We start from the raw sequence: 55,905 nt of genomic DNA, 5'->3' as shown, positions 1-55,905 counted from the left end.
TCAACCTCAAAAAGTGCCTCATGCACCTCAGTCACAATGGTGTCTACTTCTACTTCATCCAGCCCGAAATGCGTGAGCACAGCATCTTCAACCTGCTCCCATTCTGCTTTGCCCGCCAGACTCCTGGTGCGTAGATCGACCGCATATTTCGCTAACTTAGCGACCGACAGTAAATCAATAGCCAGAGGATGAAGCTCAGAATCAGGACCCATTACCGAACTATCGTCATAGAGATAATAAATAGCTTCGACTAATAAATTGGGTAGCTTCCATTGTTGTGCTAACAGCGCGCCAATGGTGGTATGTGTAGTCTCGAACTGTTGTTGCTCTTCGGCTTGCAAGTCGTACCATGAATTAGTATCGGCGCGACGTACAAAATCGCTGTAGGCAGAAAATTGCTCCAGCATTACCGGTATACCGCTATTTTGGAACAACCCCAGCATGTAAGCGTGGTCTTTCAATTGCGGTCTGCCCAACGCATCAGACACGAGCGCGCAGGCACCTGCAACCCACTCGTTGTAACGCCAGAATTCCGATAAATCAAAGTCGCTGTTTAGCGCGCGCTTTAGTGCAACAGCCCTGACAATGGGAAAAACTCGCCTGAACCCCAGAGTCATTACCGCTTGTTGTATCGAGTCTATCGCATGTCGGCGACGATAAGCGGCGGAATTAACCACTTGCAGTACCGCTGCTGCAATACTGACATCGGCAGCTATCGCTTCGGCAATGACACTAACATCCGGATGTTCTTTTTTTGCTTCCGCACTAACCGACAATAATGTCTGTGGTCGCGGTGGGATATTGACGTTCTGTAATAGCTTTTTTTCGTTAGTGGTGATAACAATCGCCATGAAAAATTCCCTGTGACAACAATTTTACTTTTTACCCCGCCTCATGCGACTATGAGCTTAAGCTTTGGAGACGTAAACGCTATGATAGCACTGGCCAGACGATTAACACTTGGGTTAATCCCCGCTTTGTTGTTAATAACCCTCTCACTGTCAGTATCTGCTAGTGCATCAACCCGTGTTGATGTCCGTATCAGTGGTGTCGAAGGCGAACTGCTTAATAATGTCAAAGCGTACTTACAGATCGCTAATTTAGACAGTAACAGAGACTATGTAAACTACCAAATTCGTTACTTGCACCGTCAGGCAGCAAAAGAAATAAAACAAGCTTTGCAGCCGTTTGGGTATTACAGTGTCGGCGTAAATAGTGAATTGCAGTCAATCGAAGCTGGTGCATGGCGCGCCGACTACCAAATCACCTTAAACAATCCCGTACGTGTTACTCAGAACCAGTGGCTTATTGTTGGCCAAGGCGCAGACAACTCGGCGCTGACACAGTTGATAGCTAAGTCCCCGCTACAGCGAGGTGATCGCTTCGTCCATAGCCGCTACGAGTCACTGAAGTCAGCACTCCTGAGCCAGGCTATTCAGTTGGGCTATCAGGATGCCAGCTTCAAGCATTCAACAGTCACCGTCGACACTGAAACTTTAGAAGCCGAGGTTGATGTCAGGTTTGATACAGGCCCGCGCTATTACGTTGGTGAGTTAACGGTAACAGACAGCCATTTAAACGCAGATTTACTAAAACGCTATGCTCGCTTTAAACCGGGCGATCCTTTTTTGAATTCAAGTTTAAGCCGGTTGCAAGTTGATTTATCCAACAGTGATTATTTCTCGCAGGTTACTGTTAGTGGCGACTGGCAACAAGCCAATGATGATCAACAAGTGCCGGTTAGCGTTGCCACAGAGCCTAACGAACGCACACAGTATCGCTTTGGTGTTGGTTATGGCACGGATACCGGCGCTCGTGTTACCGCCGGTATCGAACGCCGCTGGGTTAACGACTATGGACATCAGTTTCGTTCGCTGGTACAGCTTGCACAATACGAAAGCCAGGCGACCGCCGTTTATCAAATTCCGGGCTTAAAGCCACAATCTGATTACCGGCAATACCGCGCGGAAGTTGGCGACCGCGAAAACGACAGCCTCGATAGCAGGCTCTACAAAGTTGCGGCTGTTGACGTGTTCAGTTATGACAGGTGGCAACGAGAATATCGGCTGAGTTTGTTGCGCGAAGATTTTACCCTTGGCGAGCAACGTACTCAGTCAAACTTTTTGGTTCCGGCACTCGAGTGGCGCTATCTACAAGCCGATGATCGTATTAACGTAAACAATGGCTGGCGGTTAGCGCTGGGGTTGCGCGGTGCCAGCGAATCGATGTTGTCAGAAACCGATGTTATTCAGGGCTATGCCGAACTTAAATCAGTGTGGTCACTAGGGTCTCGGTGGCGGCTACTGAACCGTATCGAAATCGGTGCCTCTTACACCGATACTTTCGAGCTGTTACCGCCGACACTCCGATTCTTCGCCGGTGGCGACAATAGTGTGCGCGGTTATGCCTATGAACAACTCGGTCCAAAAGACGAAACCGGAGCCGTTATTGGGGGCAAATATCTAGCCGTGGCCAGTGCCGAATTGGACTATCAATTTGCCAGCAATTGGCGGGTTGCGATATTTACCGATGTAGGTAACACCATGATTGAGCCTAATAAAGCTTTAAAACAGTCGGTTGGCTTAGGCTTTCGGTGGATATCTCCGGTTGGTGCTATCCGTCTTGATTTTGCCCAGGCGATCGATGAACCGGGCAACCCATGGCGCATTCACTTTACCTTAGGCCCTGATCTATGAGTTTCTATCGCCTGTTCGCATACGTTATCCTAAGCTTGGCAGTGCTGCTATTTATTGTTTTGCCGAGCGTATTGTTGGGGCTAATTTATAGCTCCTCCGGCAGTCAATGGCTGGTCAATACGGCAAAAACCTGGTTACCCGAAACAGTCAACTTTTCGCGTTTTGACGGGCGCTTGGCCGACCGCTTTGCGTTTGACCAATTACGGATCGACAGCGCCGTTTTTTCGGCCTCTTTTGACTCCGTTAGCTTAGCCTGGCAGCCATGGTCGTTATTAGACTCCAGCTTGGTTATTGAAAACCTGACGCTGGGTAGTGGTGAAATTAGAATCAGGCAGGGACAGACAGCTGCCGATGACAATTCTCCATCATCGCTTGATTCAATATCGACATCATTACCAATCGCTATTGATTTGAAGGCGTTTGAACTCCGTCAAAGCTGGTTTTTTATTAATCAATTGCCACAGCAGCAGTTTGCCGCAACAGCCAGTTTAAAGGTATTACAAAGCGGCCAACTGACGCTGCGTTCATTTCAGCTGCAACATCAATATGCGTCAATAAGTGCTGAGGCGCAGGCTGACTTAAGCTTTCCGTTTAAACACCAGTTAAACACGTCGCTGACGTTGCACTCGCCAGACTACCCCGGCACCCGACTTAAGTTGAATAGCTCGGGCGACATGAAAAACCTGCAAGGCCAGTTTGACGTGCGTGACAGTGCTAACATCAATGGCAGTTTTAGCCTTAAAGATGTATTGCAACAGGCTAGCTGGCAAGCTGACTTGTCGATTAACGACACCACACTTAATGACTGGCTCTCGGCCTTCGCTATTAACGGCCTTGAACCGTTACGCTTAGATGGTAACGTCAACTTAACGGGAGATGCTGCGCAACGCGTGCAAATAATACCGGATCTGGACGTTGTTTATGCGGCGCAAGACGCAACGATGACCGGTAACATCACACTTGAAGGCCAGCAGCTGACGTTGAAATCAGTCACTTTGGCTTCGCCCGAACGCGGCGAGCTATCCATTAACGGTCGCGTGGATGATCTTGCCAGCCCTTCTATTGACTTAACTGCATCGCTTAAGCAAGTGCTGTATGAGCAAACTCAAACTACCGGTAAGATTGCTTTAACGGGCCCGTTAGATCGGCTCGAAATCTCCACTTCTACAGAAACACAGATAGAAAAACCACAGTCAGCAACAATCAATGCCAAAACAAAAGCGCTGCTTGAATCTTCACAGCTAACGCTGGAAACAATTCGCATCACGGATACGCTGACAGAAGGTGAAATATCAGGCTCGGCGAAAATTAACTGGCAACAACAAATCCAGGTCAACGCGAACATAAATGGCGAGTTACTTGGCAAGCCATTTTCATTACTGACTGATGTGCAGTACAACACGCCCTATGTTGACGTTAGTGCGCTGGAGCTAAACTGGCAAACAGCGCACCTCTCTGCCAAGGGGCGCTTATCTCCGGGCAGCAAAGTCTCAGTTAAGCTCGATATTACCGACTTCGCCGGGTTACCCTTGCCGTTAGATGCTAGTGGAGAGCTAAAACTAAATGCCGACATTGAGGGGGATATCAGCTCGCTATGGCTGGACATGAAGTTAAACAGCAAGCAATTGGTGGTAGCGGATACAGAATTTAGCAATCTGGCCCTACAACTAACTGGTGCGCCTGATAATCATGACTTAACCGCATCGCTAACTGCGTTTGCGACGGATTGGCAATTACGCACTCGTAACAAACTAGCTGACACTTCAGTGTCTATTGAACTTAAAGAGTGGCAAGTTGATCATGAGAGTTTAGAGCCTTTTAGTCTTAAAAAGGCAACAGCAATCCGTTATAACTGGCAAAGTAGCGATCTGAATATAAGTGATTTATGTTTACAACAAACTGGCGAAAACGGCGCAGCCTGTGTCGCTGCTCAATCAGATAATGGCGCGACCGAACTGACATCGACTATTAGTGGCTTGAATTTAAGCTTATTAAATCCTTTTATCTCAAACGCCCCGGTGACTATTGAAGGAAAATTAACAGCTGACTCAACGGCGAGTTGGAATTGGCAACAGAATAAGCTCAACGACGTAGACGTGAACACCTCAGTAGAAAAATTGAAGCTCAGCGGGCTGGACGAGTCGATTACGTTTGATGAATTCTCGGTAAGTTTAGCGCCTAATGAAGACCGCTTCGAAGCCAGGTTACTGGCAACAGCTAACGAAATTGACCTCAGCACTAAAGGAGCCTTGCAGTTAGACAGCCTTTCCGCAGGCAGCTCGTTAACAGGTAGCCTTGAATCACGCCTCGGCGATCTTGGGCTGTTAGAGGTACTCAGCCCGGCGATTGCCTCTGCTAAAGGTGACATCAAGGCTAGCCTAGGCCTGTCCGGGACACTTAATTCGATCCAGGTAATGCCGAATATTAACGCTAATATCAATGAGCTCGTGTTGGCAGAAACTGCTACTGCTATCAGTGACACACAAATTTCGCTTGCCGCTACTGACGCGTCAAATAACACGTTCCGCCTGGATGCCGATGGCATGGTCGGTAGCGGGGAATTCAATTTGAGCGGTGAGTTCGATGTAAGCTCACAGCAACTCAAGGCGCAGTTAAATGGTCAGCAGCTACAACTTATTGATACACCCAAACTAGCGGTAACTGTTACTCCAGACATAAAGGTAACGTTAAAGGATAACAGACTATCGGTTACTGGTGATGTTATCGTTCCAGAGGCTGAAATAACCCCACCACAACTATCAAATGCACAACGATCTTCCTCGGATGTGGTGATAAAACAACAACAGCAGCCTAAAGGCAGGGCTCTGGAAACCTTCGCTGATATTTCTTTAACCCTCGGCGATAAGGTTAATGTCGATGCGTACGGCTTTCAGGGCCAGTTGCAGGGCAAGTTGAATATCAAACAAAATAATACCGGTGTTGCTCGAGGAGAGGGTGAAATTGGTGTTAAAGCCGGTACCTATGAAGTTTACGGGCAAGAGCTCATTATTGAGCGTGGCCAGTTGGTTTATAATGGCGGGCCTATCGGAAATCCAAGTTTAAATTTGCAGGTGATTCGCAACTTACCCAAGACAACAGGCAACCCCGAGCGGGTTGGAGCTCGAGTTCAGGGAACCCTGCAGGAACCAACGCTTGATTTATTTTCCAATCCGCCGATGCCGGATGCGTCGGTTTTATCGTACCTTATGTTTGGGCGTGCGCCCAACTCGCCATCTGAGTCCAGTAATCTTGAGTTGCAAGCTGCGCTGTTATTGACTGGCGATATGACCGATTCATTTACTCAGGGTCTAAAAGATACTTTCGGTTTTGACGAGGTCGCAATTGACTCAGCGACCAGTGATGTTAACGATACGTCGCTATACATCGGTAAATACCTTACTCCACGTCTTTATATTAAGTACGGTATTGGTCTTGTTGAGTCGACATCCTCGTTTTTCTTGCGATACCAATTGACCGACCATCTCTGGCTTGAATCGACGTCGTCGACAGAGAGTCAGGGCGGCGACCTCATCTACAGTATAGAAAAGTAATATTCGCGCAGGCTTAAAACGAGAAGCTATCAGGCAATAGTTCACCCACTGACCATGTTTTTTGACTAGTTTTGTTTGTCGAAATAAACACCGTGTCTTGGCTACAAAATTCGGCAATAACCTGGCGACAGGCACCACACGGACTGTGCATTTCGTCTGTTGGTGTGTAAATAGCGATGTGTTTGATAGAGCTCGGCGCAATGCCTTCTGCAATAGCGCGATAGATTGCGGTGCGTTCAGCACAATTAGAAAGTCCAAACGAAACATTTTCTACGTTGCAGCCGGTGATTATCTCGCCGTTGTCTGTTTCTATCGCAGCACCAACCTTAAATTTGCTATAAGGCGCATAGGCGTTTTCGGCCGCGCGCTTTGCCGCATCCAGTAATGTTGTCTTACTCATTCAAACATCTCTTAAAATTAATGGCAGACAATACTAACCGTACAACAGCAGAATTTAAAGCAGCCAATTCGATTAATGAAGGTTCAATCGAGTTCATATCATAAATAACCACCGGCTTAGCGGCGTAGCGGCGCGAAGGGTGAGGTAAAAAAAGCCAACGGCTGAGCGATAGGTATAAAAAAACCCCAGCCGATTGGCTGGGGTTGTTTTATTTGAAGTCTGGCGGTGTCCTACTCTCACATGGGGAAGCCCCACACTACCATCGGCGCTGGTATGTTTCACTGCTGGGTTCGGAATGGAGCCAGGTGGTGCCATACCGCTATGGCCGCCAGACAAAAACTGTTGTAACAACTGAAAGGCTGATTGTGATGCCACTCTTGTCGCGCTAAAAGCGCGACCTACTTGCTTGGTAAAGGTTATCAACTTGTGCTTAACGACACCAAACACCTTGGGTGTTGTATGGTTAAGTCTCACGGGCAATTAGTACGGGTTAGCTCAACGCATTACTACGCTTCCACATCCCGCCTATCAACGTTGTCGTCTTCAACAACCCTTCAGAGCACTTAAAGTGCTAGTGAGAGCTTATCTTGAGGCTCGCTTCCCGCTTAGATGCTTTCAGCGGTTATCGATTCCGAACGTAGCTACCGGGCAGTGCCATTGGCATGACAACCCGAACACCAGCGGTTCGTCCACTCCGGTCCTCTCGTACAAGGAGCAGCCCCTCTCAACTCTCAAACGCACACGGCAGATAGGGACCGAAATGTCTCACGACGTTCTAAACCCAGCTCGCGAACCAATTTAAATGGCGAACAGCCATACCCTTGGGACCGACTTCAGCCCCAGGATGTGATGAGCCGACATCGAGGTGCCAAACACCGCCGTCGATATGAACTCTTGGGCGGTATCAGCCTGTTATCCCCGGAGTACCTTTTATCCGTTGAGCGATGGCCCTTCCATACAGAACCACCGGATCACTATGACCTACTTTCGTACCTGCTCGACGTGTCTGTCTCGCAGTTAAGCTGGCTTATGCCATTGCACTCGTACGATGTCCGACCGTACTTAGCCAACCTTCGTGCTCCTCCGTTACTCTTTGGGAGGAGACCGCCCCAGTCAAACTACCCACCAGGCACTGTCCACAATCCCGATAAGGGACCTATGTTAGAACATCAAACATACAAGGGTGGTATTTCAAGGATGGCTCCACACCAACTAGCGCCAGTGCTTCAAAGCCTCCCACCTATCCTACACATGTAGGTTCAATGTTCAGTGCCAAGCTGTAGTAAAGGTGGTTCACGGGGTCTTTCCGTCTAGCCGCGGGGACACAGCATCTTCACTGCGATTTCAATTTCACTGAGTCTCGGGTGGAGACAGCGTGGCCATGGTTACACCATTCGTGCAGGTCGGAACTTACCCGACAAGGAATTTCGCTACCTTAGGACCGTTATAGTTACGGCCGCCGTTTACCGGGGCTTCGATCAAGAGCTTCGTCCGAAGACTAACCCCATCAATTAACCTTCCGGCACCGGGCAGGTGTCACACCGTATACGTCCACTTTCGTGTTAGCACAGTGCTGTGTTTTTAATAAACAGTCCCAGCCACCTGGTCACTGCGACCGCCAACAGCTTACGACGCGAAGTCTTCACCGTCAGCGGCGTACCTTCTCCCGAAGTTACGGTACTATTTTGCCTAGTTCCTTCACCCGAGTTCTCTCAAGCGCCTTAGTATTCTCTACCTGACCACCTGTGTCGGTTTCGGGTACGGTCGATGTCTATCTGAAGCTTAGAGGCTTTTCCCGGAAGCATGGCACCAACAGCTTCGCACCCTTAGGTGCTCGTCTCGTGTCTCGGCCTTAAGATGGTCCGGATTTACCTAAACCATCAGCCTACGCACTTTCACCAGGACTACCAACGCCTGGCCTGCCTAGCCTTCTCCGTCCCCCCATCGCAATATACATCGGTACAGGAATATTAACCTGTTTCCCATCGACTACGCGTTTCCGCCTCGCCTTAGGGGCCGACTTACCCTACCCTGATTAGCATGGGATAGGAAACCTTGGTCTTCCGGCGTGCGGGTTTTTCACCCGCATTATCGTTACTCATGTCAGCATTCGCACTTCTGATACGTCCAGCATGCTTCTCAACACACCTTCATCCGCTTACAGAACGCTCCCCTACCCAGTGTATGTATCCCGCAATCTACTCCGTTTCCTCAACTATTGTTGGGACGCTTTCGCACATTCTGTGCGTAAGCGGAATAGGCTCCGGTGATACATACACTGCCGCAGCTTCGGTGTATGGCTTAGCCCCGTTACATCTTCCGCGCAGGCCGACTCGACTAGTGAGCTATTACGCTTTCTTTAAAGGATGGCTGCTTCTAAGCCAACCTCCTAGCTGTCTGTGCCTTCCCACATCGTTTCCCACTGAGCCATAACTTTGGGACCTTAGCTGGCGGTCTGGGTTGTTTCCCTCTCCACGACGGACGTTAGCACCCGCCGTGTGTCTCCCGGATAGTACTCTGCGGTATTCGGAGTTTGCATGGGGTTGGTAAGTCGGGATGACCCCCTAGCCCAAACAGTGCTCTACCCCCGCAGGTATTCGTCCGAGGCTCTACCTAAATAGATTTCGGGGAGAACCAGCTATCTCCGGGCTTGATTAGCCTTTCACTCCTAGCCACAAGTCATCCCCTAATTTTTCAACATTAGTGGGTTCGGTCCTCCAGTTGATGTTACTCAACCTTCAACCTGCTCATGGTTAGATCGCCCGGTTTCGGGTCTATACCCTGCAACTAAACGCCCAGTTAAGACTCGGTTTCCCTACGGCTACCCTATACGGTTAACCTTGCTACAAAATATAAGTCGCTGACCCATTATACAAAAGGTACGCAGTCACGGAACAAGTCCGCTCCTACTGCTTGTACGTACACGGTTTCAGGTTCTATTTCACTCCCCTCGCCGGGGTTCTTTTCGCCTTTCCCTCACGGTACTGGTTCACTCTCGGTCAGTTGGGAGTATTTAGCCTTGGAGGATGGTCCCCCCATGTTCAGTCAGGATATCACGTGTCCCGACCTACTCGTTTTCACATTTCATGCACCTTCACATACCGGGCTATCACCGTCTATGGCTCTGCTTCCCAACAGATTCTGTTAGCACATGTAACGCTTAAGGGCTGCTTCCCGTTCGCTCGCCGCTACTAGGGAAATCTCGGTTGATTTCTTTTCCTCCGGGTACTTAGATGTTTCAGTTCTCCGGGTTCGCTTCCTGGCACCTATGTATTCAGTGCCGGATACTCTGTAAACAGAGTGGGTTTCCCCATTCGGAAATCCATGACTGATAATGGCTCTTACTGCCTCGTCATGGCTTATCGCAAGTTAGTACGTCCTTCATCGCCTCCAACTGCCTAGGCATCCACCGTGTACGCTTAGTCACTTAACCATACAACCCGAAGGTGTCTGGATTACATGACCAAGATTGTTTGTTCTCGCTGTACACAAGTTCGATACGCCTCTACCAAAAGGTTCAAGTAGAGTGGCATTTCAAATCTTTTTACAATCAGCTTTCCAAGTTGTTAAAGAGCATGTAACGCAAAGTTACCGGTAAACATTCAAGCCTGAACGCTTAACGCTAACATCGCCTTGCGCTAAAAGCGCAAGCTACAATCAAGAGAAGAAGTGGTGGAGCCAAGCGGGATCGAACCGCTGACCTCCTGCGTGCAAGGCAGGCGCTCTCCCAGCTGAGCTATGGCCCCACAGACCGCAGGTCTGTCGGCATGTCCGACACAACCCGAAAAGGGAATTTCAAGCTGTGGCAAGGCCGCAAGGAGGAAGCATACACCAGTATGCGACGACGCAGCAACGCAGTCCACAGCGCAGAAATGGTGGGTCTGAGTAGACTTGAACTACCGACCTCACCCTTATCAGGGGTGCGCTCTAACCAGCTGAGCTACAGACCCAGTTCTTCTCTGTATCTATCAAACCAAACAATCTGTGTGAGCACTCACGTCCGATAAGCTTAATGTAAGGAGGTGATCCAGCCGCAGGTTCCCCTACGGCTACCTTGTTACGACTTCACCCCAGTCATGAACCACACCGTGGTGATCGTTCTCCCGAAGGTTAAACTAACCACTTCTGGTGCAGCCCACTCCCATGGTGTGACGGGCGGTGTGTACAAGGCCCGGGAACGTATTCACCGTGGCATTCTGATCCACGATTACTAGCGATTCCGACTTCATGGAGTCGAGTTGCAGACTCCAATCCGGACTACGACGCACTTTATGAGATTCGCTTACCTTCGCAGGTTCGCTGCCCTTCCCTTTGTACCGACCATTGTAGCACGTGTGTAGCCCTACTCGTAAGGGCCATGATGACTTGACGTCGTCCCCACCTTCCTCCGGTTTATCACCGGCAGTCTCCCTAAAGTTCCCACCATTACGTGCTGGCAACTAAGGATAAGGGTTGCGCTCGTTGCGGGACTTAACCCAACATCTCACAACACGAGCTGACGACAGCCATGCAGCACCTGTCTCAGTGTTCCCGAAGGCACTAATCCATCTCTGGAAAATTCACTGGATGTCAAGGGATGGTAAGGTTCTTCGCGTTGCATCGAATTAAACCACATGCTCCACCGCTTGTGCGGGCCCCCGTCAATTCATTTGAGTTTTAACCTTGCGGCCGTACTCCCCAGGCGGTCAACTTAGTGCGTTAGCTGCGTTACTCACGTCTTAAAGACACGAACAACTAGTTGACATCGTTTACGGCGTGGACTACCAGGGTATCTAATCCTGTTTGCTCCCCACGCTTTCGTACCTCAGCGTCAGTCTCTGACCAGGTGGCCGCCTTCGCCACCGGTATTCCTTCCAATATCTACGCATTTCACCGCTACACTGGAAATTCTACCACCCTCTTCAGGACTCTAGCGTGCCAGTTCAAAATGCCATTCCCAGGTTGAGCCCGGGGCTTTCACATCTTGCTTAACACACCGCCTACGTACGCTTTACGCCCAGTAATTCCGATTAACGCTTGCACCCTCCGTATTACCGCGGCTGCTGGCACGGAGTTAGCCGGTGCTTCTTCTGTGGCTAACGTCAACTGTAACCGCTATTAACGATTACCCTTTCCTCACCACTGAAAGTGCTTTACAACCCGAAGGCCTTCTTCACACACGCGGCATGGCTGGATCAGGGTTGCCCCCATTGTCCAATATTCCCCACTGCTGCCTCCCGTAGGAGTCTGGGCCGTGTCTCAGTCCCAGTGTGGCTGATCATCCTCTCAGAACAGCTAGGGATCGTCGCCTTGGTGAGCCTTTACCTCACCAACTAGCTAATCCCGCTTGGGCCCATCTCTAGGTGTGAGGCCCGAAGGTCCCCCACTTTGGTCCGTAGACATTATGCGGTATTAGCCACCGTTTCCAGTGGTTGTCCCCCGCCTAGAGGCAAGTTCCCAAGTATTACTCACCCGTCCGCCGCTCGTCAGCAAAGAAGCAAGCTTCTCTCTGTTACCGCTCGACTTGCATGTGTTAGGCCTGCCGCCAGCGTTCAATCTGAGCCATGATCAAACTCTTCAATTAAAAGTAGTTCAATCAACTCAATGAATTACGCGTTTTTGCTTGGCTTCTTTCGAAACCTTGCTGAACACTCATTCAAAAGTTGCAATACATAGTTCGTTTTGCTTAACTTCTGCAAGTGCCCACACAGTTTGCTTGGCTTGATATATTGTTAAAGAGCGTTGCTTCTTTCCGAAGCAGGGAGGCGTATTTTACATCCCTTTTCGTTATCGTCAAGTGCTTTTTTCAGCTTTTTGATAACGCCGTTGTCAGCGTTTGGCGCTTGCCTTTTCTCCCTGACAACGGCGGCGAATTATAGCGATCTTATTTGCCCTTGCAAGATCTTTTTTAAAACTTTTTTAAATTGCTGTTTTTTTACCCATGTTTGTTAAGTTCGTGTAGAAAACAACGGAACTCATGTTAAGGTAACTTGACTAAAACTATAAGCGTGTCGCTATGCTCGTTATATTGAGCTACTAACACTAAGTTATATAATTGCAGGGGCTCTCTATGCTGTTTTCAAAAAATAAAGCGTGGTTTAAACAAACGCTACTTGCACTGAGTGCAGTTGCTGCTAGTTTTAGTGCGCACTCCGCACTAGACATGAGCGATGCGACAAGTCGCAGTGTTTCCGAATATATTGCAATACTCCCCAGCGCGGAACAAAAGAAAGTCGACGCCTATCATAAAATGATTCGCAATCATTTAAATCAGAACTTTTCTATTGTGCGCACCGTTAGGATCCTTACCTCTCATTATCCCCAGGACGTGCAAGAAATATTGTTAGCGGCTTACCAACATCACCCAAAGCAATTAAACGTAATTAGTCGAGCGGTAATAAGAAGTGAAGCTGCGCTTACCTCTGATGTTCTTGATACGGCATTGTCCGTGGCGCCTGATGATTATACCCAGATAATACGCATGGCGATTAAAGCTGAACCTGCTTACATTGATGACATTGTTGCAGTAGCTGCACAGCATCAGCCTAATCATCTTGAAGAAATCGTTCGCGTTGCAATTACAGTAGAACCCGATCTGAGTGGCTCAGTTATCTATAGTGCCGCAAACAATTCACCCAACGGATTTCTCGACGCAGTCGTTAATGTGTTTGCCTCTATACCGGAATCAACCAGCAATCTTTTTTATGCGGTGAAGGACTTTTTTATCGGTCAGGAGAAAGTTGAACAACCAAACCAACTGCGGGCAAATCCCGAACAATGGCAACGCTTCCTGACTATCGCCAAGGCTCAGGGGGTAACTAAACAAGAAATGCAATGGCTTCAAAAACAGGGCTACATAACCGAAGAGCAGCTAGCCCAAGCATACTCGAGCAGCAGCAATTAACGCCCGTTTAGGCAATAAAAAAGCCGGCATAAGCCGGCTTTTTTGTTTAGTTTAAACAAGTAGATTATTCAGCTGTAGCTTCTTCTACAACTTCTACTTCTTCAACTTCTGGTCTATCGACTAACTCGACGTAAGCCATAGGGGCGTTATCTCCCGCACGGAAGCCACACTTCATAATACGAGTGTAACCGCCTGGGCGTTGTTCATAACGCTGGCCAAGTTCATTAAACAACTTGCCTACGACTTCTTTGTCACGAGTGCGTGCAAACGCCAAACGACGATTTGCAACGCTGTCTTGTTTCGCCATTGTGATTAATGGCTCTACTACGCGACGCAACTCCTTCGCTTTTGGTAACGTTGTCTTGATAATTTCATGACGCACCAAAGACACAGCCATATTGCGGAACATCGCTTGACGATGGCTGCTATTGCGATTCAGTTGACGACCACTCTTACGATGGCGCATACCTATACCCTTCTCAGTAAATCAATTACTAAAGGAAACTTAGTCGTTATCAATGAGACTAGCTGGCGGCCAGTTTTCCAGGCGCATACCCAGAGACAAGCCACGTGATGCTAATACGTCTTTGATTTCGGTCAGCGATTTTTTACCCAAGTTAGGCGTTTTTAATAGCTCAACTTCGGTACGCTGTACTAAGTCACCAATGTACTGAATTGCTTCTGCCTTAAGGCAGTTCGCAGAACGAACAGTTAACTCAAGGTCATCTACCGGACGAAGCAGAATCGGATCAAATTCCGGTTTCTCTTCTTTCTCTTCAGGTTCGCTGATATCGCGCAACTCGACAAAGGCTTCTAGCTGTTCAGCTAAAATAGTTGCCGCTCGGCGAATTGCCTCTTCTGGATCTAACGTGCCGTTAGTTTCCATATCGATAACCAGCTTATCCAAATCCGTGCGTTGCTCTACACGAGCCGCATCAACACTATATGCGATACGTTCGACAGGGCTAAAAGACGCATCTACCAGTAAACGACCGATTGGACGTTCATCGTCGTCTTCAGACTGACGAGATGACGCAGGAACATAACCACGACCACGTTCCACTTTAACACGCATGTTAAATTCACTATCACCGGTGAGATGACAGATAACGTGTTCAGGATTTACGATTTCAACATCACCATCGTGCTGGAAATCGCCTGCGGTTACAGGACCTGCACCGGATTTGTTCAAGGTCAACGTCGCTTCGTCTTTGCCCTCGAGGCTGACAGCCAGCCCTTTCAGGTTTAACAAAATTTCGATGACGTCTTCCTGTACGCCTTCTTTACTGCTGTATTCGTGCAGCACGCCGTCGATTTCTACTTCAGTCACTGCACAGCCTGGCATTGACGACAATAGAATACGACGTAACGCATTACCTAAGGTGTAACCAAAGCCACGTTCTAGAGGCTCCAGTGTCACCTTGGCATGAGTCGGGCTTACTTGCTCGATGTCGACTAACCTCGGCTTTAGGAATTCGGTAACAGAACCCTGCATTGTGTCCTCTCTCTATGCTTAAGCTTTACTTAGAGTAAAGCTCTACGATCAACTGTTCGTTAATTTCAGCAGACAAGTCAGTGCGTTCTGGAAGACGTTTGAACTGACCTTCCATTTTGCTGTTGTCTACTTCTAACCAAACTGGCTTTTCACGCTGCTCAGCCAATTCCAATGCTGCTGCGATACGTGATTGCTTTTTAGCTTTTTCACGTACTGATACAACATCTTCAGGACGAACCTTGAATGATGGAATGTTAACAACTTGACCGTTTACAACTACAGCCTTGTGGCTGACCAGTTGGCGAGCTTCAGCGCGTGTAGACGCGAAACCCATGCGATAAACTACGTTATCCAAACGCTGTTCAAGCAACTGCAACAGGTTCTCACCGGTATTGCCTTTCAGACGAGCGGCTTCTTTATAGTAGTTACGGAATTGCTTTTCTAGGACGCCGTACATACGACGAACTTTTTGCTTCTCGCGCAACTGCACACCGTAATCTGACAAACGACCGCGACGCGCGCCGTGTTGTCCTGGTGCAGTTTCGATCTTACATTTAGAATCGATTGCGCGTACGCCGCTTTTCAGGAACAAATCTGTTCCTTCGCGACGGCTCAGCTTGAGCTTAGGACCCAAATATCTTGCCATGATCTTTCTCCAACTATCGATTCACGCCTTAAACGCGACGTTTCTTAGGCGGACGACAACCGTTGTGAGGAATCGGTGTCACATCGGTAATATTTGTGATTTTGTAACCAACGGCATTCAGGGCACGAATCGATGATTCACGACCTGGGCCTGGACCATTCACAAATACTTCCAGGTTTTTAAGTCCGTATTCCTTCGCCATTTCACCTGCGCGTTCTGCGGCAACCTGTGCTGCGAACGGCGTTGACTTCCGTGAACCACGGAAACCTGACCCACCTGCAGTAGCCCACGAAAGTGCGTTACCCTGGCGATCAGTAATGGTAATAATGGTGTTGTTGAAAGATGCATGAACGTGAGCCATGCCATCGGCAACTTGCTTTTTAACGCGCTTGCGAGAGCGAGTTGGTGTTTTAGCCATTACTCAATCCCCCATATTTCTTAATTGGTTTGCGCGGACCTTTACGAGTGCGCGCATTTGTTTTAGTGCGCTGTCCACGTAGAGGTAAGCTGCGACGATGACGAAGTCCACGGAAACATCCGAGATCCATCAACCGTTTAATGTTCATTGATACTTCACGACGTAAGTCACCTTCTACTACATATTTGGCAACTGCGTCACGAAGCGCGTCTAGTTTGTCTTCTGACAATGAACCAATCTTAGTGTCTTCAGCAATACCCGTTGCTGCACAGATAGCCTGTGAGCGAGTACGGCCAACACCGTAGATAGCAGTTAAAGCAATAACTGCATGTTTATTGTCAGGAACGTTAATGCCAGCGATACGGGCCACTAACACGTCTCCTATAATTTGTAGGCATCAGTTGAAAAGCCCGTTAGGATACTCAACCGAATGCCGAATTGCAAACACTTCAAAGGGGGCGACCCTTAGGCCACCCACCTTTCCTTCGAATCAACCTTGTCGTTGCTTATGTTTAGCATCAGTGCAAATCACACGCACAACACCGTTGCGCTTGATGATTTTGCAGTTACGACAGATTTTCTTCACGGAAGCACGAACTTTCATTGCTACTCTCCGTTCTACCTAACCTTAGCGGCCGTAGCCTTTTAGGTTAGCTTTTTTCAGCACAGAGTCATATTGATGAGACATCATATGAGTCTGTACCTGTGCCATGAAGTCCATGATGACAACAACGATAATCAATAACGATGTACCGCCGAAGTAGAACTGCACGTTCCATGCAATCATCATAAACTCAGGAACCAAACAGACAAAGGTAATGTACAGTGCACCAGCTAAGGTTAACCGAGTCATGACTTTGTCAATGTACCGCGACGTTTGTTCACCTGGGCGTATGCCCGGGATGAAAGCGCCGGATTTCTTCAAATTATCTGCCGTCTCGCGAGGATTAAATACCAACGCGGTATAGAAGAAACAGAAGAAAATAATTGCAGCCGCGTATAATAGCACATAAAGCGGCTGACCTGGAGATAAAGTCATCGATACTTGTTGTAAAATATCGGCAACCATACCTTCACCCGACCCAAACCAGGTCGCAATGGTACCAGGAAACAAAATAATACTCGATGCGAAAATCGGCGGAATAACACCGGCCATGTTAACTTTCAATGGCAAGTGTGTACTTTGCGCTGCAAACACCTTACGACCCTGCTGCCGTTTTGCATAGTTAACAACGATACGACGTTGTCCACGCTCTACGAAAACTACGAAGTAAGTGACTGCTAACACAACCACACCGATTAACAACAGCAGCAGTAAGTGCAAGTCGCCTTGGCGTGCTTGCTCAAACGTCTGCCCAATTGCTGATGGTAAACCTGCAACAATACCCACGAAAATCAGGATAGAGATACCGTTACCAATACCACGCTCAGTAATCTGTTCGCCTAGCCACATCAGGAACATTGTCCCGGTGACTAAGCTCACTACAGCGGTAAAGTAAAAACCAAAGCCTGGATCAATAACAAGACCCGGCATTAGATTCGGTAAACCGGTAGCGATACCAACAGATTGGAAAGTCGCCAGTATTAAGGTACCCCAGCGCGTATACTGGTTGATCTTACGTCGCCCAGATTCGCCCTCTTTCTTAAGCTCGGCAAGGCGCGGATGAACCACGGTTGCCAACTGCATAATAATCGAGGCCGAGATATACGGCATGATACCTAGTGCAAATACCGACGCACGTTCCAAAGCACCACCGCTGAACATGTTAAACATGGCAACGATGGTATCTTTCTGTTGTTCGAACAACTGAGCTAAAACTGCGGCATCAATACCAGGAATAGGCACAAAGGAGCCCGCTCGGAAAACGATAATCGCTCCTAATACAAACAACAGGCGACGCTTGAGTTCCGACGTGCCACCTTGCGCTCGATTTGATTCCAATCCTGGTTTAGCCATGAGCTCTATCCTTCGATTTTGCCGCCAGCAGCTTCAATAGCTTCGCGAGCGCCTTTGGTGACTTTTAGACCATTAACGGTCACTTTGCGGCTGATTTCGCCAGACTTGATGACTTTAGCAGCCAACACGTTCTTGCGGATTAAACCAGCAGCTTTCAATGTTGCTAAATCAACAACATCACCCTCGACTTTCGCAATCTCTGCCAGGTTCAATTCTGCAGTGGTCATAGCCTTGCGAGAAGTGAAACCGAATTTTGGCAGACGACGCTGGATTGGCATTTGACCGCCTTCGAAACCTGGCTTAACGGAACCACCAGAGCGAGATTTCTGCCCTTTGTGACCGCGACCACCGGTTTTACCCAGACCTGATCCAATACCGCGCCCAACGCGCTTTTTGCTGCTTTTTGCACCAGGTGCAGGAGAAAGATTATTTAATTCCATCATTTATCCCTCCACCTTAACCATGTAATTTACTTGGTTCACCATACCGCGGACTGCAGCAGTGTCTTCCAACTCTACTGTGTGACCAATGCGGCGGAGACCTAAGCCACGTAGTGTAGCTTTATGCTTCGGTAAACGACCGATGCTGCTACGCGTCTGTGTTACTTTGATTGTCTTGTTCGCCATTGTTCACTACCCCAGTATTTCGTCAACGCGCAATCCACGCTTCGCCGCAACTTGCTCCGGCGACTTCATGTCGTTCAGTGCTTTGATAGTTGCACGAACCACGTTGATTGGGTTGGTTGAACCGTATGCTTTTGACAGCACGTTATGAACGCCTGCAACTTCCAGTACTGCACGCATCGCACCACCGGCGATGATACCTGTACCTTCAGAAGCAGGTTGCATGTATACCTGTGAACCTGAGTGACGACCCTTAACAGGGTGTTGCAAAGTTTCGCCTTTCAGCTGCACCGATACCATGTTACGGCGTGCTTTTTCCATAGCTTTTTGAATAGCTGCTGGAACTTCACGTGCTTTACCGTAACCGAAACCGACTTTACCTTTGCCATCGCCAACTACAGTCAGTGCGGTGAAGCTAAAGATACGACCACCTTTAACAACTTTCGCCACACGGTTGACCGTAATCAACTTCTCGATCAGTTCACCGTTTTGAGCTTCTGCATTTGCCATGTTCGTCTCCTAGAACTGAAGTCCAGCTTCGCGTGCAGCGTCTGCTAATGCAGCAACGCGGCCGTGGTATTTAAAACCACTGCGATCGAAAGTGACGCTTGTAACGCCCTTTTCTACCGCACGCTCAGCGATGATTTTGCCCACGACTTTAGCGGCATCAACGTTACCCGTTGCTTTCACTTGGTCGCGAACTGCCTTTTCAACCGTCGATGCGGCTGCCAGCACTTCAGAACCGTTTGGGGCGATCAACTGTGCGTAAATATGACGCGGTGTACGGTGTACAACCAGTCGATTTGCACCCAACGCTTTAATTTGTTTACGTGCGCGAGTAGCACGACGTAAGCGAGCTGCTTTCTTGTCCATCGTATTACCCTACTTTTTCTTGGCTTCTTTACGGCGCACTTGCTCGTCTGCATAGCGAACACCTTTGCCTTTATAAGGCTCTGGCTTACGGTATGCACGAATGTTAGCGGCAACTTGACCAACTAACTGCTTATCTGCGCCTTTAACGACAACCTCGGTTTGAGAAGGAGTTTCAATGGTGATTCCTTCAGGAATCTCGAACTCCACAGGGTGTGAAAAGCCCAACGTCAGGTTAAGTTTTTTACCTTGCGCTTGCGCACGGTAACCAACACCAATCAGTTGTAACTTACGTTCGAACCCTTTGGTTACTCCAACCACCATGTTTTGCAACAATGCACGCGCAGTACCTGCTTGCGCAGTAGCGTTAGCAACGCCATCACGCGGAACAGTACGCAGTTCGTTGTCTTCTTTTACCAATTCAACGGCATTATTGACTACGCGACTCAGTGAGCCTTGAGCACCTTTAACTGTTACTTCCTGGCCATTTAGCGCAATTTCAACGCCAGCAGGAATTTCAATAGGTGCTTTAGCAACACGTGACATTTCCTACCTCCTAATTACGCTACGTAACCGATGATTTCGCCACCAAGACCAGCTTGGCGAGCGGCACGATCGGTCATTAGGCCTTTCGATGTTGAAACAACAGCGATACCAAGACCACCCATCACGTTAGGCAGCTCGTTGCGCTTCTTATAGATGCGCAAACCAGGGCGACTAACGCGCTCGATTGATTCTATTACTGGCTTGCCTTCGAAATATTTCAATTCGATTTCAAGCTCAGGTTTTGCATTACTCTCGGCGTTAAAGCCAACAATGAAACCTTCTTGTTTAAGCACTTCGGCAATTGCCACTTTCTGCTTAGATGAAGGCATTTTCACTGTAACTTTATTAGCACCTTGAGCGTTGCGAATGCGTGTGAACATATCCGCAATTGGATCTTGCATGCTCATATTTGCTTTCTCCCGTGATTCGTGGCTTACCAGCTAGCTTTTTTCAAGCCAGGAATTTCACCGCGCATCGCCATCTCACGGACCTTAATACGGCTCATGCCGAATTTACGAAGGAAACCATGAGGACGACCAGTAATACGACAACGGTTACGTTGACGCGTCGGACTGGCATCACGTGGGAGCTGTTGCAATTTAAGAACTGCTTCCCAACGCTCTTCGTCTGATGCATTTACGTCATTAATGACCGCTTTCAGTGCGTTGCGTTTTTCTGCGTACTTAGAAGCGAGTTTTGCTCGCTTAACGTCACGCGCTTTCATTGACTGTTTTGCCATAACTCTACACCTTACTTTCTGAACGGGAAGTTAAAGGCAGCTAGCAAAGCACGAGCTTCGTCATCTGTGCCAGCATTTGTGGTAATGGTGATATCCAGACCACGTACCTTGTCGACTTTGTCATAGTCGATTTCCGGAAAGATGATCTGCTCACGAACACCCATGCTGTAGTTACCACGACCGTCAAACGATTTAGGGTTGAGGCCACGGAAGTCACGGATACGTGGGATTGCAATCGAGATTAAACGTTGCAAGAAGTCCCACATGCGCTCGCCGCGCAGAGTTACTTTACAGCCAATCGGGAAGCCTTCACGGATTTTGAAACCGGCGACAGACTTGCGTGCAACAGTACGGATTACCTTTTGACCAGAAATGGCCTCGAGGTCCGCAACTGCGTTATCAAGTACTTTTTTGTCAGCCAGAGCTTCACCAACACCCATATTCAGGGTGATTTTCTCAATCCGAGGGACTTGCATGACGCTGTTGTAGCTGAACTCTTTAACTAGTTCAGGAACTACCGATTCTTTGTAAAAATCATGCAGTTTCGCCATCGTAAAACTCCAAAATTGAATTAAATGATTGCGTTGTTCGACTTGAAGAAACGGACTTTTTTGCCGTCTTCAGTACGAAATCCAACACGATCTGCTTTACCTGTCTCTGGGTTAAGGATCGCTACGTTCGATACGTGGATAGGCGCTTCTGTTTCAACGATGCCGCCAGATTCACCAAGTGCCGGATTTGGCTTTTGGTGCTTCTTGACAACGTTGACGCCTTCTACGATCACGCGATCTTTATCGGTAAGAACTTTAAGAACTTTGCCTTGCTTGCCCTTGTCCTTACCTGCCAGGACGACTACTTCGTCATCACGTCTAATTTTTGCCGCCATAATGGACTCCTTATAGAACTTCTGGTGCCAGCGAGATAATTTTCATAAACTGCTCTGAACGCAGCTCACGAGTTACCGGCCCGAAGATACGAGTACCAATGGGCTGTTGGTTGTTGTTTAACAACACAGCCGCGTTGCGGTCAAAACGGATGACCGACCCGTCTTGACGACGGACGCCTTTTCTGGTGCGAACGACCACCGCATTAACAACATCACCTTTCTTCACCTTACCGCGCGGAATTGCTTCCTTGACAGTAACTTTGATGATATCGCCGATGTTTGCGTAACGGCGGTGCGAACCACCTAGAACCTTAATACATTGTACGCTGCGCGCGCCGGAGTTATCGGCAACGTCCAGGGTAGTTTGCATTTGGATCATTTCAGTGCCCCGCTTAGTTAAAAAAACAGACCCTCTCGGGTCGTGCTGCCTTTGGTTTTTCCCTTATAAAAAGGGCGGCGAATTGTAACAGATAAAAATACGATGTGGTAGGGCTATCTTACTTTTTTTCTCAACTGTCGGTGAAACGACATGTTTTTGCTGTCGGATTCAGTTGGCAGTAAACCGCTGGGATGGTAAATTCGTACTCAAGACAGTTAAATTTAAACAGATAAAGCGCCTAATAATCAATCACTGAGCTTTACCACTGGGAATGGCAACAGGAATTATAAGAGCCTATGAATTTACTCTTTATTATCATGGCGCCGCTTTTCGGAGCGTTGCTACCGTTATTGTTTAAACGTACTCCACGCGCAGTACAAACATTGATTACGTTGGCGGTGCCACTCAGCTGCATTGCCGTATTACTCAATTACGCTCCTGCCACTTTTGCCGGTGATGTGCCCAAACAGTTTGTCGAGTGGCTTCCTGCGCTGGGGCTTAACTTTGCCTTGCGTCTGGATGGACTGTCATTGTTGTTTGTGAGCCTCATCCTGGGGATTGGCGTGCTCATTATCGGTTATGCCCACTATTACTTGTCCAGTGACGATGACGAGGGGCGTTTCTACGCCTGTTTGTTGCTGTTTATGGCCTCTATGCTGGGTATCGTAATGGCAGACAACATTCTGCTAATGTGGGCCTTCTGGGAGCTAACCAGTATTTCGTCGTTCCTGTTAATTGGCTATTGGTTCCATAGCAGTGATGCACGCCGTGGTGCACGGATGGCATTAGCCACTACCGGTGCAGGCGGTTTGGCGCTACTGGCCGGGCTATTGCTGATTGGTAATATTGCCGGTAGCTATCAGTTTGATGCGGTTCTGGCCGCAGCCGATACCATCAAAAACCACGATTACTATGCTACGGCTTTAGTACTGGTATTACTGGGGGCGTTTACCAAATCCGCACAGTTCCCGTTCCAGTTTTGGTTACCTCATGCCATGGCAGCCCCAACACCAGTAAGTGCTTACTTGCACTCAGCTACGATGGTCAAAGCCGGTATTTTTCTGCTTGCCCGGTTCCATCCGGTTTTAGGTGGTACCGAGATGTGGCTAACTATCGTTACTGTGGTTGGCTTAATAACCATGTTAGTGGGTGCCTACTTTGCGCTACTAAAGCACGACCTAAAAGGGTTACTAGCTTTCTCGACTGTTAGTCATCTGGGCTTAATTTGTATGTTGCTTGGCATCGGTACAGAGGGAGCCATTGTTGCCGCGCTGTTCCACATTATTAACCATGCCTGTTTTAAAGCCGCGTTGTTTATGACCGCAGGTATCATTGACCACGAGAGCGGCACACGTGACATGCGCAAGCTACAGGGACTAATGGGATTAATGCCCTTGACCGCGACACTGGCTATGGTTGTCGCCGCCTCAATGGCTGGGATACCGCCATTTAACGGCTTTATGTCTAAAGAGTTGTTCCTGGTTCAGGCTGTGCAGCAACACTTGTTTGGTGGTTTGTCATGGTTTGTGCCTATTTTGGCTACCGTTGGCGCGGCACTATCGGTGGCGTATTCGATTCGCTTTATTCATGACGTGTTTTTTAATGGTGACTATAAAGAATTACCGAAGAAGCCCCACGACCCGCCACGCATGATGTCGGCACCCGTCGCTATTCTGGCTATTATGTGTATAGCCATTGGTCTTGCGCCCATGACCATGGTGTCCGGCATATTAGACGTCGCAGCCAGCTCGGTAACCAATGCCAGTACAACGGTTAAGTTGTCCTTGTGGCACGGTTTTAATTTACCGCTACTGATGAGTTTTGTCGCGGTCGTTGCCGGCATCTTAATTTATGCCGCGCGGGATCAATTATTTACCTTTAACCGACAGTTTGATGGCCAGGATGCAAAACATAATTTCGAACGTATCGTACAACGCATCAGCGACCGCGCAGCACAGTTGTTTGATCGGCTTGATACTGGCTCCCTGCAACGTTACGTCGCTTTTGTGCTGATCAGCGTTATCGTCATCATGTTGCCGTCATTAATTGACCTTAGTGCCATTACCGGCGGAAAACCACAGCAACCTATTGATGTCGTATCGATGGTTGGCGCCATCGTACTAATTGCTGCCGCATTTGCGACCGCAACCCTACACCGTAACCGGTTTGTGATGTTGATGATGCTGTCTGTCGTTGGCCTGATGGTATCGCTAGCGTTTGCTCATTTCTCAGCTCCTGATTTGGCCATGACACAGTTAGTGGTCGAGGTCGTCAGTATTGTTTTGATGATTTTGGCACTCTTCTTTATGCCACAAAAAACTGCGCGGGCATCGAGCGGGCATCGGGTATTCCGGGATATTATTATTGCCAGCTTTATAGGTGGGATCGTGGCAACCCTCAACTTTGCCATTTTAACCTCACCCGCCGAGTCCATCTCTGACTTCTTTATTGCCAATGCCAAAACCGGCGGTGGTGGCACGAACGTGGTCAACATCATACTGGTCGACTTTCGTGGCTTTGACACGCTCGGCGAGATCACTGTGTTGGCGATTGCCGCTGCGGGTATTCATAAACTGCTGAATAAACTGAAGCCGTTTATGCCATCCAGCGATGTTGACGGGCGCCCATGGCACCGCATTAAACACCCGTTAATGCTAACTAACGTGGCTAATTTGGTATTACCGATGGCAATGATGGTTGCGGTTTATATTTTCTTACGCGGCCATAACTTACCAGGCGGGGGCTTTATCGCCGGGCTTATCGCCGCCTCCGCTATGATCTTGCAATACATCGCCAATGGCGTCGACTGGGTTAAAGGGCGCTTTAACGTTAACTACCAGTCGTTAATGTCCATTGGGGTGATGATTGCCGCGCTGACCGGCCTGGGTAGCTGGCTATTTAGCAAGCCATTTTTAACCAGTTGGTTCACTTACCTAAAATGGCCCGTGGTTGGGAAGTGGGAGTTCGCGACCGCGCTACTCTTTGATCTCGGTGTGTTCCTAACCGTTATCGGCGCGACCATGATGATTCTCAGTAACTTTGGCAAGATGACCACTCGCCACCGTCCAACGTACGAGGGCAATTAATGGAAACACTCTATTCAGTCACTGTCGGTATATTGACCGCGTGTAGCATCTTTTTAATTCTCCGTGGCCGTTCATTCCCGGTTGTGGTGGGTATTACTATGCTTTCTTATGCAGTTAATCTGTTTCTGTTTTCGACCGGACGCCTGACTATCGATGGCGCGCCCATACTCGGAACGCAAGACAGCTACGCCGACCCGCTGCCTCAGGCATTGGTGTTAACGGCTATAGTTATCGGTTTTGCGATGACGGCGTACTCGATTATTCTTGCCGTGCGCACCCGTGGCGAAGTCGGCACCGACGAAGTCAGTGATTCAGATAGTTCGTCGGAGGGTAAACGCTGATGTTGCAACAACACCTTGCTATATTACCCATTCTGATTCCGTTATTTGCTGCATTATTGCAGTTATTACCCTGGGGCAACCGACCGCAGCCTAAGCGCCGTGCCATCGGCCTATTGGCCAGTATTTTAACGCTAATTGCTGCGGTTGCACTGTTAGTCGAAGTACAGCAACAAGACATGCTGGTGTACTTATTGGGCAACTGGGATGCTCCCTTTGGCATCGTACTGATGGTAGACCGTCTCAGCGCGCTAATGATGCTGATAACCGCAGTGTTAGCTCTACCAGTATTGATTTATGGTTGTTACGCAGAAGATAACCTCGGGTCGCACTTTCAGGCGCTTTATCAATTCCAGATTATGGGCATCATGGGTGCCTTTGCCACTGGCGATATCTTCAACCTGTTCGTGTTCTTCGAGGTATTACTTATTTCGTCGTATGCCTTGATGATGCATGGTGGCGGTAAATTCCGCGTGCGCGCAACGCTGCATTATGTGCTACTTAATCTATTAGGTTCAGCACTATTTTTAATTAGCATCGGAGTACTCTACGGCGTAACCGGCACACTCAATATGGCAGATATGGCGGTGAAAATTCAGTCACTGACCGGCGACCAGGCAATGTTAGCTAAAGCGGGCTCGTTAATGCTGCTAATTGTCTTCGGCCTGAAAGCCGCAATACTGCCACTGCATTTTTGGTTACCACAGGCATACTCAACAACCACAGGCGTGGTCGCGGCATTATTCGCCATCATGACAAAGGTTGGCGTGTACTCAATTATCCGCGTTTACTCGCTAATATTTGGCCCTGACGCTAATGAATTAGCGTTGGTTGCTCATGACTGGCTATGGATTATGGGCTTGTTGACATTAGTTGCCGGTGCTATCGGTATACTTGCAGCGCGCGATCTACGACTGATGGTGGCTTATTTAGTCGTTATCTCGGTGGGCTCGCTGGTGGCGGCCTTCAGTCTGTCATCAGCAGCCTCTACCGGCGCCACGCTATTTTATCTAATTCATTCCACTTTTATTACGGCAGCACTGTTTTTACTCGCCGACCTGATGGCCTTTGAACGGGGTAAGACAGCCTCCCGTATCGTCTCGGGTAAGAAAATGGCAAACCATTCGACCTATGCGACATTCTTTTTGATCGGCGCGATTGCCATTATTGGGCTACCACCACTCTCAGGGTTCGTATCTAAATTGATGATACTTGAATCCGCTGCTGCCAATGGCCATAACTTCTGGCTTTGGGGCGCGATTATCGGCGCTACTTTCGTCATGCTGGTAGCAGTCACGCGTGCGGGTAGCAAAATGATTTGGCATACCCTATCCGGCAAAGCATCTGAGCAGTCGGCGCCGCTGGGTAAACGAATAGCACTGGCTTCGTTATTATCACTGACCTTATTAATCAGTATTTTTGCCAACCCTATCCGTCAATATACCGATGCGGTTGCTGATCAGTTAACTGACGTCGATAGTTATCCGGTTCATGTGTTAAAACGCGCGGGAGGTGAACATGAATAAGCTGATGCCCGCCCCACTACTCAGCGCATTCTTATTACTGATATGGTTGTTGTTATTTAACTCTCTCAGCGCCGGTGTAGTGCTATTGGGCGTAGTCTTCTCTTTGTTAATACCGATACTGTTACGTCCGGCCTGGCCTCATTTTGCAGAGGTTAAAAAACCGCATTTAGCCGTAATTTACTTCTTTATCCTGCTGTTTGATATCGTTGTCGCCAACTTTAAAGTCGCAGCCCTTATTTTAGGTAGTCGCAAAAGCATCAAGCCGGCCTTTTTTGTTTACCCGTTAGACATGAAAGAAGAACTGCCGGTTACCATCCTTGCCAGTACTATAACCCTCACACCAGGTACAGTATCTTGTGAAATAACACGAGGCAGGAAGGGCATTCTGATCCATGCGTTTTCGGAAGACGATCCAGAGCAAGTGATCAATACGATCCGTCACCGATACGAGCGCCGTCTAAAGGAGATATTTGAATGCTAGGTACTATTTTGCAAATTGCATTTTTGTTGTTCAGCCTATCGATATTAATGAACCTTTGGCGGCTGGTTAAGGGGCCCGATTTGCCCGACCGGATACTGGCATTGGATACTATTTATATCAATTCGCTGGCACTGCTTTTACTACTGGGCATGTTCCAAAATACACAAACTTACTTTGAGGCCGCATTGCTGATTGCAATGTTTGGTTTCGTTGGCACCATTGCTGCCGGTAAGTTCTTGTTACGTGGCGACCTCATCGAGTAAGGAAGTTAATTATGGAAACGCTTAATGCACTACCCGTGTGGAGCCAATGGCTTATTGGCTTTTTTATCCTGTTAGGATCTGTGTTTGCCTTTATCGGTTCGCTGGGCTTGGCGCTTTTACCTGATTTTTTTACCCGTTTACATGCGCCGACAAAAAACACCACGCTGGGTATCGGCGGTATCGTCATTGCTTCGATTATCGCAACATCGGTGCAAGGCTCCGTCACCCTGAGTGAACTTCTTATTGCCATATTTTTATTCCTTACTGCACCCATTAGTGCACACATCATGGCAAAGGCAGCGCTACATACCGAGTTAAAGATGTTCTCTCGCACCCGGGATTTTCGCCAGGAGGGTGATGCTTACGAACATGAAAAAGCCGACTGAATGTCGGCTTTTTTTAACGTAGTTGAGTTGCTTTAGAAGTAGTAACCGAAGTTAATATTAAAGCGGTCATTAACCTCACCACCATCAGTAGCAATGTTACCGCCAACAAACGGCTGGTTTTTCGCTCTCACGTAATCGACATAGGTATAAAACCCGCCACCTGCAGCTACGGCTACACCGAGAACATTCATCCAGGTGTCGTCCTGATAGCCGGCTTTGTCGGTAATGATACTGTGGTCATTGTAGAAGGTTAAACTGGTAATTGGACCGATATCGGTAGGTAGCGTGTAAGCAACGTTACCGGTGTATATTTTCGCCTCGGTCGGAATTGCGTCATAGTAGGCATAAGCCCCCATATACACACCGCGGTTTTCTACTTCCAGGTCATACTCGTAATCAGCATACTGTAATTGAACGTTCCACGGACCGTTGTTGTAGTTCGCGTGTGCGCCCCATGCAAAACGGTTGCCTACGTTCTGATCATTGTATTGCGAGTATGCTTCAAATCCCTCTGCGGCAGTACCGGAATAGAAATTATTGCCCTGCGCTGACAAACCAACTTCCAGGTTGTGGTCATCGGTGAAGTGGAATACCCGTGCACCCCGAACGGCATAGCTGTTGCTCTCACCGATAGCAAGACCCGGCGTGTCATAAGCACCCTGACCTGGTAGCCGTATACCAACGCTGTCGTAGTTATAACGCGCGGTGCGATCGCTGGTTGACCCGTCTACACCCCCCTGTTCGTCCGACTTATGGTAAGCAATGTCAAACTGCCAGTCGTCGTCGCGATAGAGTAAGCGAATACCGTTGTCGTGTTCATCTTCTAAACCAACATAAAAGGTCGAGTTAAAGAAGTAGCTGTGTGAGTTGTATGGCAAGTTACCAAAGGGTACTTTGACCACACCTACCTGGCCCTGCCAATTTTCAGTGAAGTTATAGCCGAACCAAGCATGTTTAACCGAATCCATATAATGGAACCAACGATACTCAGCTGACAGGATCACGTCGCCAATTTCGCCGTCAAAGTTAAGACGGAAGATATCGAAGTCCAGGTCACCCGTGCGATTTTCGTTACCTTGGTTGTAGTTATTGTACTCATACTGAAAACGTACCGCACCGTGCACCTTTATTGGCCAGTTCTCATTTTCTTCAGTTTTGTCTTCAAGTTTCGCCAAACGAGCCTGAACACCGGAGTCAGCGCTGTTTTCGCGTATTGACTGACGTTGTTTGCTATCCGTTTGTTTATATTCTTTGCGCGTCACCATTTGCTCATGACGCTCCTGCATTTTTTCCTTCTGCGCTTCTTGCTCTGCTAGGCGCTGCTCAAGTTCAGCAAGTTTCTGTTTTAGCATCTCGATCTGGGTTTGCACGCTTTGATCATCTTGCGGCGCCGCAGAGGCGAGAATTGGGGATGCAGCGAACACCGACGCTGCGAGTATCCATCCTTTTGCCATAAATAGCTCCTTAGTTTGGCGAGACGTAGCGACCATTATAACAATCGCTTACTTCGAAATTTTAGTATAACTCGCTGACTAATACCGATATTTATATTATTTAGATCAAAAAAAAGGCCTCCGCAAGGAGGCCTTTTTGTTATTTAGTCGTTATCTGCGTTTAGACAACAGTAGCTTGCTCAACAACTTCAACCAGTGTCCAAGACTTATTCTTAGACAATGGACGTGATTCGCGAACAATCACGATATCGCCCATTTTGCACTGATTGTCTTCGTCGTGTGCGTGTACTTTAGTTGTACGCGAGATGTATTTACCGTAGACCGGGTGCTTAACACGGCGCTCTACAGCTACAGTGATGGTCTTATCCATCTTATCGCTGACAACTTTGCCTTGCAGTGTACGAATACGTTTATCTTGAGACATTACGCACCTGCCTTATCGTTCAAGATGGTTTTAATACGCGCGATATCGCGACGTACTTGCTTCATCATGTGAGTCTGATTCAGCTGACCAGTTGCCGCTTGCATGCGCAGATTAAACTGCTCACGACGCAAGTTCAGCAATTCTTCTTGCAGCTGCTCAACGGTTTTTTCTTTCAGTTCACTTGCTTTCATCACATTACCGTCCGAGTCACAAAAGTGGTTTTGAATGGCAACTTACGAGCCGCAAGGCGGAACGCTTCACGTGCCAGTTCTTCAGAAACACCGTCCATTTCGTACAGTACGCGACCTGGCTGAATCTGAGCAACCCAGTATTCGACGTTACCTTTACCTTTACCCATACGAACTTCTAAAGGCTTTTTGGTAATTGGTTTGTCTGGGAATACACGGATCCAGATTTTACCTTGACGCTTAACGTGACGAGTCATTGCACGACGGCCGGCTTCGATTTGACGCGCGGTCATACGACCACGGTCAGTCGCTTTTAAACCAAAGGTTCCGAAGCTGACTTTGTTACCAGACTGCGCCAGACCACGGTTACGGCCTGTGTGAACCTTACGGAATTTAGTACGCTTAGGTTGTAACATTATCGTCTCTCCTTACTTACGGTTTTTGCCGCGCTTAGGAGCTGGTTTTTCTTCTGTTGGCAAGCCACCAAGAACTTCGCCACGGAAAATCCAGACCTTAACACCGATGATACCGTAAGTGGTGTTCGCTTCTGACGTCGAGTAATCGATGTCTGCACGCAGTGTGTGCAAAGGTACACGACCTTCACGATACCACTCTGTACGTGCGATTTCAGCACCGCCCAAACGGCCGCTAACTTCTACCTTGATACCCTTGGCACCAAGACGAATAGCGTTTTGAACAGCACGTTTCATCGCACGACGGAACATCACACGACGCTCCAACTGACCCGAGATGTTGTCAGCAACAAGCTGAGAATCCAGCTCAGGCTTACGTACTTCAGAAATATTGATTTGCGACGGCGCGCCAGTCAATTTCTGAACCTGCTTGCGCAGCTTTTCTACGTCTTCGCCTTTTTTACCGATAACAACACCTGGACGTGCAGTGTGAATAGTCACACGAACACTTTTCGCAGGACGCTCGATAACGATACGAGACACTGATGCATTGCGCAGTTCTTTAGTCAGGAACTTACGTACCTGATGATCACTGTGCAGGTTATCAGCGAATTCGTTTGTATTCGCATACCAGGTTGCATTCCATGGTCTGGAGATACCTAGGCGAATACCATTAGGATGTACTTTCTGACCCATAATTTATCTCCTAGCTATCCGACACGACCACAGTAATGTGGCTGGTGCGCTTAAAGATACGATCGGCACGGCCTTTCGCACGTGGCTTGATACGCTTCATTGTAGGACCTTCGTCTAAGAAGATCTTAGCAACTTTCAGCTCATCAATGTCCGCACCTTCGTTGTGTTCCGCGTTAGCGATAGCTGATTCAAGAACTTTCTTGATCAAGCCAGCTGCTGCTTTAGGGCTGTACGCAAGGATGTCCAGCGCTTTTTCTACTGGCAAACCGCGAATTTGGTCAGCAACCAAACGGCCCTTTTGAGCAGAAACGCGGGCAAATTGGTGTTTAGCAATTGCTTCCATCACTTTCTACCTCTTACCGTTTCTTCGCTTTCTTATCAGCAGCATGGCCGCGATAAGTACGGGTTGGTGCGAATTCACCCAGCTTATGACCGATCATTTCGTCTGAAACGAAAACTGGAACGTGCTGACGACCATTGTGTACAGCAATCGTCAAGCCGATCATATCTGGCGTAATCATTGAACGACGGGACCAAGTTTTAATTGGCTTTTTATCCCCGGCTTCCAACGCTTTCTCCACCTTATTTAGCAGGTGAAGGTCAATAAATGGACCTTTTTTAAGAGAACGTGGCATGTTATATCCTCAACTCTTATTTGTTGCGACGGCGTACGATGAATTTATCGGTACGCTTGTTCTTACGGGTTTTATAGCCCTTGGTCGGCGTGCCCCAAGGTGTCACTGGGTGACGACCACCAGAGGTACGGCCTTCACCACCACCGTGCGGGTGATCAACCGGGTTCATCGCCACACCGCGAACGGTAGGACGAACACCGCGCCAACGTTTGGCACCAGCTTTACCCAATTGTTGTAGCATATGCTCAGCATTGCCCACTTCGCCGATAGTTGCACGACCTTCAGACTGTACGCGACGCATCTCGCCAGAACGTAAGCGGATGGTGACATAAGCACCGTCACGCGCAACGATCTGTGCGTAAGCACCTGCAGAGCGTGCTAACTGAGCACCTTTGCCAGGTTGCATTTCGATGGCGTGTACAACACTACCTACCGGAATGTTACGCATTGGTAATGCGTTACCCGGTTTGATTGGCGCATCAGAACCTGATTGTACGCGGTCACCCACGTTCAAGTTCTTAGGAGCCAACATGTAGCGACGCTCACCGTCTGCGTACAATATCAGAGCGATGTTCGCTGAACGGTTTGGATCGTATTCGATACGCTCAACCTTTCCAGGAATACCGTCTTTATTGCGTTTAAAGTCGATAATACGGTAGTGGTGCTTGTGACCGCCGCCGATATGGCGAACCGTAATACGACCGTTGTTGTTACGACCACCTGACTTGCTGTTTTTTTCCAGCAATGGTGCGTAAGGCTTGCCTTTATACAGTTCCTGACCAACGACTTTAATCTTGTGGCGTTGACCCGGAGACGTAGGCTTACTTTTAACTACAGCCATGATTATTCCTCCTGTTACTCAGCGCCGCCAACGAAGTCGATGTCAGCACCCTCTTTCAGGGCTACATACGCTTTTTTCCAATCGTTACGTTTACCGAAACGGAAACCGGTACGCTTGGTTTTACCCTTCACGTTAACAGTGCGTACGTTCTTAACTTCAACTTCAAAAAGTTTTTCGACAGCCGCTTTAATTTCGGATTTAGTTGCATCTTTTGCGACCTTGAAAACAACCGTGTTGTTGCCTTCAGCCGTCATGGTGCTTTTTTCCGAAACGTGAGGTGCTAGGATCACATTAAGCAAACGTTCTTCGCGCATCATGATAACACCTCCTCAAGCTGCTTGACTGCGTCGGCAGTCATCAGGACGTTTTCGAAAGCGATTAAGCTAACAGGGTCGATACCTTGAACGTCGCGTACATCAACTTTATGCAAGTTGCGTGACGCCAGGAACAAGTTCTCGTCCACGTCTTTAGTCACAATCAAAACGTCATTCAGGTTCAAACCTTTCAGTTTTTCAACCAGTTGCTTAGTCTTCGGTGCTTCAACACTGAAGTTTTCAACAACGGTTAAACGATCCTGACGAATCAATTCAGACACGATGCTTTTAATTGCACCGCGATACATTTTCTTATTTACCTTTTGGGCGTGACTTTGCGGTTTAGCCGCGAAAGTTGCACCACCCGAGCGCCAGATCGGACTGCGGATAGTACCCGCACGAGCACGACCGGTGCCTTTTTGACGCCATGGCTTCTTGCCGCCGCCAGCTACTTCAGAACGAGTCTTCTGTGCTTTTGTACCCTGACGAGCACCGGCTGCGTACGCTACAACTACCTGGTGGACAAGTGCTTCGTTGTACTCACGTCCAAAGGTAGCTTCGGAAACCTCAAGAGCGCCTTTTGCGTCTTTCAATGTTAATTCCATCACCATTCTCCTCAGACGTTACGCCTTGACCGCAGGTTTAACGATAACATCACTGCCGGTAGCACCAGGGACCGCACCTTTGATCAACAACAAGTTGCGTTCTGCATCTACACGGACCAACTCAAGTGATTGAGTGGTGACGCGTTCGTTACCCATTTGACCAGCCATTTTTTTGCCTTTAAATACTTTACCAGGCGACTGGTTTTGACCGATTGAACCCGGTGCACGGTGTGATAATGAGTTACCGTGGGTAGCGTCCTGAGTACGGAAGTTCCAGCGCTTCACGGTACCGGCAAAGCCTTTACCTTTAGAAGTACCAGTAACGTCCACTTTTTTAGTTTCTGCAAAAACTTCTACAGTCAGTTCAGAACCCACTGCATAATCTTCGCCTTCGCCATTTTCAAGGCGGAATTCCCAAAGACCGCGACCAGCCTCTGTACCAGCTTTAGCAAAATGACCTGCTAAAGGCTTGGTGACACGACTCGCTTTCTTCTCGCCTGTGGTCACTTGAAGCGCGCGATAACCGTCTGTGTCTTCAGATTTAACCTGAGTCACACGGTTCGCCAACACTTCGATCACAGTAACAGGAACAGAAGCGCCGTCTTCCTGGAAGACACGCGTCATTCCTACTTTACGACCGACTAGACCTATAGCCATTGTTAAAACCTCTCGTGTGTAATCCTATTACTGCCCACTTAACCCAAGCTGATCTGTACATCAACGCCAGCTGCCAAATCTAAACGCATCAATGCGTCAACAGTTTTGTCAGTTGGGTCCATGATATCGATCAGACGCTTGTGGGTGCGGATTTCGTACTGGTCACGCGCATCTTTGTTTACGTGTGGAGAAATCAGCACGGTGAAGCGTTCTTTCCGTGTTGGCAGTGGAATTGGACCACGTACCTGAGCACCAGTGCGTTTTGCAGTTTCTACGATCTCTGCAGTTGACTGGTCGATCAGACGGTGATCGAACGCTTTCAAACGAATCCGAATTCTTTGATTAGCCATAAAAAATCAAAGCCTCAATTAAAGAGCATTTAAAAAAGAGCACAGACAAACGCAAACCTCCCTGGCACATACCGGGGGTGCGAATATCTCTACATCAACCATTCAATCCCCTATCGGGACTGCTGTGGAACACCAAACATATAAACCTTGCGGCTTAGGGAAAATTGATGTGGTCGCGAATTATACACCTTCGCGACCGTATGTCAACATTTAGCAATATGTAGGTTGCGCCTATGGCGCGACTTCTTGGTAGAACTTGCGCTAAAAGCGCAAGTTACTTGGCGTGATCCAGAACCTGCTGCCAAACGCGGGTAAAGTTACCACCCAGAATCATTTCAATTTCTTTTTCGGAGTAGTCACGGTCTAACAGACCCTGAACTAAATTAGGATAAGTAGAGACATCTTTTAGGCCAACCGGCAGTGAGTCACCAACGCCATCATAATCTGAGCCAATACCAATATGCTCAACACCAATTAATTCTTTGACGTGGTCGATGTGGTCCAATACCTGTTCCAGCGTCGCGTAGGGGTATGGATTATTTGCTTCGATTTCAGCAACACGGCGCTTCGCTTCATCGCTGTCCTCGCCAAACTGCTGGTAAACGGCTTGAATCCGTTTTTTCATCATATCGCGGTAACGATTGGCTTGTTGCGCAACAAACGACGAACCGAAATTAATTTGTACTACACCGCCATTTTCAGCCAGTTTTTTGAGCATATCGTCGCTCATATTGCGTTCAAAGCCCGGAGTAAAGCTACGTAACGACGAATGCGAGGCTATAACCGGCGCTTCAGTCGTTTCGATAACGTCGTAAAAGGCTTCGTCGGAGATATGTGATACATCGATCATCATGCCAATATCGTTACACGCTTTGACCAGTTCAAAGCCAAACTCGCTAAGCCCATCCCATTGCTTGCGGATGTCATAGGACGAGTCAGAGATATGATTGGTTTGTGAGTGAGCAAACGAAATATATCGTACGCCACGCTCATAGAACATTTCCAGGTTGTCGAGATCGCCCTCCATTGGGGTTCCGTTTTCCATACCCATAGCGATAGACATCAGTCCATTATTCATATTTTCGCGCGCTTCAGCGGGCGAATAGGCAAGTGCAAATTTATCCGGTGCACGGCCCACCAATGCTTCCATACTATCAATCAAGTCATGAGCTAACTCAATACTGCCACCGGTTTGCTCATATTCGGCCGGGATATAAATAGCCATAAAGGGTACGTTCAGACCGCCCTCTACTGCACGGGGGTAGTCAAAGTCGCCGCTTTCTGTGGCAACAGTTACATCTTCCCAGCTATTATGAATTCGATAGGGCACATCAATATGGGTATCGGCGATAAGATATTTTTTTGCCAGTTGTTTTGCTTTGTCGCTCGCCTGGTATTCCTGTGCGCCGGCCATAGTAGCCGCTACACTCATTACCGCCAGCACTGACGCTTTTATCGTTGTTTTTAACATGCTTAATCCTCGGTAATACAATAAACTGTTTTCTGGATTAGGCAGGTTAACAAATCTTCAACTGTGACGCACTATAGATGCGCTGAATGCGATAAAAGCGCCGATTACTAACGTCCCTATTACCAGGGTTCCAACGACCGGCGCGACTAACCAGGCAAGCCACCATTCATTAATAAACATGGTTAACCTCACGCACGTTTATTGAGTTTTTGGCTGGTTTTGCTTTTCTTCGGCCGGCTCGTTAGCCGCAACTGCCTGGTCGCTTTCTGAGGCAAGTAATTCATCACCCCATACGGTTAACGTTTCAATCACCGTGGCTTTGGTTGCGTTAAACAATTCAACCGATACGTTTGCAACTTGCTCGCTAATAAAAGAGGTAGCTTCTTGCTCCGCTTGCTGTGCAGACGCTGCACTGGATACCATAAGTGCTGTAGCTGCCACTGAAGTTAAGATGACTTTTTTCATGATGTTCTCCTTTGTATTCTTGTTTGTGTTCGACTCAATAGTTAAGTCGTAGTTACTAATACAAAGGTTGTGCCAACTTCTATTTGTTTACTAACACCATGATTTTATTGGTTTTTTTATTTATATCCTAAAACACAGGCGAATGCCGCCATTGACTACCAAATAATTAATTAGCTAATTTAACCAACTAACTGGTCAAATCCGCTAACGTCTCTTCAGGGTTAAGCCTAAACGCCAGTGCACCTTCTATTAATGCGCTCCCGTCTTTGGCTCGAGGACCTTTTATACTCAAATATTGCCGCCATTTTTTACCACCCGGCTGGCCCTGGAATAGCCCCAGCATATGGCGCACCACGTGCCACGCCCGGCCACCTTGGCTTATATGTGCATTCACGTAGGTAATCATTTGCCTGGCAACCTGTTCGCGGTCGAACCCCGGCCGCTCCTCGCTCTCAATACCAGCTAACTCAGTGAGTATCCAGGGATTTTGGTATGCTTCACGACCAATCATTACCGAATCCACGTGTTCAAGGTGCGCCAACACCTCAGCCTTGCTTTTTACACCGCCATTGATACTAATGGGTGTATCGATATAACGTTGCTTAGCCTGATAAACACGCTGATATTGAAGTGGCGGTATCTCGCGATTTTCTTTTGGGCTCAAACCACTCAGCCAGGCTTTTCGGGCATGCAGCGTCAACTGGTCAACACCGGCATCCACCACGGCATCTAAAAATTGATACAAAAATTCGTCTGAATCCTGTTCATCAATACCAAGCCGCGTTTTAACGGTGACCGGTATATCCACCACCCGCTTCATAGCCCTGACACAATCAGCTACGGATTCGGGCTGCGCCATCAAGCAAGCGCCAAAACTACCATTTTGAACCCGATCGGACGGACAACCGACATTAATGTTTACCTCATCGTAACCCCGTTGCTGAGCCTGCTCGGCGCAGCGTGCCATAGCCTCAGGTTCACTGCCGCCAAGCTGCAAGGCGACCGGATGCTCGGCGTCGTTATAAGCCAGGAAATCCTGTTGACCGAATAAAATTGCGCCAGTGGTTACCATTTCCGTATAAAGTAAGGTTTTAGGAGTCAATAGCCGATGAAAATATCGACAATGACGATCGGTCCAATCCAGCATCGGGGCCACTGAGATTTTGTAGGGATAGCTAGGCATACGTTAGGCAAATCACTTGATAACAGAATTAATCCGCATTATACCGTAACAACAGGCATATCTCACCACCTACCCGTGCAAAACGGTTGCCTCTGATTTAAAAGGCATTACAATGAGGTTTCAGCATTAATACTGTGTAAACTATGACCAAGTCAGAAACCGAGCGCCTTGTTCGCAAGGCTGAAAAACTTTGTCAGGCGCGTGGCGCCCGTATGACATCGACGCGTAAAGAAGTATTTGCCATTCTCGCCCAGCAGGATGGTTCAATTGGTGCTTATGATCTGCTCGATCAATTAAAAATTATCGTGCCAAATGCCAAACCACCTACTATTTACCGCGCATTGGATTTTTTACAAGAGCAAGGCTTTGTCCACAAAATCACTTCATCGAATAGTTTTGTACTTTGCTCGCATTTTGATCACCACCACCCGGTGCAAATGTTAATCTGTGAATCATGCGGAAACGTCCAGGAGATCCAATCTGACGGCGTTTACGAAGAGCTTCAGCATCAAGCTGAAGGACAAGGTTTTTTGGTACAAGAACAAACTATAGAGGCACACGGGCTTTGCGCTAAGTGCCACTAACAGTATCATTATTTAAGACTTTCCTTATAACAATACAAAATAGATAGGCCTTCCTATGAAGTTAAATTACCTGTTGGGTATTACGATTGCAGGGTTAGGATTTTCCACGCTTGCCAGTGGTCAGGCGTTTGATGATAAATTTCGTCAGTTAAACGACGATAAATTTCGTACCCCTAACGTTTACCGTACAGCATCCGGCGCTCCGGGCCACCAATACTGGCAGCAAGAGGTTGACTACGATATTCGCGTAACACTGAATGACGATAATCAAAGCGTCAGCGCGCGTAGCACCATTACCTATACCAATAACTCACCGGATACCCTGCGTTATTTGTGGGTGCAGTTAGACCAAAACCGGTTCAAAAAGGATTCAATTGGTCCCAAAACCCGCGCTACCTCAGCAGATAGCCTTGAACGGGTGAGCTTTTCTCGTATGGAAAGCATGTTAACCCAGGAAGAGTTTCCGGCTGGTTACACTATTACCGATGTCAGCGATACCCGCGGCGAGCCGATGGATTACACCATCAATGACACCATGATGCGTATTGATTTAGATGAAGCACTGGCATCGGGTGAAAGCGTTACTTTTAACATCGGCTGGCAGAACAACATTATCGAAGCTGATGTACTAGGTGGCCGTGGTGGTTACGAGTACTTCGAGGACGATGGTAACTATCTGTATGAAATGGCGCAGTGGTTCCCGCGTATGGCAGCCTACTATGATGTAGAAGGCTGGCAGAATAAGCAGTTTATCGGCAACGGTGAATTTGCCCTGGAGTTTGGCGATTACACTGTTGCGATTACGGTACCAGCCGATCATATCGTGGCCTCAACCGGCGAGCTACAAAATGCCGAAGAGGTGTTAACTGACGAACAATTAGATCGTCTAGAGCAAGCTAAATCATCTGACCAACCAGTTAAAATCGTGACTCAGGACGAAGCGCTGGAAAACGAAAAAGAAGGCACTGACGAAACCAAAACCTGGGTTTTTAAAGCCGATAAAGTTCGTGATTTTGCCTGGGCATCATCGCGTAAGTTTATCTGGGATGCGCAGCGCTATCAAAAGGGTGACACCGACGTTATGGCAATGTCGTTTTACCCGGAAGAAGGCAACCCGCTATGGGAGCGTTATTCAACGGCGTCAATTATTCACACCATTGACGTATATAACGACTACAGCTTTGACTACCCCTACCCTGTTGCGATTTCAGTAAATGGTCCGGTCGGTGGTATGGAATACCCTATGATCACCTTTAACGGTCCGCGTCCATATCTGGACGAAGAAAGTGGTGAGAAGTATTACTCTAAGCGCACTAAATACGGCCTGATTACCGTCATCATCCACGAAATCGGTCATATTTACTTCCCCATGATCGTCAACTCCGACGAACGCCAGTGGACCTGGATGGACGAGGGTATCAACACCTACCTACAGTTCTTAGCGGAACAAGAATGGGAGCCCGACTATCCATCCTGGCGTGGCGATGCACGTAATATCGTGACCTATATGGCTAGTGATAACCAAATGCCGATTATGACTAACTCAGAATCTATTCTGCAGTTTGGTAATAACGCTTATGGTAAACCAGCGACAGCATTGAATATTCTGCGCGAAACTATCGTGGGTCGTGAATTATTTGACTTTGCCTTCCGTGAATACGCTAATCGCTGGAAGTTTAAACGACCGACTCCAGAAGACCTTTTCCGCACCTTAGAAGACGCCAGTGGCGTTGATCTTGACTGGTTCTTCCGTGGTTGGTTCTACACCACAGACCATGTCGACATCAGCCTGGATCAGGTCAATTTGCTGACCGTCAGCACCCAGGACCCAGAGGTAGAGGCGGCATGGCGTAAGCAGGTTGATGAACAGGACCCGGAAACCATTACCGCGGTTCGTAATCAAGACGTAATGTATAAAATCCACCAACAAGAACAGTTGCAGGACTTTTATAACGAGCATGACGAATACACGGTTACTAATGCTGATCGCAACAAATACAAGACCTTGCTGGATGGTCTTAATGAAGAACAAAAAGCAATGCTTGATAACGGCAGTAACTTTTATGTCTTAGACTTCAGTAATCTTGGCGGTCTGGTCATGCCTATTCTGCTTGATCTCCACTACCAAGACGGTAGTAAAGAACACGTCCGTATTCCGGCAGAAATCTGGCGTCGCTCGCCGCAGCAGGTCAGTAAATTGCTGATTCGCGACAAAACCATCGCAGAAATCGTGCTCGACCCATACTGGGAAACCGCTGATGTTGATACTACCAACAACTATTGGCCAGCCCGTCCGGTGCCATCACGTATCGAACTATTTAAACGTGGTGATCGCGACAACAGCATGATGGAAGATTATGATGCAGAACTTAAAACAGACGACGATGAAGAATAAATTAGCCGTCTTTTTTACTGCATTATTGTCACTTGCGCTGCTACCTCAGGTAGCAGCGCACAAGTATTTTTTTGGGCTGACTGAAGTCAGTTATAACCCCCGCACCCAACATGTCGAGGTTGTTCATCAATACACTCTGCATGACGTGCAACGGGCGTTACAGAAGCAGTACGGTGATGACTTCACGCTCGACAACCCTAACGCAGAAGCGCAAATAATGCGCTGGCTTGAAAACCAATTCGCCCTGTTTGACAGTAATGACAATAAAGTAAAGCTTAACTGGATTGGCTTTGAAGCTGACTTCCAGAATATTTGGCTTTACCAGGAAGTTGATATTGCCCCGACCGATTTTTGTAATTGGCGGGTGAGTAACAATATATTGATGCGCGAATTTGCTCCACAGGTGAATACCGTTAACTTTGTAACCGATAACGGCACTGATGGCGTTACCTTGACTCGCGAAAACTATACAAAAGCGGTAAACTGCCAATAAATACTTGCAACGACATAGGGACAAGATTGCATGAATGCTGAGTTCGTAAACCCATTTCTGCAGGCATTACAAAATGTAATGTCGATGATGGCGCAAACGGAATTGAAACCCGGAAAGCCGCAGCTTAAAAAAGATGATGTCGCGCGAGGCGATGTGTCCGGCATTATCGGTATGGTTGGGCCACAAATAAAAGGCTCGTTTTCTATCTCTTTTGAAGAAAACCTGGCCTGCGAAATCATGAATAAGATGTTAGGCGAAATGCCAGACTCAGTTGATGACGAAGTCTGTGACATGGTGGGTGAAATTACCAATATGGTTACCGGTGGAGCCAAAAAAACCCTGGGTGAAAAAGGGTACGAGTTTGATATGGCTACTCCGATTGTTGTATCCGGTAAGGATCACACGATTTCACACCGTTCTGAAGGTCCCAGAATTATCATGCCTTTTAGCCATATTGCCGGCAAAGCCTACATCGAAATTTGTTTTGATAAGATTGGCTAAGGTTTATTTTAGCCGTCAACTCTAACTAGTAATGGTCATCGGCAGCTCGCGCAAAATTATCAAAGCGGGACAAGTGGCCATGAAACTTAAGCTCTATCTTGCCTATAGGCCCGTTACGCTGTTTACCTATGATAATTTCTGCCAGCCCTTTCTCACCGCTGTCCGGATGATAAACCTCATCCCGGTAGATAAACATAATGACGTCAGCATCCTGCTCTATTGAGCCGGATTCACGTAAATCAGAGTTTACCGGCCGTTTATCAGAGCGTTGCTCTAGTGAACGGTTTAACTGCGACAACGCAACTACCGGTACATTGAGCTCTTTGGCCAGCGATTTTAACGAGCGCGATATTTCTGCAATTTCCAGCGTGCGGTTCTCGGACATCCCCGGTACCGTCATCAATTGCAGATAATCCACCATGATCATTGATAAACCATCGTGATCCCGTGCAATACGACGAGCACGAGAACGCACTTCGGTAGGTGTCAGCCCCGACGCATCATCAATGTAAAGATTGTTTTTCTCGTTGAGAATATTCATCACTGAAGCAATGCGTGCCCAGTCATCATCCTCAAGTTTACCGGTCCGAACTTTGTTCTGATCAACCCGGCTTAATGATGCCAGCATACGCATCATAATTTGTTCTGCCGGCATCTCCAGACTGAATACCAGAACGGGCTTTTCTTCGTTCATTGCAATATTTTCAGCCAGGTTCATCGCGAAGGTTGTTTTACCCATCGACGGACGCGCGGCGACAATAATCAAATCCGATGGCTGCAGCCCGGCTGTCATCTGGTCCAGATCGTGGAAACCACTGGATACTCCGGTCACGCCGTTGTGGTTTTTAATTTTACTTAACGCGTCTATGCGCTCGATAGTCTTGGCCAGAATATCGCTGACACCCTTGGGGCCCTCTGTCGCGCTAGTACGTTTTTCGGCAATGCGGAATACTTTACTCTCCGCCTCATCCAGCAGTTCCTGGCTGGTTCTGCCCTGCGTATCGTAACCGGACTCGGCAATGTCATTGGCAGCTGCGATCATTTCGCGCAAAACAGCCCGTTCACGCACAATATTTGCGTAGGCTAAAATATTGGCCGCACTGGGGGTATTTTTTGATATTTCACCTAAATAAGCGAAACCACCCACTTTGTCCAATTCACCTGCGGCCTCGAGTACTTCAGAAACAGTAACCAAATCCATTGGTTGGCTGTTATCAGATAGTTTTTGTAGGGCCTGAAAAATCATCCGATGCCCGCGATGATAAAAGTCTTCGGCAATGATGCTGCCAGCCACTTTATCCCAGGCATCGTTATCAAGCATTAATCCGCCTAACACGGACTGTTCAGCCTCGATCGAGTGAGGCGCTGAACGCAGCGCCTCAATTGCTTTATCAGATTTTTTTGCAGCTTGGGCCATGCAAGACGCTTCTCTTGAGTGGTATTGAATAACCCGCCTACTATAGCGTTATTCGCTGCGAATTTCGATAGTTCCGGACACCGTACTCATTTTTACCCGCGCAGCGCCAGAGCCGGCAGTAAAGTCCAATGATGATGAGGCCCCCCAACGAGACTCATCAGCTTTAGCATCGGTAATTCCGTTGACAATGTCGCCGCCTGCATTAGCTTTCAGATCAAAGGTTGCGTTTACCTCACCCAATAAGCGGAAGTTTAAGTCACCGCTCACCGACGAGGCGTCCAGACTTGCGGTGTCGTTAAGCCCGAGCGTGATATCAACGTCGCCGCTGACGTTTTTTACATCGCCTGAATCGACGGCAGGCAAACGCATCTCTACATCACCGGAGACATTCTGCAACTGAAAGCGCTTTAAGGTATCAGACTGAACATCGACGTCGCCACTGACCGCCTGGTATTTTGCAACGGTCGCTGCATTTTCAATATCGGTAATATCACCACTTACCGTTTCTAAGGTAACATCGCCCGCTAACTGGCTGGCTTTGATATCACCCGACACCGTTTTTAACAGTACATCGCGGGCGGCATTGGTGAGCTTGATATCACCACTTACCAGGGTAATGTCTGTACCTGCCTGCAGGTCTGACGCACGCACGTCCATCGATACACCCTCTACTTTCAACGGGCTAGTTGATGGCATATACAGCGTTAGCTCCGAGCCTTCTTCGTCATTGTAACTCCAGCCGTTCTGCTCGGGCGTCCTAACCTCGATTCTCACGCCGTTGCCGCGTAGCTCAAAAATAAGCTCCTCGGCGTTTTCGTCGAGCGTTCCTACCAACCGAACCTGGCTTTTGTCATGTGTTATCACCTCTAACTCACCGCGCTCGTTATTGAGGTAAATCTGGGTGCCAGCACTAATATCGATGGTTTTATCAACCGGCTGTTGCGCCACACTGTTAAAACTGACCGAAGCCATTAGAACACCCGCCAATACCGGTAGGGCTTTTAATAACTTACTCATCGCACATCTCCTGTTTAGATCGCTTGTAATTTGGGTTGTTGCTGATAAGCCTGTTGCAACAAATGCAATTCTTGTTGGTTAATCCAGCGCAGCAGTTCGAGCATTTGCGCGTTACCGCCATTTTGTTGCATCGAGCGGATAAGTTGCTGCTGTTGAGCTTAATTCATTTGTTCAGGCAGTTTTATATCGGTGAGCTCGGACACCGTTGTCTCCCTGTCTATGCATTACTTTTTAAGTTATTTGCTAATGAGTCGCTATGGGTTTTAGCAGGGTTTACAGGCGGGGTAAATTTTTTCAAAAAAAAAGCTGCCGAATGGCAGCTTTTTCTCTGGTTGTTGGCACTTACTGATTAGTCAGCAGCAACAACTTTCAGGTTTACGTTAGCAAACACGTCTGCGTGCAAGTGCAATTCCAGCTCGTATTCGCCAGTTTCACGGATAGTACCGTGAGGCATTAATACTTCAGCTTTCTTCACTTCTACGCCGGCTGCAGTAATCGCGTCAGCGATATCACGCGTGCCGATTGAACCGAACAGTTTACCTTCGTCACCAGCTTTAGAAGCGATTTCGATAGTATCCAGTGCGTTGATTTTTTCTGCACGAGCTTCTGCTGCTGCTAATTCGTCAGCAAGCTTAGCTTCGTACTCAGCGCGACGCTGTTCAAACAGTTCAATGTTTGATTTGGTTGCAGGAACCGCTTTACCCTGAGGGAATAAGAAGTTACGTGCATAACCTGATTTAACGCTAACTTGGTCGCCTAAGCCACCCAGGTTAGCAATTTTGTCTAACAAGATGATATTCATTTTTCGCTACCCTTAATCTTGGAACCGTTGCTAACTTACTGATGTGAATCAGTGTAAGGCAGCAATGACAAATAACGAGCGCGCTTGATAGCACGAGCTAACTGGCGCTGATACTTCGCAGAGGTACCAGTGATACGGCTAGGAACAATTTTACCTGATTCGGTAATGTAGTTCTTCAGCGTAGCGATATCTTTGTAATCAATCTCTTTAACGCCTTCTGCCTTAAAACGGCAGAACTTACGGCGACGGAAAAAACGAGCCATGATGGTCTCCTAAATCTGTTCTAAGTGCTGAGCATGAAGTACTAAACGCGCCAGACCATTGTTGTCTTCGTGGCGATGCAGAAAACCTTCTGCGTGTACCTCACTACCCACCGTCAATTTTTGTAACCAGTGTTGTAACCCTTCACCGCTCATAACGAGCTGCAGTTTAACGTAACTTTGACGGTTCATTCCGGCTTCCGGTTGCATCGAACGGTGTTCGATGGTCACCAATAAGTGCTCGATGCCCGACGGACTGGTTTCCAGCTTGGCGGGTTTACAAACAGTACCGGTAATGTGTAGTCGATTCATACGTCTCTCTGAGGGTCTGCTTTACTCAAACGAGTTAGGCAGCTTCACTGTCACCTTTACGATCTTCCTTCGGCTTAGTCAGCGGCGAAGGTTCAACGATCGCTTCTTTTTTGCGCATAATCATGTTGCGCAATACTGCATCGTTAAAACGGAATGCAGTTTCCAGCTCTTCTACAACCTCTGCAGACGCTTCGATGTTCAACAGAACATAGTGCGCTTTGTGCAGTTTATTGATTGGATAAGCCAGTTGACGACGGCCCCAGTCTTCCAAACGATGGATCTGACCACCACCTTGCTTGATCGTTTCGCTATAGCGCTCGATCATGCCAGGTACTTTCTCGCTTTGGTCCGGGTGGACCATAAATACGATTTCGTAATGACGCATTACAGTTTCCTTTTGGTTCGTATAGCCTCGGTTCAGCTCAGCCGCACTGACATAGAAGCAAGGAACTCAACTAGTAGTTAATTCAATGGCTGATTTAAGCCGCGCGATACTAACGCATTTAAAGGTAAAAAGCAATTTTTGCTTATTCGCTGTCGGCGGCTTGGTGGGATGATTCAATACGGTCGGTCAGCAGGCCAACCAGGCGGCCAACCAATTCGTTTTTGACTTCGCTCTGACCGCGCACAACAATATGATCAAAACGTTTATCATTGCGATGCAAGGTGGCATCAATTTGTATCGCTCCGTCGCGTTCGACCAGCGCTATTACCACGTCATATTGCGCTTCGCGGTCACCCACTTTATGCCACTCGTGGCGCACCTCTAAGCGGTTATCAATATCTTCAGCAACCTCATTCAGGGTGCGGGTTTCTGTAGTATCAAATTGATACTCGAAGTTTACGTAGGGTTTGGTCGAGCGAATAAACTCACCCGACTCCCAGTTAGGAGTCCAGCTAATAAAAACCATTGCAATTAACACTAAGGCAATGGCAATGGGCAATAGTCGACGTTTAAGATCCATTGCGCTGTCTGACAACCTCAAATAAACACACGCCACTGGCGACCGATACATTTAAACTACTGACACTGCCTGCCAACGGAATCGATACCAGTTCATCGCAGGTTTCACGCGTTAAGCGGCGCATGCCTTTACCTTCAGCGCCCATTACCATCGCAGTCGGGCCCTGATAGTCTATTTCGTAAAGTGATTTTGTTGCTTCGCCCGCCGTACCGACAATCCAGACATTCAATTGCTGTAGTTCCCGGAGCGCACGAGCCAGGTTGGTCACTACGACCATTGGCACCACTTCCGCGGCACCAGAGGCGACCTTACGCACGGTCGGCGTAATCTGTACTGACTTGTCTTTAGGCACCACCACGGCGGTTACCCCAGCGGCATCGGCAGTGCGCAGGCAGGCCCCCAGATTATGCGGGTCGGTAATACCATCCAGCACTAAAAATAGTGGCGACTGCTCACTGTCATCAATCAATTTGGCAAAATCATGTTCGGTCAGCGTAGGCAAAGACGTTACCGTGGCTACCACGCCTTGGTGATTACCACCCTCAGCGCGTTTATCCAGCGCATGCTTTGGCACCCACTGCGGCCTGATGCCAATCGTATGCGTTTGTTGCACCAGTGCATTGACCGCATCATTTTGGCGCTCTTTAGAGACATAAAGCTCAACCAATCGGTCCGGATGGTTATCCAAAATAGAACGAACCGCGTGTAAACCAAATACCGTGACCTTTTGGCTCATGATGATTTTTTACCCTTGCCTTTGTTGCCCTTTTGCGGCTTCTTATTAGTTGGCTTTTTGCCACCCTGAGATTTTTTGCGCTGGGTTTTACCACTATTACGTTTGCGTTGTTTACCCGCAGGGCTCTCTGCCGCGATCAAGCTTAAATCGATCTTACGTTCATCCAGGTCAACGGTCTTAACTCGAACCTGAACTTTATCACCGAGGCGGTACACGGTGCGTGTATTTTCACCAATCAACAACCCTTTTTGATTGTCATACTGATAATAATCATCGCCGAGATTGCTAATATGAACCAGACCATCGATTTGGTATTCGTCCAGGCGAACAAACAAACCAAAGTTGGTTACCGATGAGACCACACCACTGAACTCCATACCGATGTGATCTAACATGAATTCACATTTCAGCCATTCATCCACTTGCCGCGTTGCATCATCAGCCCGACGTTCAGTCATCGAACAATGTACGCCAAGATCCTCCAGCTCACGCTCACTGTAAGCCCATGCACCCGTCAACGCTTGCTCTGTGCCTTCACGCTTACGCAGAATCGATTTAATCGCCCGATGCAGAATCAGATCAGGGTAGCGCCGAATCGGCGAAGTGAAGTGCGAGTAGGATTTAAGCGCCAGCCCAAAATGCCCTTCATTCTCAGACTGATAGACGGCCTGCTGCATTGAGCGCAGCAACATCGTCTCGATCAATTCATGATCAGGGCGATCTTTGACTTCCTCTAATAATTTACCATAGTCCGATGGCGTTGGCTTATCGCCGCCGCCCAAACTTAACCCCAGTTCGCCCAGGAAAGCCCTGAAACTGGTTAAACGCTCGTCTGCCGGTGCTTCATGCACGCGGAATAGCGCACCAATTTCTTCTTCGCTTTCAATCAGTCGCGCCGATGCAACGTTCGCGGCAATCATGCACTCTTCGATAATTTTGTGCGCCACATGACGTTTGACCGGTTCAATCCGCTCAATTTTGCGGTGCGCATTAAAAATAAAGCGCGTTTCCTGCGTGTCAAACTCTATGGCAGAGCGTTGTTTACGTACCGTAGCCAGTGCTTTATACACATTGTGCAGTTCTTCAATATTGCTGAGTACGTTTTTATACTGCTCGCGCAGTTCTGCGTCACCATCTAAGATTTGCTTAACTTTGGTGTAGGTGAGGCGGGCGTGTGAATTCATCACCGCCGGATAAAAACGCGAGTTTTTCAGCTTACCGCGCGGGCCAATTTCCATTTCCGCGACCATACACAAGCGGTCGACGTTAGGATTAAGCGAACACAGCCCATTAGAAAGTTTTTCCGGTAGCATCGGAATGACGTTATTCGGAAAGTAAACCGAATTACCGCGGTTAACGGCTTCGTTATCCAGCTGAGTCGACGGTTTTACGTAATAGGATACGTCAGCAATAGCTACCCATAAGCGCCAGCCTTTTTCTTCCGGCAAGGCACACACAGCGTCATCAAAATCACGTGAATCTTCGCCATCAATGGTTATTAATGGCAATTCCCGCAGATCGACACGGCCATCGTAAGCCTCTTTGGGTACTTCCTCGCTGTATTTTTCCAGCTCAGCGTCAATACCCTCTGGCCATTCGTTAGGAATATCATGCTCACGAATCGCGATTTCGATTTCCATACCCGGCGCCATATGGTCACCCAGTATTTCATAGACCTTACCAATAGGACTGGTGCGGCGATTAGGCCGGCGCGTAATGGTCACGACAACGAGTTGACCATGGCGCGCGCCAAGATTGTCGGCATGCGGTATTAAGATATCCTGACTAATACGCGAGTCATCCGGCACCACAATGCCCAAATCATTTTCGACAAAATAACGTCCGACGATATTACTATCCCGCGGCTCAACAACACGAACGACACGACCTTCGGCACGGCCGCGGTTATCGGTCCCGGCAGGCTTAATCAGTACTTTATCGCCATGCAGCACCGAATACATTTGGTGGTGCGGAATAAAAATATCTTTGCCGCCGTCATCAGGGCGACAAAATCCGAAGCCATCACGATGACCGATAATGGTGCCGCGGACCAACTGCATGCGCTCGGGCAGACCATAACAATTGGCTTTGGTATAGACTAATTGACCATCACGCTCCATTGCCCGCAAACGACGCTTTACACCAATATGCTGTCGCTCATCCTGCAGCTTAAAATGCGTAATAAAATCGTCAAAGGGCACTGGCTTTAAGCGCTCAGTTACCAGTTCAAGCAGTTCATCCCGTGACGGGATTTCGACATCGTATTGTGGTGTCGTTTGGTCGTTGCTGTTGCTTGCGTTGTTATCGGTCATAGAATCCTTAATTTTGCGCGTATCTTGCGTCTTTTACCTAACTAATAGTATACGCACCTGAATAGCTCTTGTCAGTTAATCTACCATGACAATAAAAAACCCCCGCTTACTTGCGGGGGCTGTTGCTGTGTTTTATCCGAAAAACTTATTCGTTTGGCTGCGATAAACTCAGCTCGCGAATGGTGTTTTCCTGGATATCACTGTTATCAAACCAAATCGGACGCAACTGTGGCTGTTGCGAGTACAGCAGCGTCTGGTCAATGTAGTGATCAGAGAACACGTTACGTGACTGCGAGTAACTCAGTAGTCCTTCAGCTACCGGACCGTTCTCGGTAAATTCCATGGTAAACATCCAGCTTGAACCGTAGCTAATATGATAGCCAAGGCCGGCTTCGGTCAGGTTGGAACCATCTGCTTCAGGATAAATTAAACGCGGATAGATGGTACCATCTGAACCGGTGTTAGCACGGAAGACGTTAAAGCCACCTTCAACGTTGTTAGCACCACCCCAGGGTAAGCGCTGACCCGAAGGTTGTCCGGTCGGTAATGCGCGTTCGACAAATTGCACTTCGCCCAACGGCGCGTCAATCGGTAATCCCAGTGACTGGATGCGCACCATGGCATTACCCAGATCCGTTAATACCGACACATTGTTTACCATGTCGCGCGGCGTATTAAGTGGATCAGCCGGATCAAACTCAACTTCCCATTTGGGGTTGCGATTAAATTCGGTAGCAAATTCACGGAACAACATCGCACCGACGCTATCTTTGTTCATCGTGCCATCCCACTGACCGAGCGTATCGCAAGCAGGTTTGATGCTGATATTGCCGGCCGCAGTAGATACCGGTTGTTCACCCTGACGGGTACACAACGCCAGCAGATCGTCCAACAGCACCTCAGCCAGATAGCTACGATTACTTAACAACTTCTCGGCGATATCTTCACGGGTAAACTTACCATCAGCAGAGCCACCTTCAGCCAGCATTTTTTGGCCTAAACGCGAACGCCACGATTGTTCGTTGTTGATTGGCCCCCACAACGGCGCAACATTCTCAATTGGCGCATCCGGGTTGGTTAGCCAATAACTGTTATTCGAGTTTTGTACAAAGTCAGTGCGCAACAGTGAAGGAGCACGGTCAAACGACATCTTGCCGTCTGCTTTGAACATTGCCGAATTACCCGGCATCACAGGGAAGCCGGCAGAAGCACTAATGCCCTGCAGCAAGGTGTTTTGCTCCCATGCAGCAATCGCTTCGTCGCTGATATTCGGCACCGATGAACCATCAGTAAAGAAGGCATCGCCATCGTCATCAACTGCCATCGCGTTGTTAAATACCGTACCGGTATAGTCAATAAAACTTTGGCGGTATTCTTCGATATTACGCGCCCGGTTCATTGCCAGCCAATGATCAAGCACTTCGTAGTTTGGCAAGTTGGCATCGTAAATCGCATAAGCGACATCTTTGCCAAAATCATCCACACCCCAGGTTAGTGGTGAGTTAGGAACTTTTATAATGGTACCGAACTCACTGTGGTAGCTGGTTTTTTCCAGGGTAATACTATTACCGCCGCCGACATTAACCCGAATCTGATGCGTCTTGGTTGTCATCTCAACCGGCTCACCATCGACCAAATAGATGGTACCCGATTCATCCGCTGGGTCCAGTTCTAATTGGTGCACAACAAAGCGGTTAGCGGTAGAGAAAGTATGCGTCCAGGCCACGTTCTCGTTAAAGCCGATATTAACCACACCCGGCATACCCGATAACGAGCCACCGGCAACTTTCAACTCGCCCGGAATTTCTATACCAAACTGCCAGAAGCGTTGGTTACCGGTATGCGGGAAGTGCGGGTTAGCCAACAGCATACCCTGCCCGGTTGCACTTAAATCACGCCCCACAGCCCAACCATTTGAGCCCATTTCGGTAGGATTCGGTTCCGGCATGTGAACGTCGACATTGGCCAGATTCAGACTCGCGGTTTCCTGACCCGGCATAACCGGTTGCGGCGCAAAGTCCTGCCCCGGAGGCGCTGCTACAAACACCGCACCCGTAAAGTTACTGGCTCCCGGCAACAACGCAACCCCTTGCGCATAGGTCAGCATATCGACCGGCGTAATTTCGCGCACAAATGGTTGGCCGGCACATTGAGGGTCAATATTCGCAACACCGGTATCGTTCAGGTACTTGTTATAACCCGCCGCATAACCTTCAAGTAAGGCTTTAGATTCGTCAGTCAGGCTGTCATAGCCCTGCTCCGCGTTGTCACGGATACCTAATGCTAAAAAGCCAAAATCATCGATTAAGTTTTGGCTGTTACCCGATCCAATCGGGTTATCAGGACCAAAGAACATGGACCGCTGAGAATTAAACTTAACGATTTGATCGGCAAGGATACAAATATTGTCTTGCGCAAAGGCATAACCCACTCCAAACGCCATACTTTCGACATTGTCGGCAGTTATGTAAGGTACGCCATAGTCTGTCCAGGTAATATCTGCGGTTAACTCGCCATCTGTATCAAAGGTAGTTAACGGCTCCTGTTCCGGTAACGGACTACTGTAGTCAGGTTCTTCCGCCACTGGCGGTGCTTGGTATTCCGGTACGTCGTTTTCAAATTCACAGCCAGCGAGCGTCACTACGCCAGCCAGGATCATCCCCTGATAAATCCGACTTTTTGTTGGCAAATTCATCGCTTTTTCCTTGTTATTGTCTTTAATTTTTAAAACGATACTGCCTTATTCGTTTAGTGCTTGAGTATGGAAGCTACTGGTCGAACCTGCAAGTCAATTTCTGCCGGTTTGTTACAGCTTTATCGTACCTTTCAGGTAATCTACCGCAGTGCCATGTATCTGCACCCGGTCACCGACCACGACACACTGCAATGTTCCGCCACGACGGGATGCCTGGCGGGCTAAAATGTGGTTTTTATTTAAACGTTGCGCCCAGTATGGCGCCAGTTGGCAGTGTGCCGAGCCGGTTACCGGATCTTCAGGTACATTAAGTTTGGGGAAGAAACAGCGGCTGACGCAGTCATAGTTGCTACCGGGGGCGGTAAATACGACCCCGCGCGAATCCAGCCGCTGTAAGACGGATAAGTCGGGGGAGAGATCCAGCACCTGTTGCTCATCAGCAAGAACAACAATGTGGTCAAACCCCAGCAACACGGCTTGCGGCTCAACATTCAGTACCTGGCTAATGGCCTCAGGCACAGCAACCGACTCCGGCAGCGTCGCCGGAAAGTCCATCATTAAACCTTGTTCTGTGCGATGCACAATAAGCTCACCGCTACGGCTCTCGAACGACACCTGCTTATGAGCGTAGCCCAAGTGCTCAAAAACCACATGCGCAGCGGCTAAGGTTGCGTGGCCACACAGATCCACTTCAGCTGCGGGCGTAAACCAACGCAGCTGATAGCGCTCACCCTGCGGCACAATAAACGCGGTTTCGGATAAATTGTTTTCTTCGGCAATTTTTAACAGCAGGTCATCAGCAAGCCATTGCTGCAATGGCACGACTGCTGCCGGATTCCCCTCAAAAACACGCTCAGCAAAAGCATCCACCTGAAATAAATCGAGTTCTTTTATACCGCTCATACCCACTGCTATCCATTGTTGTGTTAACGTCGGTCAAAGTATGACATATCGATCAGGGTATCGTGAACGCCCTTGATATTTAACGGTAACCACTGCTCATACATGGCCAGCTTTTGGTAACTATCCAGTCTGATATCCTGCTGCAGTTGCGTCAGCGATTTACCCGCCAGCATACCGTCACGAACCGCCGCATAAAGATCCTGTAGATAGTTGAGGTAATACTGTACGTCATGAGCAGTTCCCATCTGCGCATGAGCCCCAACAAACACATCAAAGGCAGGCCGCTGCAGTAAGGCTTTGGTCGAGCGGATCATGCCGTGGATATCGTAACCCGGCAAATCCTGATATGGCATGCGACCAACCACCACCCAATCGGCAACAAACATCACATTGGCCGGCATAAACCGCATACTGACGTTACCACGACCATTATTGGGACCATAATAATCCAGCTCTACCCAACTATCGCCCAGTTTCACCGTTAAATGGTCAGAAAACGTCTGCGTTGGCATCGCCGTTGGTGTTTGCGTCCACTCAAGATCCTCGGCGGCGTACTCATGCGCAATCACTTCCATCGAGTCATCAGCAATGCCCTCGCCACCTAACGTGTGATCAACATGGTTGTGGCTGTAGGCAAGGTAGCGTATCGGCTTATCAAAACGCTGCTTGATTTGTTGCTTAAGGTATTTAGCCGCCGCAGGATTAATTGGGTCAGTCACAAAAACGCCATTGTCGGCAACCATAAATACACTATGATAATGACCCGTGCTAAACCGGTAGACGTTGTCTTTGACCTGTTCGATGCGGTAATCGGTGGTGTTTGCTAACCCCAGTGGGTGCATTAATAACAACCCCAACATGATAAATAGACGCATAAATGCCTCAAGCGCGGAATAAACTAAAAGCTTAAACTAACAAGGAAGCGTTTTAGATCAATAGCGTGATTTGGTGCTGTGGTTTTAAAGGACTATTTCTAACTGATTATTTCTAACTGATTATTTCTAACTGATGGTGCCGAGGGGGGGACTTGAAAGTTTCCTCTTATACCTTACTGGTAAAGACTTGACTTAAACCAAATGAAATTAATAGCACCAAATATAGCACCATACAAGTAACATGTTTTTGTGCGAAGGCCTTACTAATCGAATTTGAGCGTTTTATTGTCCTCATCCGAATCATAGATAGCTTGCATACAGGTATTACTTTTTTTGGGAATGTCCGGATCCTGATGTTGCCCACTTCTTGTCATAAATCGTGCAGCTCGTTGCGTCTTAGTAAGGTTAGCTGTAGGTTCAACTTCTTTATTAGTGTCTTCCGACTTACCCGATAGCATATCGCCATCATTCCCATCCATGGTATCACTCTCAATCTGGCTACCGGTGCTGCTCTCGTCAAACTCTTCATCATAAACTTGATTATCGGATACACTCGAGTTATCCCCGTCATTACTGCGTTCAATATCGAACTGCCGTTCCTGGTATGCGTCTCGCTGCAGCTTGCCTAAGCTCTCAAGCTGGCTCTTGTAGTCTTCGTTCTCAGTTTCTAATTTCCTGACTTCGTTTTTCAGCTCTCGATTTTCAGCACGTAATTGTCGTTGTTCTTGCTTTATTGCCTTAATTTCATCCTTAAGCTTTACAACGTAATCCAACTCGTCCTTCAGCAGTGAATCAACGACTAAGTTTTGGGACGCTTTGCATATTTTACGCAACCCCTGTAAACACTCATAGCCTTCCTTCGTTAGTTCTATAGAGGTTGACTTGACGTCTTTTGATTTACGTCGCCTGTGACTAGCTACTCTCTGTCGTACTTTTTGAATGATCGCGTTTTTTGCAAGTTTTGAAGTCCCTGTAGATGATGGGAAGTGTCTATCCAGTACCCTGGCGAACTCTTTGTCAAGCGGAAGAGATAGTTCGTCAACGTCTACATACATTATACCGTCTTGGTGTATCGACACCTGTTGCTTAAAAACTTTTATTGCCAGTTCCCGCTCTTCCGCTGATGCATTTCTCAGCCAGGCAAATTTTTCTTCTAACGACTTCATAATGCAAACCCATCATAAATAGTCTCAACACATTAGCGAAGCCATAGTTTTTAGTCAAATTACATGTGTCAATTAACCGTTAAAAAAACCACCTAAGAAACATAACTCAAAACAGTTACATAAACGTCTATCAAAATGATAGCAACACCTTTTTTAAGGTTAGTATTAAAAACTGATGAAAAAACTGTTTAAAAACCGAACTAAAAAACGTATTATATTTATTATAATAATAGGGTATTAAAAGAGAGAGTATATTGTTTTGCATGAACACAACATATCAATCATTTCACTTTATTATAAACTACTATTCCTTAAAAGATTTCAATCTCTAGATCAAAAAACAAGAGCAGCTTTAGGAAAGTCATTAGGGATTGGCACAAATGCATTAAAAAAATACTTGGATCCCTTATTGGATAGTGAGTGGATCAGTAAGGATAAGACTGTAGTAAGCGGAGAACTCGAAACACGCTTTTTCCCGCTTAAAGAAGATCCGCTTCAGTTATTTGAGGGCTCCCACATCGAGCTCATCAAATCGCTACTGAAATGTATGTATTCAGAAAGAGATATTTTGGGTAAAGCTGATCGCCTTTCGCCCGAAAACATAACT

The 55,905-nt window shown here is 47.9% G+C and carries 61 protein-coding genes, 2 tRNA genes and 3 rRNA genes (2 of these 66 cut by a window edge); 14 read left to right on the top strand and 52 right to left on the bottom strand.

Features of this window, described 5'->3' with window-relative positions; translation table 11 throughout:
* A protein-coding gene (locus KZ771_RS01405; protein WP_290654137.1) for an HDOD domain-containing protein crosses the window boundary here: on the bottom strand, positions 1–851 show its 5' portion. The gene continues 10 nt to the left of window position 1, outside the view; 851 of the gene's 861 nt are visible here — the first part of the coding sequence; it begins with the start codon at positions 849–851; the stop codon falls past the left edge of the window.
* Positions 852–932: 81 nt separating this feature from the next.
* On the opposite strand from KZ771_RS01405, the gene KZ771_RS01400 reads away from it, so the two are divergent.
* Both KZ771_RS01400 and KZ771_RS01395 read left to right on the top strand, forming a co-directional pair.
* Positions 933–2,696: an autotransporter assembly complex family protein gene (locus tag KZ771_RS01400; protein WP_290654136.1), complete on the top strand. Its 1,764-nt coding sequence runs from the start codon at positions 933–935 to the stop codon at positions 2,694–2,696.
* Entirely contained in the window at positions 2,693–6,247 is a 3,555-nt protein-coding gene (locus KZ771_RS01395; protein ID WP_290654135.1) for a translocation/assembly module TamB domain-containing protein, read from the top strand. Before KZ771_RS01400 ends, KZ771_RS01395 begins: the two co-directional genes overlap by 4 nt.
* Before the next feature lie 13 nt (positions 6,248–6,260).
* Here the strand turns inward: KZ771_RS01395 and KZ771_RS01390 are convergent, their stop codons facing one another.
* The 6 genes from KZ771_RS01390 to KZ771_RS01365 all read right to left on the bottom strand — a co-directional run bounded on the left by KZ771_RS01390 (position 6,261) and on the right by KZ771_RS01365 (position 12,210).
* Positions 6,261–6,647, bottom strand: a complete 387-nt coding sequence (locus KZ771_RS01390; RefSeq protein ID WP_290654134.1) for a cytidine deaminase — start codon at positions 6,645–6,647, stop codon at positions 6,261–6,263.
* A 217-nt stretch (positions 6,648–6,864) separates the two neighbouring features.
* Positions 6,865–6,980 (bottom strand): 5S ribosomal RNA (rrf, locus tag KZ771_RS01385).
* A 126-nt stretch (positions 6,981–7,106) separates the two neighbouring features.
* Positions 7,107–10,080, bottom strand: a 23S ribosomal RNA gene (locus KZ771_RS01380).
* 237 nt (positions 10,081–10,317) lie between these two features.
* A tRNA-Ala gene (locus KZ771_RS01375) sits at positions 10,318–10,393 on the bottom strand.
* A gap of 127 nt (positions 10,394–10,520) precedes the next feature.
* A tRNA-Ile gene (locus tag KZ771_RS01370) sits at positions 10,521–10,597 on the bottom strand.
* Between the two features lie 65 nt (positions 10,598–10,662).
* Positions 10,663–12,210: ribosomal RNA gene (locus KZ771_RS01365) — 16S ribosomal RNA — on the bottom strand.
* Together the 16S, 23S and 5S rRNA genes with 2 tRNA genes alongside form the textbook arrangement of a ribosomal RNA operon.
* A 486-nt stretch (positions 12,211–12,696) precedes the next feature.
* On the opposite strand from KZ771_RS01365, the gene KZ771_RS01360 reads away from it, so the two are divergent.
* Positions 12,697–13,530, top strand: a complete 834-nt coding sequence (locus tag KZ771_RS01360) for a hypothetical protein (RefSeq protein ID WP_290654133.1) — start codon at positions 12,697–12,699, stop codon at positions 13,528–13,530.
* A 64-nt stretch (positions 13,531–13,594) separates the two neighbouring features.
* Here KZ771_RS01360 and rplQ read toward each other — a convergent pair whose 3' ends face one another.
* The 17 genes from rplQ to rplN form a co-directional block, all read right to left on the bottom strand.
* Positions 13,595–13,996, bottom strand: a complete 402-nt coding sequence (rplQ, locus tag KZ771_RS01355) for a 50S ribosomal protein L17 (RefSeq protein ID WP_133539505.1) — start codon at positions 13,994–13,996, stop codon at positions 13,595–13,597.
* A 39-nt stretch (positions 13,997–14,035) separates the two neighbouring features.
* A complete protein-coding gene (gene rpoA / locus KZ771_RS01350) occupies positions 14,036–15,025 on the bottom strand; it encodes a DNA-directed RNA polymerase subunit alpha (protein WP_133539506.1) in 990 nt (329 codons plus the stop codon).
* A 25-nt stretch (positions 15,026–15,050) separates the two neighbouring features.
* Positions 15,051–15,671, bottom strand: a complete 621-nt coding sequence (gene rpsD, locus KZ771_RS01345; RefSeq protein ID WP_133539507.1) for a 30S ribosomal protein S4 — start codon at positions 15,669–15,671, stop codon at positions 15,051–15,053.
* 28 nt (positions 15,672–15,699) lie between these two features.
* Positions 15,700–16,089, bottom strand: coding sequence for a 30S ribosomal protein S11 (gene rpsK / locus KZ771_RS01340; RefSeq protein ID WP_133539508.1), 390 nt, complete (start codon positions 16,087–16,089; stop codon positions 15,700–15,702).
* Positions 16,082–16,459 (bottom strand): 30S ribosomal protein S13, encoded by a 378-nt coding sequence (gene rpsM / locus KZ771_RS01335; RefSeq protein WP_290654132.1) that lies wholly within the window; start codon positions 16,457–16,459, stop codon positions 16,082–16,084. Before rpsM ends, rpsK begins: the two co-directional genes overlap by 8 nt.
* A 120-nt stretch (positions 16,460–16,579) precedes the next feature.
* Entirely contained in the window at positions 16,580–16,693 is a 114-nt protein-coding gene (gene rpmJ, locus KZ771_RS01330) for a 50S ribosomal protein L36 (protein ID WP_006956433.1), read from the bottom strand.
* 24 nt (positions 16,694–16,717) lie between these two features.
* Positions 16,718–18,046, bottom strand: coding sequence for a preprotein translocase subunit SecY (secY, locus tag KZ771_RS01325; RefSeq protein ID WP_290654131.1), 1,329 nt, complete (start codon positions 18,044–18,046; stop codon positions 16,718–16,720).
* A gap of 5 nt (positions 18,047–18,051) precedes the next feature.
* Positions 18,052–18,486 (bottom strand): 50S ribosomal protein L15, encoded by a 435-nt coding sequence (gene rplO, locus KZ771_RS01320; protein WP_133539641.1) that lies wholly within the window; start codon positions 18,484–18,486, stop codon positions 18,052–18,054.
* 3 nt (positions 18,487–18,489) lie between these two features.
* Positions 18,490–18,672, bottom strand: a complete 183-nt coding sequence (gene rpmD / locus KZ771_RS01315; RefSeq protein ID WP_008488644.1) for a 50S ribosomal protein L30 — start codon at positions 18,670–18,672, stop codon at positions 18,490–18,492.
* A gap of 6 nt (positions 18,673–18,678) precedes the next feature.
* Entirely contained in the window at positions 18,679–19,179 is a 501-nt protein-coding gene (gene rpsE, locus KZ771_RS01310) for a 30S ribosomal protein S5 (RefSeq protein WP_133539511.1), read from the bottom strand.
* Positions 19,180–19,188: 9 nt separating this feature from the next.
* Positions 19,189–19,542, bottom strand: coding sequence for a 50S ribosomal protein L18 (gene rplR / locus KZ771_RS01305; protein ID WP_133539512.1), 354 nt, complete (start codon positions 19,540–19,542; stop codon positions 19,189–19,191).
* Between the two features lie 9 nt (positions 19,543–19,551).
* Positions 19,552–20,085, bottom strand: a complete 534-nt coding sequence (rplF, locus tag KZ771_RS01300) for a 50S ribosomal protein L6 (RefSeq protein WP_133539513.1) — start codon at positions 20,083–20,085, stop codon at positions 19,552–19,554.
* Between the two features lie 14 nt (positions 20,086–20,099).
* On the bottom strand, positions 20,100–20,492 hold the full coding sequence (gene rpsH, locus KZ771_RS01295) for a 30S ribosomal protein S8 (protein WP_133539514.1): 393 nt from the start codon (positions 20,490–20,492) through the stop codon (positions 20,100–20,102).
* Positions 20,493–20,518: 26 nt separating this feature from the next.
* Positions 20,519–20,824, bottom strand: coding sequence for a 30S ribosomal protein S14 (rpsN, locus tag KZ771_RS01290; protein ID WP_133539515.1), 306 nt, complete (start codon positions 20,822–20,824; stop codon positions 20,519–20,521).
* A gap of 11 nt (positions 20,825–20,835) precedes the next feature.
* On the bottom strand, positions 20,836–21,375 hold the full coding sequence (gene rplE / locus KZ771_RS01285) for a 50S ribosomal protein L5 (RefSeq protein WP_133539516.1): 540 nt from the start codon (positions 21,373–21,375) through the stop codon (positions 20,836–20,838).
* Between the two features lie 20 nt (positions 21,376–21,395).
* Positions 21,396–21,710: a 50S ribosomal protein L24 gene (gene rplX, locus KZ771_RS01280; protein ID WP_133539517.1), complete on the bottom strand. Its 315-nt coding sequence runs from the start codon at positions 21,708–21,710 to the stop codon at positions 21,396–21,398.
* Between the two features lie 10 nt (positions 21,711–21,720).
* On the bottom strand, positions 21,721–22,089 hold the full coding sequence (gene rplN, locus KZ771_RS01275; RefSeq protein WP_006956444.1) for a 50S ribosomal protein L14: 369 nt from the start codon (positions 22,087–22,089) through the stop codon (positions 21,721–21,723).
* Positions 22,090–22,385: 296 nt separating this feature from the next.
* Between rplN and KZ771_RS01270 the strand changes: the two genes are divergently transcribed.
* The 6 genes from KZ771_RS01270 to KZ771_RS01245 are packed head-to-tail and all read left to right on the top strand — an operon-like array spanning position 22,386 to position 28,169.
* Positions 22,386–25,175 carry a monovalent cation/H+ antiporter subunit A gene (locus KZ771_RS01270; protein ID WP_290654130.1) on the top strand — a complete coding sequence of 930 codons (2,790 nt, stop codon included), beginning with the start codon at positions 22,386–22,388 and terminating at the stop codon, positions 25,173–25,175.
* Positions 25,175–25,516: a Na+/H+ antiporter subunit C gene (locus KZ771_RS01265; protein WP_133539519.1), complete on the top strand. Its 342-nt coding sequence runs from the start codon at positions 25,175–25,177 to the stop codon at positions 25,514–25,516. The genes KZ771_RS01270 and KZ771_RS01265 overlap by 1 nt, the downstream gene beginning before the upstream one ends.
* Entirely contained in the window at positions 25,516–27,039 is a 1,524-nt protein-coding gene (locus KZ771_RS01260) for a monovalent cation/H+ antiporter subunit D (protein ID WP_290654129.1), read from the top strand. The genes KZ771_RS01265 and KZ771_RS01260 overlap by 1 nt, the downstream gene beginning before the upstream one ends.
* Positions 27,032–27,520 carry a Na+/H+ antiporter subunit E gene (locus tag KZ771_RS01255; protein WP_133539521.1) on the top strand — a complete coding sequence of 163 codons (489 nt, stop codon included), beginning with the start codon at positions 27,032–27,034 and terminating at the stop codon, positions 27,518–27,520. Before KZ771_RS01260 ends, KZ771_RS01255 begins: the two co-directional genes overlap by 8 nt.
* On the top strand, positions 27,514–27,783 hold the full coding sequence (locus tag KZ771_RS01250; protein ID WP_133539522.1) for a K+/H+ antiporter subunit F: 270 nt from the start codon (positions 27,514–27,516) through the stop codon (positions 27,781–27,783). Before KZ771_RS01255 ends, KZ771_RS01250 begins: the two co-directional genes overlap by 7 nt.
* 11 nt (positions 27,784–27,794) lie before the next feature.
* Positions 27,795–28,169 carry a Na+/H+ antiporter subunit G gene (locus KZ771_RS01245; protein WP_290654128.1) on the top strand — a complete coding sequence of 125 codons (375 nt, stop codon included), beginning with the start codon at positions 27,795–27,797 and terminating at the stop codon, positions 28,167–28,169.
* 32 nt (positions 28,170–28,201) lie between these two features.
* On the opposite strand, the gene KZ771_RS01240 is transcribed toward KZ771_RS01245, so the two are convergent.
* From KZ771_RS01240 to dusA, 15 genes are all read right to left on the bottom strand, one after another.
* A complete protein-coding gene (locus KZ771_RS01240) occupies positions 28,202–29,623 on the bottom strand; it encodes a carbohydrate porin (RefSeq protein ID WP_290654127.1) in 1,422 nt (473 codons plus the stop codon).
* A 160-nt stretch (positions 29,624–29,783) separates the two neighbouring features.
* Positions 29,784–30,047 carry a 30S ribosomal protein S17 gene (rpsQ, locus tag KZ771_RS01235; protein ID WP_133539525.1) on the bottom strand — a complete coding sequence of 88 codons (264 nt, stop codon included), beginning with the start codon at positions 30,045–30,047 and terminating at the stop codon, positions 29,784–29,786.
* Complete coding sequence (gene rpmC / locus KZ771_RS01230) at positions 30,047–30,238, bottom strand: 50S ribosomal protein L29 (protein ID WP_126785670.1); 192 nt, start codon at positions 30,236–30,238, stop codon at positions 30,047–30,049. The genes rpsQ and rpmC overlap by 1 nt, the downstream gene beginning before the upstream one ends.
* The gene (gene rplP, locus KZ771_RS01225) at positions 30,238–30,651 is read right to left on the bottom strand and encodes a 50S ribosomal protein L16 (protein WP_105306958.1); all 414 of its coding nucleotides are present in this window, start codon (positions 30,649–30,651) and stop codon (positions 30,238–30,240) included. The genes rpmC and rplP overlap by 1 nt, the downstream gene beginning before the upstream one ends.
* A gap of 12 nt (positions 30,652–30,663) precedes the next feature.
* Entirely contained in the window at positions 30,664–31,344 is a 681-nt protein-coding gene (rpsC, locus tag KZ771_RS01220; RefSeq protein ID WP_133539526.1) for a 30S ribosomal protein S3, read from the bottom strand.
* A gap of 10 nt (positions 31,345–31,354) precedes the next feature.
* Entirely contained in the window at positions 31,355–31,687 is a 333-nt protein-coding gene (rplV, locus tag KZ771_RS01215) for a 50S ribosomal protein L22 (RefSeq protein WP_053954203.1), read from the bottom strand.
* Between the two features lie 13 nt (positions 31,688–31,700).
* Positions 31,701–31,979: a 30S ribosomal protein S19 gene (gene rpsS / locus KZ771_RS01210; protein ID WP_133539527.1), complete on the bottom strand. Its 279-nt coding sequence runs from the start codon at positions 31,977–31,979 to the stop codon at positions 31,701–31,703.
* Between the two features lie 16 nt (positions 31,980–31,995).
* Entirely contained in the window at positions 31,996–32,820 is an 825-nt protein-coding gene (gene rplB / locus KZ771_RS01205) for a 50S ribosomal protein L2 (RefSeq protein WP_290654126.1), read from the bottom strand.
* Positions 32,821–32,834: 14 nt separating this feature from the next.
* On the bottom strand, positions 32,835–33,137 hold the full coding sequence (gene rplW, locus KZ771_RS01200) for a 50S ribosomal protein L23 (protein WP_105306961.1): 303 nt from the start codon (positions 33,135–33,137) through the stop codon (positions 32,835–32,837).
* Positions 33,134–33,739 carry a 50S ribosomal protein L4 gene (gene rplD / locus KZ771_RS01195; protein ID WP_133539529.1) on the bottom strand — a complete coding sequence of 202 codons (606 nt, stop codon included), beginning with the start codon at positions 33,737–33,739 and terminating at the stop codon, positions 33,134–33,136. Before rplD ends, rplW begins: the two co-directional genes overlap by 4 nt.
* Positions 33,740–33,757: 18 nt before the next feature.
* Complete coding sequence (gene rplC / locus KZ771_RS01190) at positions 33,758–34,396, bottom strand: 50S ribosomal protein L3 (RefSeq protein WP_133539530.1); 639 nt, start codon at positions 34,394–34,396, stop codon at positions 33,758–33,760.
* Between the two features lie 38 nt (positions 34,397–34,434).
* Positions 34,435–34,746: a 30S ribosomal protein S10 gene (rpsJ, locus tag KZ771_RS01185; RefSeq protein WP_008488677.1), complete on the bottom strand. Its 312-nt coding sequence runs from the start codon at positions 34,744–34,746 to the stop codon at positions 34,435–34,437.
* Between the two features lie 274 nt (positions 34,747–35,020).
* The gene (locus tag KZ771_RS01180; protein WP_290573785.1) at positions 35,021–36,217 is read right to left on the bottom strand and encodes a dipeptidase; all 1,197 of its coding nucleotides are present in this window, start codon (positions 36,215–36,217) and stop codon (positions 35,021–35,023) included.
* A gap of 198 nt (positions 36,218–36,415) precedes the next feature.
* Positions 36,416–36,682: a hypothetical protein gene (locus KZ771_RS01175; protein ID WP_133539532.1), complete on the bottom strand. Its 267-nt coding sequence runs from the start codon at positions 36,680–36,682 to the stop codon at positions 36,416–36,418.
* A 187-nt stretch (positions 36,683–36,869) separates the two neighbouring features.
* Positions 36,870–37,865 carry a tRNA dihydrouridine(20/20a) synthase DusA gene (gene dusA / locus KZ771_RS01170; RefSeq protein WP_290654125.1) on the bottom strand — a complete coding sequence of 332 codons (996 nt, stop codon included), beginning with the start codon at positions 37,863–37,865 and terminating at the stop codon, positions 36,870–36,872.
* A gap of 143 nt (positions 37,866–38,008) precedes the next feature.
* Here dusA and zur point away from each other — a divergent pair, with 143 nt between their 5' ends.
* The 4 genes from zur to KZ771_RS01150 are packed head-to-tail and all read left to right on the top strand — an operon-like array spanning position 38,009 to position 41,838.
* Complete coding sequence (gene zur, locus KZ771_RS01165) at positions 38,009–38,449, top strand: zinc uptake transcriptional repressor Zur (protein ID WP_133539534.1); 441 nt, start codon at positions 38,009–38,011, stop codon at positions 38,447–38,449.
* A gap of 55 nt (positions 38,450–38,504) precedes the next feature.
* On the top strand, positions 38,505–40,844 hold the full coding sequence (locus KZ771_RS01160) for a M1 family metallopeptidase (protein ID WP_133539535.1): 2,340 nt from the start codon (positions 38,505–38,507) through the stop codon (positions 40,842–40,844).
* Entirely contained in the window at positions 40,807–41,337 is a 531-nt protein-coding gene (locus KZ771_RS01155; protein WP_290654124.1) for a DUF6702 family protein, read from the top strand. The genes KZ771_RS01160 and KZ771_RS01155 overlap by 38 nt, the downstream gene beginning before the upstream one ends.
* A gap of 30 nt (positions 41,338–41,367) precedes the next feature.
* Positions 41,368–41,838: a chemotaxis protein CheX gene (locus tag KZ771_RS01150; RefSeq protein ID WP_133539536.1), complete on the top strand. Its 471-nt coding sequence runs from the start codon at positions 41,368–41,370 to the stop codon at positions 41,836–41,838.
* A 25-nt stretch (positions 41,839–41,863) separates the two neighbouring features.
* Here KZ771_RS01150 and dnaB read toward each other — a convergent pair whose 3' ends face one another.
* The 13 genes from dnaB to KZ771_RS01085 all read right to left on the bottom strand — a co-directional run bounded on the left by dnaB (position 41,864) and on the right by KZ771_RS01085 (position 55,298).
* The gene (dnaB, locus tag KZ771_RS01145) at positions 41,864–43,255 is read right to left on the bottom strand and encodes a replicative DNA helicase (RefSeq protein ID WP_133539537.1); all 1,392 of its coding nucleotides are present in this window, start codon (positions 43,253–43,255) and stop codon (positions 41,864–41,866) included.
* 48 nt (positions 43,256–43,303) lie between these two features.
* Entirely contained in the window at positions 43,304–44,272 is a 969-nt protein-coding gene (locus tag KZ771_RS01140; RefSeq protein WP_290654123.1) for a DUF4097 family beta strand repeat-containing protein, read from the bottom strand.
* 349 nt (positions 44,273–44,621) lie between these two features.
* Positions 44,622–45,074 carry a 50S ribosomal protein L9 gene (gene rplI / locus KZ771_RS01135; protein WP_133539539.1) on the bottom strand — a complete coding sequence of 151 codons (453 nt, stop codon included), beginning with the start codon at positions 45,072–45,074 and terminating at the stop codon, positions 44,622–44,624.
* Positions 45,075–45,109: 35 nt separating this feature from the next.
* A complete protein-coding gene (gene rpsR, locus KZ771_RS01130) occupies positions 45,110–45,337 on the bottom strand; it encodes a 30S ribosomal protein S18 (RefSeq protein ID WP_006956988.1) in 228 nt (75 codons plus the stop codon).
* A gap of 9 nt (positions 45,338–45,346) precedes the next feature.
* Positions 45,347–45,646 (bottom strand): primosomal replication protein N, encoded by a 300-nt coding sequence (gene priB / locus KZ771_RS01125; RefSeq protein WP_133539540.1) that lies wholly within the window; start codon positions 45,644–45,646, stop codon positions 45,347–45,349.
* 34 nt (positions 45,647–45,680) lie between these two features.
* The gene (rpsF, locus tag KZ771_RS01120) at positions 45,681–46,031 is read right to left on the bottom strand and encodes a 30S ribosomal protein S6 (RefSeq protein WP_290654122.1); all 351 of its coding nucleotides are present in this window, start codon (positions 46,029–46,031) and stop codon (positions 45,681–45,683) included.
* A 142-nt stretch (positions 46,032–46,173) separates the two neighbouring features.
* Positions 46,174–46,611, bottom strand: coding sequence for a signaling protein (locus KZ771_RS01115; protein ID WP_290654121.1), 438 nt, complete (start codon positions 46,609–46,611; stop codon positions 46,174–46,176).
* The gene (rlmB, locus tag KZ771_RS01110; protein WP_133539542.1) at positions 46,601–47,347 is read right to left on the bottom strand and encodes a 23S rRNA (guanosine(2251)-2'-O)-methyltransferase RlmB; all 747 of its coding nucleotides are present in this window, start codon (positions 47,345–47,347) and stop codon (positions 46,601–46,603) included. The genes KZ771_RS01115 and rlmB overlap by 11 nt, the downstream gene beginning before the upstream one ends.
* Positions 47,344–49,659 (bottom strand): ribonuclease R, encoded by a 2,316-nt coding sequence (rnr, locus tag KZ771_RS01105; RefSeq protein ID WP_133539543.1) that lies wholly within the window; start codon positions 49,657–49,659, stop codon positions 47,344–47,346. Before rnr ends, rlmB begins: the two co-directional genes overlap by 4 nt.
* Positions 49,660–49,804: 145 nt before the next feature.
* Positions 49,805–52,354, bottom strand: coding sequence for an acylase (locus tag KZ771_RS01100; protein WP_290572388.1), 2,550 nt, complete (start codon positions 52,352–52,354; stop codon positions 49,805–49,807).
* A gap of 111 nt (positions 52,355–52,465) precedes the next feature.
* Positions 52,466–53,257 carry a PhzF family phenazine biosynthesis protein gene (locus KZ771_RS01095; RefSeq protein WP_290572390.1) on the bottom strand — a complete coding sequence of 264 codons (792 nt, stop codon included), beginning with the start codon at positions 53,255–53,257 and terminating at the stop codon, positions 52,466–52,468.
* Between the two features lie 23 nt (positions 53,258–53,280).
* Positions 53,281–54,132 carry an MBL fold metallo-hydrolase gene (locus tag KZ771_RS01090; protein WP_290572392.1) on the bottom strand — a complete coding sequence of 284 codons (852 nt, stop codon included), beginning with the start codon at positions 54,130–54,132 and terminating at the stop codon, positions 53,281–53,283.
* Between the two features lie 263 nt (positions 54,133–54,395).
* The gene (locus tag KZ771_RS01085) at positions 54,396–55,298 is read right to left on the bottom strand and encodes a hypothetical protein (RefSeq protein WP_290654120.1); all 903 of its coding nucleotides are present in this window, start codon (positions 55,296–55,298) and stop codon (positions 54,396–54,398) included.
* A gap of 259 nt (positions 55,299–55,557) precedes the next feature.
* On the opposite strand from KZ771_RS01085, the gene KZ771_RS01080 reads away from it, so the two are divergent.
* Positions 55,558–55,905, top strand: partial view of a hypothetical protein gene (locus KZ771_RS01080; RefSeq protein WP_290654119.1) — the 5' portion only. It continues 843 nt past the right edge of the window; the window shows 348 of its 1,191 coding nt (coding positions 1–348); the start codon lies at positions 55,558–55,560; the stop codon falls past the right edge of the window.

It is taken from the genome of Idiomarina sp., from assembly GCF_019431395.1.
Lineage (GTDB): Bacteria > Pseudomonadota > Gammaproteobacteria > Enterobacterales > Alteromonadaceae > Idiomarina.
Note: the sequence above shows the minus strand (reverse complement) of the source record. Positions and strands in the feature narration are given on the sequence as shown.

Bases quoted from the DNA above. Each gene is read 5' to 3' on its own strand.
- KZ771_RS01400 (WP_290654136.1), top strand. From the start codon at position 933: ATGATAGCACTGGCCAGACGATTAACACTTGGGTTAATCCCCGCTTTG.
- KZ771_RS01395 (WP_290654135.1), top strand. From the start codon at position 2,693: ATGAGTTTCTATCGCCTGTTCGCATACGTTATCCTAAGCTTGGCAGTG.
- KZ771_RS01390 (WP_290654134.1), bottom strand. From the start codon at position 6,647: ATGAGTAAGACAACATTACTGGATGCGGCAAAGCGCGCGGCCGAAAAC.
- KZ771_RS01360 (WP_290654133.1), top strand. From the start codon at position 12,697: ATGCTGTTTTCAAAAAATAAAGCGTGGTTTAAACAAACGCTACTTGCA.
- rplQ (WP_133539505.1), bottom strand. From the start codon at position 13,996: ATGCGCCATCGTAAGAGTGGTCGTCAACTGAATCGCAATAGCAGCCAT.
- rpoA (WP_133539506.1), bottom strand. From the start codon at position 15,025: ATGCAGGGTTCTGTTACCGAATTCCTAAAGCCGAGGTTAGTCGACATC.
- rpsD (WP_133539507.1), bottom strand. From the start codon at position 15,671: ATGGCAAGATATTTGGGTCCTAAGCTCAAGCTGAGCCGTCGCGAAGGA.
- rpsK (WP_133539508.1), bottom strand. From the start codon at position 16,089: ATGGCTAAAACACCAACTCGCTCTCGCAAGCGCGTTAAAAAGCAAGTT.
- rpmJ (WP_006956433.1), bottom strand. From the start codon at position 16,693: ATGAAAGTTCGTGCTTCCGTGAAGAAAATCTGTCGTAACTGCAAAATC.
- secY (WP_290654131.1), bottom strand. From the start codon at position 18,046: ATGGCTAAACCAGGATTGGAATCAAATCGAGCGCAAGGTGGCACGTCG.
- rplO (WP_133539641.1), bottom strand. From the start codon at position 18,486: ATGGAATTAAATAATCTTTCTCCTGCACCTGGTGCAAAAAGCAGCAAA.
- rpmD (WP_008488644.1), bottom strand. From the start codon at position 18,672: ATGGCGAACAAGACAATCAAAGTAACACAGACGCGTAGCAGCATCGGT.
- rpsE (WP_133539511.1), bottom strand. From the start codon at position 19,179: ATGGCAAATGCAGAAGCTCAAAACGGTGAACTGATCGAGAAGTTGATT.
- rplR (WP_133539512.1), bottom strand. From the start codon at position 19,542: ATGGACAAGAAAGCAGCTCGCTTACGTCGTGCTACTCGCGCACGTAAA.
- rplF (WP_133539513.1), bottom strand. From the start codon at position 20,085: ATGTCACGTGTTGCTAAAGCACCTATTGAAATTCCTGCTGGCGTTGAA.
- rpsH (WP_133539514.1), bottom strand. From the start codon at position 20,492: ATGAGCATGCAAGATCCAATTGCGGATATGTTCACACGCATTCGCAAC.
- rpsN (WP_133539515.1), bottom strand. From the start codon at position 20,824: ATGGCAAAACAGTCAATGAAAGCGCGTGACGTTAAGCGAGCAAAACTC.
- rplE (WP_133539516.1), bottom strand. From the start codon at position 21,375: ATGGCGAAACTGCATGATTTTTACAAAGAATCGGTAGTTCCTGAACTA.
- rplX (WP_133539517.1), bottom strand. From the start codon at position 21,710: ATGGCGGCAAAAATTAGACGTGATGACGAAGTAGTCGTCCTGGCAGGT.
- rplN (WP_006956444.1), bottom strand. From the start codon at position 22,089: ATGATCCAAATGCAAACTACCCTGGACGTTGCCGATAACTCCGGCGCG.
- KZ771_RS01270 (WP_290654130.1), top strand. From the start codon at position 22,386: ATGAATTTACTCTTTATTATCATGGCGCCGCTTTTCGGAGCGTTGCTA.
- KZ771_RS01265 (WP_133539519.1), top strand. From the start codon at position 25,175: ATGGAAACACTCTATTCAGTCACTGTCGGTATATTGACCGCGTGTAGC.
- KZ771_RS01260 (WP_290654129.1), top strand. From the start codon at position 25,516: ATGTTGCAACAACACCTTGCTATATTACCCATTCTGATTCCGTTATTT.
- KZ771_RS01255 (WP_133539521.1), top strand. From the start codon at position 27,032: ATGAATAAGCTGATGCCCGCCCCACTACTCAGCGCATTCTTATTACTG.
- KZ771_RS01250 (WP_133539522.1), top strand. From the start codon at position 27,514: ATGCTAGGTACTATTTTGCAAATTGCATTTTTGTTGTTCAGCCTATCG.
- KZ771_RS01245 (WP_290654128.1), top strand. From the start codon at position 27,795: ATGGAAACGCTTAATGCACTACCCGTGTGGAGCCAATGGCTTATTGGC.
- KZ771_RS01240 (WP_290654127.1), bottom strand. From the start codon at position 29,623: ATGGCAAAAGGATGGATACTCGCAGCGTCGGTGTTCGCTGCATCCCCA.
- rpsQ (WP_133539525.1), bottom strand. From the start codon at position 30,047: ATGTCTCAAGATAAACGTATTCGTACACTGCAAGGCAAAGTTGTCAGC.
- rpmC (WP_126785670.1), bottom strand. From the start codon at position 30,238: ATGAAAGCAAGTGAACTGAAAGAAAAAACCGTTGAGCAGCTGCAAGAA.
- rplP (WP_105306958.1), bottom strand. From the start codon at position 30,651: ATGTTACAACCTAAGCGTACTAAATTCCGTAAGGTTCACACAGGCCGT.
- rpsC (WP_133539526.1), bottom strand. From the start codon at position 31,344: ATGGGTCAGAAAGTACATCCTAATGGTATTCGCCTAGGTATCTCCAGA.
- rplV (WP_053954203.1), bottom strand. From the start codon at position 31,687: ATGGAAGCAATTGCTAAACACCAATTTGCCCGCGTTTCTGCTCAAAAG.
- rpsS (WP_133539527.1), bottom strand. From the start codon at position 31,979: ATGCCACGTTCTCTTAAAAAAGGTCCATTTATTGACCTTCACCTGCTA.
- rplB (WP_290654126.1), bottom strand. From the start codon at position 32,820: ATGGCTGTAGTTAAAAGTAAGCCTACGTCTCCGGGTCAACGCCACAAG.
- rplW (WP_105306961.1), bottom strand. From the start codon at position 33,137: ATGATGCGCGAAGAACGTTTGCTTAATGTGATCCTAGCACCTCACGTT.
- rplD (WP_133539529.1), bottom strand. From the start codon at position 33,739: ATGGAATTAACATTGAAAGACGCAAAAGGCGCTCTTGAGGTTTCCGAA.
- rplC (WP_133539530.1), bottom strand. From the start codon at position 34,396: ATGGCTATAGGTCTAGTCGGTCGTAAAGTAGGAATGACGCGTGTCTTC.
- rpsJ (WP_008488677.1), bottom strand. From the start codon at position 34,746: ATGGCTAATCAAAGAATTCGGATTCGTTTGAAAGCGTTCGATCACCGT.
- KZ771_RS01180 (WP_290573785.1), bottom strand. From the start codon at position 36,217: ATGTTAAAAACAACGATAAAAGCGTCAGTGCTGGCGGTAATGAGTGTA.
- KZ771_RS01175 (WP_133539532.1), bottom strand. From the start codon at position 36,682: ATGAAAAAAGTCATCTTAACTTCAGTGGCAGCTACAGCACTTATGGTA.
- dusA (WP_290654125.1), bottom strand. From the start codon at position 37,865: ATGCCTAGCTATCCCTACAAAATCTCAGTGGCCCCGATGCTGGATTGG.
- zur (WP_133539534.1), top strand. From the start codon at position 38,009: ATGACCAAGTCAGAAACCGAGCGCCTTGTTCGCAAGGCTGAAAAACTT.
- KZ771_RS01160 (WP_133539535.1), top strand. From the start codon at position 38,505: ATGAAGTTAAATTACCTGTTGGGTATTACGATTGCAGGGTTAGGATTT.
- KZ771_RS01155 (WP_290654124.1), top strand. From the start codon at position 40,807: ATGATGCAGAACTTAAAACAGACGACGATGAAGAATAAATTAGCCGTC.
- KZ771_RS01150 (WP_133539536.1), top strand. From the start codon at position 41,368: ATGAATGCTGAGTTCGTAAACCCATTTCTGCAGGCATTACAAAATGTA.
- dnaB (WP_133539537.1), bottom strand. From the start codon at position 43,255: ATGGCCCAAGCTGCAAAAAAATCTGATAAAGCAATTGAGGCGCTGCGT.
- KZ771_RS01140 (WP_290654123.1), bottom strand. From the start codon at position 44,272: ATGAGTAAGTTATTAAAAGCCCTACCGGTATTGGCGGGTGTTCTAATG.
- rplI (WP_133539539.1), bottom strand. From the start codon at position 45,074: ATGAATATCATCTTGTTAGACAAAATTGCTAACCTGGGTGGCTTAGGC.
- rpsR (WP_006956988.1), bottom strand. From the start codon at position 45,337: ATGGCTCGTTTTTTCCGTCGCCGTAAGTTCTGCCGTTTTAAGGCAGAA.
- priB (WP_133539540.1), bottom strand. From the start codon at position 45,646: ATGAATCGACTACACATTACCGGTACTGTTTGTAAACCCGCCAAGCTG.
- rpsF (WP_290654122.1), bottom strand. From the start codon at position 46,031: ATGCGTCATTACGAAATCGTATTTATGGTCCACCCGGACCAAAGCGAG.
- KZ771_RS01115 (WP_290654121.1), bottom strand. From the start codon at position 46,611: ATGGATCTTAAACGTCGACTATTGCCCATTGCCATTGCCTTAGTGTTA.
- rlmB (WP_133539542.1), bottom strand. From the start codon at position 47,347: ATGAGCCAAAAGGTCACGGTATTTGGTTTACACGCGGTTCGTTCTATT.
- rnr (WP_133539543.1), bottom strand. From the start codon at position 49,659: ATGACCGATAACAACGCAAGCAACAGCAACGACCAAACGACACCACAA.
- KZ771_RS01100 (WP_290572388.1), bottom strand. From the start codon at position 52,354: ATGAATTTGCCAACAAAAAGTCGGATTTATCAGGGGATGATCCTGGCT.
- KZ771_RS01095 (WP_290572390.1), bottom strand. From the start codon at position 53,257: ATGAGCGGTATAAAAGAACTCGATTTATTTCAGGTGGATGCTTTTGCT.
- KZ771_RS01090 (WP_290572392.1), bottom strand. From the start codon at position 54,132: ATGCGTCTATTTATCATGTTGGGGTTGTTATTAATGCACCCACTGGGG.
- KZ771_RS01085 (WP_290654120.1), bottom strand. From the start codon at position 55,298: ATGAAGTCGTTAGAAGAAAAATTTGCCTGGCTGAGAAATGCATCAGCG.